The sequence below is a fragment of the Nostoc sp. LEGE 12447 genome (genome assembly GCF_015206985.1).
GTDB lineage: Bacteria > Cyanobacteriota > Cyanobacteriia > Cyanobacteriales > Nostocaceae > Nostoc.
In genome coordinates this window covers 57,672-115,342 of sequence record NZ_JADEXT010000024.1, presented here as the reverse complement: position 1 = coordinate 115,342, position 57,671 = coordinate 57,672, and the positions used below count along the sequence as shown (strand labels likewise).

Below are 57,671 nucleotides of genomic sequence, written 5' to 3'. Positions count from 1 at the left end.
CTTCAAAGTAGATGTCATCAGTCATGAGTCATTCGTCATTGATCAAGAGTTGAAACCAATGACAAATGACAATGGACAAATGACACATCAGAAGATTCGCTTCCAGATTGAAGATACAGGTATTGGAATGTCACCAGACCAATTAGAGAAAATCTTTTTGGCTTTTGAGCAAGTAGGTGAAGCAGGGCGGAAATCTGAAGGTACTGGTTTGGGATTAGCAATCAGTCAAAGAATTGCGGCATTGATGGGCAGCCAAATTCAAGTACAGAGTCATTTGGGTGAAGGTAGTCTCTTTTGGCTAGATTTAATGGTACCAGTACCAGTTTCCCATGACTGGCAAATAGAAGCGATATCTACAACGAGCGTAGCAGCAGCCCTAACCCATCAAAAAATCACCGGGATTCGGGGTACTGCACCTCAAATTCTCATTGTTGATGATGATACTAACCACTGTTCTATGTTGATCAGTTTGCTCCAAGAAATTGGCTGTCGAACCTTGGAAGCAAGCGATGGCAAATATGCACTACAGATGGTAACTGAACATCACCCAGATGTGATTCTCCTTGATTTAGCTATGCCTAACATGGATGGCTTTGAGCTAATGGTTCATTTACAAGAAAATCCACAAACTCGTTTTATTCCAATTATTGTTTCTAGTGCCAGCGTCTTCGAGGAAAATCGGCAACGAAGTTTTCAGGCAGGGGCCACAGCATTTTTGCCGAAACCTCTGCAAATTGATGAACTATTTAATGCACTGAGATCGCTGCTAAAAGTGGAGTGGATTTACGATCAATCCACACCTCAAAAGTCATTTTACCAGTCTGAACAGAAAGCTGATGCTGAATTGCTTCTGCCATCACCAGATGTTTTGCAACAACTTTATCATCTGGCAATGATGGGAGATATTCCAGCAATTGAAGAAATCATAAAAGAGTTAACTAAGCAAGATAGTCAGCTAACTCCTTTCGCACGTGAGTTGAGCAAATTTACTGCCAACTTCCAAACCGGAAAAATCCGTAAATTCCTTAAATCTTTTATAACAACTGAGTCACGTCAATGATGATCGAACCTCTCTTAAAACCAATGCATATCCTTTTGGTAGATGACAATCCCAACAATCTTAAAGTGCTATCAGAAGCGATTCAGGGATGTGGTTGGAAAACACTCATGGCAACCGATGGAGAATCCGCAATCGAACAAACAGAATACTCTGCTCCCGATCTTATTCTCCTAGATGTCATGATGCCGGGTATTGATGGATTTGAAACTTGCCGCAGGTTGAAAGCCAATTCCATCACTCAGAATATTCCGATCATTTTTATGACTGCCTTGGCCGATGCCACAGACAAAGTGAAAGGACTAGAAATTGGTGCAGTTGATTATATTACCAAACCCTTCCAGCAAGAAGAAGTCATTGCTCGATTAAAATTACATTTGAAAATTTCCTATCTTACCCGTACCCTCGAACAAAGAGTGCAAGAACGCACCGCAGAATTAACCCAATCTCTCCAACAGTTACAAAACACCCAACTACAACTAATCCAGAGTGAGAAAATGTCCACCCTTGGACAACTTATTGCAGGGATAGGTCATGAGATTAATAACCCGATTGGTTTTATTAGTGGAAATTGCTCTCATATTGAGGAATATGTCAAGGATCTCCTACGTTTAGTGGATCTCCAACAGCAAAAGCTACCACATCCAGACCCAGAAATTGAAGAACTTGTTGAAGAAATTGACTTAGAGTATCTAGTTGAAGATTTACCAAAAATTCTGGGATCAATGGAGCAGGAAATTGGTCGTCTCAAGGATATCAGCCTTTCTCTAAGAACCTTTGCTCGATCTGATATCTCATCTATGGTGGAGTTTCAAATTCACGAGGGAATTGATAGTACCTTAATGCTATTAAAACATCGACTCAAAGATCAAGGAGAACGCTCTGTAATCGAGGTTGTTAAACAATATGGTGAGTTACCTCCAATCACTTGCTATCCCGGACAACTGAATCAGGTATTTATGAATATTATCGCCAATGCCATTGATGCATTTGATGACCTCTATCAAAACCGCTCAGTTGAGGAAATAGCTGCTGCTAGCCCTCATACCATCACGATCGCTACATCAATCCAGTATGAGCAACAAACCGTGACAATTTGCATCGAAGATAACGCTCTTGGTATGCCTCCTGAAGTGCAAGCGAGAGTTTTTGAGCCATCTTTTACAACTAAGCCTGTGGGAAAAGGAACTGGGCTAGGATTAGCTATTAGCTACCAAATTATTATCGATAAACACAATGGACAAATCAACTGCTCGTCAACCTCTGGTCAGGTAACGAAGTTTATTATTACTCTAGCAACTTCAGTAAACCGAAAGAAAATTTTTGCGATCGCTTTAGGCTAGTGTTCTGAGTCTCATCTTGACTTTAAGACTCAAGAACATTGGCAAAAAAGCAAAGACTAAAAATTTTTTAATATGACAGATGTGTAGATGCTTAATAGCTGATAATAAGAACTTTAGTTCTTGGCTTTCAAGTACTAAAGCCCTTACTAGAAAACACAAATCAAATTTGTAAATCGCGTAGTGCTAGACGAATTTGCTCCAAGCGCCTACGGTTTACACCAAAATCAGAGTCTCCAAGACGTGATGCGGAACGTAGATGAATTACTGACTCATTAGCAGGGAAATAAAACTCGACATCATCCACAAATTGAAATATCCGACTCTTAGAAAGAGCATGGATGTAATTATCTGTCTGTTGGATAACCTCTGTACGTGGAACCACACTAAGAACTTTGAGTAAAGTTGCTCGTGCTGTGTTGAGGTCTACATGGTAGGCGATCGGGTCAATGCTATGTTTGGAATCAGCATCTTGACTGACAGCACAGTTCGGAGAAGGCGGACAGGGAGCAAGATGGATATTGTCAACTCCCAAGCCAGAAGTGGCGGCCCAAGTAGCAGCAGGAAACATGAAGCTGCTAGTCAGGCTGAAGAATATTACACAGATAATACTCCACATAAGTCTCTGCACGTACCTCATTTCCCCGTTCACGGAGCGTTCCGTAGGAAAGGGGTATGTTTTTAGCAGACGGAACATGATCTATTTACTCCTTGTTAAGAAACATAAATATACCTGAAACACTCACCAATGACAAACAATAAATGACCAATGGACTTCACAAGTTCCTCAAACTCTTTATACAGCGCTTCCCAGAAGTTAAAAACTAATTCTAAGGACTTACGCAAGTATCATTTTTTTCGCCAAAATAGCCCAAAGTCATAAATCCCAAAAGTTTGACTTTTGACCATTGATGCGAAGATATCTAGCATAGCGAAGCGATCGCCTGCAAAAATACCGCCGCACAATTATAGAAATGCTGTTTGCTCGGTGTGGGTAGCTAATGCTAACTGCGAATTGTAAGCCTTGAACCACAAGAAGGAAGCGAATTTATCAAGTTTGCTTAACTTCACAAGTTACTCAAATTCTTTATATAAATTGAAAGTCAGACAATAACACAATAATTTTAGAATCAATTATGGTTATGGCAATTAATTATCGGGAAAGAATCATTGCTCTTTGGACAGTATTTCTACTAGGAACATTGTTTCATACACAACTGGGTTTAATGCCGCTTTTTCACGGTTTATCTGTTATTGAATCTCAAAAAGCTACAAATATCAACAATATTTCTGGAATTATGTGGTTGATGTTAGGCTTTTTTGTGCTACCAATACTGGTAATTGTTCTTACTATTTTTACCGATTCAAAGCGTTATCGAATCATTCATTTTGGCTTAACTGTCTTTTACAGCATCATGAACTTACTACACGTGATTTTAGATTTATTTGTCCAGCCAGTTCTCTGGTATCAGATAGCCTTGATGGTGTTGTTATTTTTTGTGGGTTTATTATTAAATATCACTGCTTTTAAATGGATGCAAATGCATAACAGGTCTAATAAATCACAAATATAATTAGAAGGTTCACGTTTGTAGATTTTATTAAACCCGTATTCTCAGCTTTATTATAAATTTGATTTTGAAGAATTTTTGAATGAATATTCAATATCCATATTTTTTAAACTTGATTTAATCAGTTTTAAAACAACACAGCGACAAAAGTTATCTTGTAACATTCAACATTCATTCTTCTGTGATTTACATTCCAAAATGCAAATCTACCGAGCGCGATAATGCCTAATGGTAGGATAACAGAAGCATGAAATCGTGAATACAAAAGCCCTCATTTCTCCTCAAGAACTCACATCCATATTAGCAGAAAAGTCATCATGGGCTGTCATTATCGATACACGGGCTCCCGAAGATTATGCTATTTCTCATATTCCTCAATCCATAAATATTAGAGATTTTTTCACCTATCTTTTAGAAAGTTCTTACCCAGCAGGATTAAAGGAATTACAAGAGTATTTTGCAGAAATTATGAGCAAGCTGGGAATATCGGGTGCGGAACGGTTAATTGTCTATGAGGACACTTTAAATAAAGGTTATGGTCAATCTTGTCGAGCAGCTTTTTTACTGAAGTATTTGGGTTGTGCTGAGGTATCTATCTTACACGGAGGATATAGAGTATGGCTGACAGAGGGATTACCTACTACTGATGAAGTACCATTATGTGAAAGCAGCATATTTAGATTGCATCCCAACACTGAGATGATGGTAACTACCGCCGAGATGTTGCAAGCAATTGACAATCCAGCAATTATTAAATTAGATGTGCGCGATCGCAACGAATGGCTTGGGCTGAGTTCTTCTCCCTATAATCCTGACTTTTGCCCTCGCAAAGGTCGAATCCCTAATGCTGTATGGTTAGAATGGCATCATCTGATGAATTCCGAATCGGAAATCCCCACATTCCGATCGCCTGATGAAATCCGAGAAATTTGTCAATCAGTAGGTATTACTTCGGAGTCGATTGTGTATATTTACTGCTTTAAAGGTTCAAGGGCTGCTAATACATTAATAGCCCTTGAACAAGTAGGAATTTCTGCTAGAAATTATTTTGGCTCTTGGAATGAATGGTCTCGTGATTTTTCCCTACCCATTGATAGCAGAGTCATCAGCGTGTAGGCATCGCAGGCTCGGTTTTTTGCTGTAACATAATTGACGTTGGGTTTTCGAGACGCGATAAATAGCTGTTAAGACAAGTGTTTTGGTCTTATCTGAACTGTATTGCTTTATAATTCGGAATCTGTTTTGGGAAAAGGTTACTGGATTTGGCTTCAAGGTTTTTTCTTTACCATTACCCCCGGCCCGTTATCCTCAGAGGACGACACCACCTTCCCCTTTTCCCCAAAACCCAAAAAGTATTGCCTGGTTGGAAAAAAGCATGAACTGCGATCGCTAGTAGAGCAATTATACTTAACCCAATTGTAGGAAGTATTTTGCTGGGCAATTGTGCCAATCTAGCAAATAACTTTTCTTTAGATAGACTTATGGCTAAAAAATCTCAACCAAATTTAGAACAATACCAAGATGTCAGATTATCTGCCACCACAAGAATTTGGGTAATTACAGTTGCCATTCTTGGAGTTTGCGTCCCACTCTCAGCCGTTACTAGAAGTGGTGCTATTCTTCCTTTAGTTGCTATTGGTGGTGCAGCAGTTGGTACAGTTGCTGTTTGGCGTTCTGATGAGCAAAAATCAAAAACTAACTATTTGCAACAGCAGCAAATAGAACTGTTAGAGCGGAGATTAGCGAATTTAGAAACAATTGTTAGCAGTGATGACTTGAACTTGCAAATGAAAATTAAACAGATTGAGGCAAGGGATACTTTTGGTGACTCGTCTGATGTAAGTACTATACCCAGGCAACCAAAACGCAAAGGTTAAAATTAGCTAATATTCACCATTTTCGCCAATTTCAGATGATATACCCGAAAATAATCGTTACTAAGTCTTTTTAGTGGGGGTATTTGTTGACTTAACGTTGCTGCAACCTTTAAAATGCTTTTCACATTAAACTTTCCTTCGCAGCTAGAAGTGTTTCCTTAGAAACAGTATCTTGTTGTCCATCTTCGTTAGAATTGACTGACATCATTTAATTCTATATACTTCAACTGCATCAGTTCATGAAATGTCTAAGTGCTATCCATCTCTATTTTTCCCGGAAACATCTGCCAATGGCTGTGTTTTATTAGACTGCTAACATTACTGAATTTTTAATTAACTAAGGTTATAAACTTGAGTAATTGCATTGGTATAGCTTACCGTAGGTATGCAATAGTTTGCCGCAGGAATGCAGATGGATTGGATTAGCTTACTTAAATTTCAACAAGCTGACTTCCTTCAACGTGTGAAGAAACCTAAAACTTATGACTTATCTTTATTGGAAAGTCAAGTCAAGGGTTGTCACACTGAAATGATGGCTTTTTGGGGCGAACCATTGGCCAGACTCCAAGAATTTTCTCGCCAACAAGCAGAAGTTCTTGCCAAAAATCCACCGCCTACGCCACCCGAATATCCTGAGCCTCCCGACTGGACGATACCTTTTCCCAAATACTTCCAGCGCCAAGCGGAAGATTATCTTTTGCGGGAAAAAATCGTTGACCTGGTAATAGCTGAACGTTTAGGGAAGTTGGTAAAAAAGGTATCACAAGATACTTTGCAAAATATGATTTTAGATGATGAGGGAAATTTGTGTGGCGAAAGCAAATTTTCTTATGTACTTAAAGATAATCCTCAGCTAAGTGTTCAAGTTTATGTTGCTGATGGAGAAAGTTTTAATGGTATTAAGAAAGACAAAATTAAATGGTCGGTTACTCAAGAAGATTTAAAAAATCACCAAGTATTAATTTTTCTCTGTTTGTTTTATCCATCAACAGGTCAGTTAGGATACGAAAGACAGAGTATAATTACAGGATTTTTACCTGCAAATCAAATTGAACTTACTGAACCAAAACTGTATATAAGTCCGAGTAACTTGTTGTATGCCGGTGGTCTGAGTTGGTATTTAGAATCACTTATTGGCAAAAAAGACACGTCGCCAGTAATTAATGAGAAAGCGATCGCAGATACAATACAAACTCTACCATCAGAGCATTGTCTTAAGGGTATAGTTGGTGACTGGGAATGCTGGCAAACTTTACAAGGGCACAATAGAGGTATTAATTGCCTAGCTTTCAGTTTTGCGTGTAAGAATGGTAAAGCATTACCTATATTGGCAAGTGGTAGTCGTGGAGAAACGAAACTCTGGGATTTAAGCAAGGGTGAATTAATAGATACATTATCAGAGTATCCTTGGGTGATACCTGGGCTAGTGGATGAAGTGAATTCCCTGGCTTTTAGTTCAGATGGACAGACTTTAGTGAGTTGCGGTGCTGATTCCACAATTAAACTTTGGCACGTGGGTGCTTTAGACTTGATAGATATTTTGCATAAACATAATGGGGTAGTGCGGTGTGCTGCCTTTACTCCAGATGGCAGAATGCTAGCTACAGGCGGAGATGACAGAAAAATTTTGTTTTGGGATTTGATGCATCGTCAGGTTACGATCGCACTTTCTTTAGATGATACAGCTGCTCATTCTCTGGTTTTGAGCCGAGACGGGGAAACTATAGTTACAGGTAGCTACCGTAAAATCAAAGTCTGGCGAACTTCACCCCAGACGGGGATCAAAAGTTTAAAGGATGCACAACCTCTGCATACTTTAATGGGTCATTCTCACATCGTTCGTTCGTTAGCAATCAGTGCAGATGCTAAACTGCTGGTGAGTGGTAGCTGGGATCAAACAATAAAAATTTGGCAATTGGAAACTGGAGAATTACTTCATACACTTAAAGGACATAGAGATAGAGTATATGCGATCGCCTTAAGTCCTGATGGACAAATTATCGCCAGTGGTAGTGCTGATAAAACCATCAAATTATGGCATCTACAAACCGGGGAGTTACTGGGTACGTTTACAGGTCATGGAAATATAGTCACAGCATTAGCCTTCACAGCTTCTGGCGAGATGTTGGTTAGCGGAAGTTTAGATAAGACAATAAAAATTTGGCAACGGAGTTAAGAATTTAAAATTAGGGGCTGATTGCGATCGCGAAGATGTCATAAGCATCTTCTTTGGATGCAACTTATGAAAATTTTGTTGGTAGAGGATGATGTATTACTTAGTGCAGCATTGGCAGAGTTGTTGAGTGCAAATCGCTATACTATCGACGTAGCAAGCAATGGACAAACTGGGCTAGACCTAGCAATATCGGTTGAGTATGACTTGATTTTGCTGGACTGGTTAATTCCTAAGCTGGATGGGATTAACTTATGTCGGCAACTGCGAAGGCAAGGCTACCGTAAATCTATTCTGTTATTAACAGGCAAAAATTCTAATGCAGATATTGTCGCGGGTTTAGATGCCGGAGCAGATGATTACGTCATTAAGCCCTTTGACCAGGAAGCATTACTAGCAAGAATTCGGTCTTTGTTGCGGCGGAGTGGAGTGAGTGATTCATCTACGTTAACCTGGGGAAATCTCTGTTTAGATCCAAGTGCCGGCAGAGTGACTTGTAATGAGCAGGAAATTTTGCTCACGGCGACAGAATACAAACTGCTAGAGTTATTTTTGCAAAACCCAGATCGCATCTTTAGTCGTGCAGTGATTCTAGATCGCCTTTGGGGATTTGATGATGCACCGACTGAAAATGCAGTTACGACTCATATTAAAGACTTACGAAAGAAACTGAAAACAGGAGGTCTAACAGAGGAATTTTTAGAAACAGTATATGGCATGGGCTATCGCATCAAGCCTGTACCTAATCCTTCTATCGCTGTTGGGGAAACAAATCAAGATGGGCAGAAAAAACCCGGCCCCAAAGATATAACTTCTGTGAATCGAGTACTGGAGCGATTTCGTAATTCTTTTGGCGCACAGGTTGTAGTACTGGAACAGGCAAAAATTGCACTCTTAGCAGGGAATCTAAATAAAGAGTTACATCAGCAAGCATTGCACGAAGCCCATAAGCTAGCAGGTTCGATGGGAACGTTCGGTTATCTAGAAGGCTCCCGGCTAGCACGCAAAATAGAGCATTTGCTGCTTGCAGATTTCCCCCTCTTAGCAGATAAAATCTCTGATTTTTTGCAATTGGTAACAAAATTACAACAAGAATTAACTAAGCCTGCTGTCATTCCCACCGCTCAAAGCGTCCCGATGAAGCAAACTTATCGGCTGTTAGTAATTGATGATGATGCGACGTTGACAAAGCAGTTGCAAGCGGAAGCCAACTCATGGGGGATCAGGATGAAGGTTGCACCCAACTTAGCTGCTGCCCGATCGCATCTAGCTTTAAAAACTCCTGACGCAGTTTTACTCGATTTGAGTTTTCCGGGAACAGAGGAAGACGGATTAATATTATTGAGCGAGATTGCACAGCGATCACCAAATATCCCAGTGATTGTTTTTACAGGACGAGATACCTTGGCAGATCGATTGGCAGTATCGCGTTTAAAAGCTAGACAATTTTTGCATAAGCCTGCGACAACCGAGGAGATTTTTCAGGCGATCACTCGTGTCCTACCTCAACCGAAAATTTCTGAAGCTAAAGTCTTAATCGTAGACGATGACCCTGTAATCCTGGCTGGACTATCGGCGTTGCTAACCCCTTGGGGAGTGGAAGTAACAACCCTCTCCCAATCACAGCAATTTTGGAAGGTTTTGATGGCAACATCTCCAGATTTGGTAGTACTAGATTTAGAAATGCCAATAGTTAATGGATTAGAGTTGTGCCAAGTCGTGCGACAGGATGCCCATTGGGGAGATTTACCTGTTTTGGTAGTAACAGCCCATACTGAAGCAGAATCCCTTCAGCAAGCCTTTGCTGCCGGAGCCGATGATTTTATTAGCAAGCCAGTGCTAGGGCCTGAACTCGTGACAAGGGTACTGAGCCGCATTCAAAGAACGCGCTGGCGCTCTCAGGTAGGGAGAATTAAGGAGGCAGGAGGGCGAAGGCAGGAGGCAGGAGGTAATCCCCATAAATAAATTTAGGCGATTTATAATAGACGCTGTATTTTTTGCGCTGCGCGTCTCAAAATACACTTTTTATCTTTATTCATAAATAAATTTAGGGGCTTTAAACCTGTTTGGCAGAGAACAAAAAATATATTTTCTTCCTCCTGCCTTCTCTTCGAGACGCTACGCGAACTGCCTCCTGCCCTGTGCCTTTCTTCGGTAAAAAATAATGAGAAATTATCAGCGATTATTAGTCTATGGTATCGCTATTGGCTCAACTGCGATCGCCCTAATGCTATCGCTCTGGCTAGAACCGTTTATATCTCCAACTATTGGTGCTTTTTTTTATATAGCTATCATCGCCAGTACTTGGTATGGTGGCTTTCGACCAGGGATCGTTACAGTTGTACTTTCCACACTGGCGATTGATTATTTTTTTATCCTGCCGCGATATCAATTGGGGATTAATCAACCAGAAGATATATTGCGCCTAGGTCTTTTCCTAGTGGTTGCCTTGATAATTAACCTGATAACAGGCAATCTGAAGTACAGCACAAAGAAGATTCAACAACTCAACCAACAATTGTCTCAGGAAAATGCCGAGCAATTGCGGATGACTCTTGACGATCGCAAGCTTGCACAAGAAAAGCTGCAACAGCAATTTGAGCAACAACGCTTAGTGATGGAGATGAGCCAACGCATCCGGCGATCGCTCAAGTTACAAGATATCTTGCAAACCACCGTCGATGAAGTGCGGCAGTTTCTTGAGTGCGATCGCGTCATTATCTTCCAATTTTATCCAGGTTGGGGTGGAACAGTCGTGGTTGAGTCTGTGGTACCGGAATGGATGGCGATTTTACCACTCCAGATTTACGACCCTTGCATTGGCGAAGAGAACGTTGAACCCTTTAAACAAGGCTTAGTTACTGCGAAAGCTGATATTTATACTGCTGGGATTAGTCCCTGTCACGTTGAATTTTTGGCAAGTCTCCAGGTAAGGGCAAATCTGGTCGTTCCTGTTTCATTAGGAGATGAATTGTGGGGATTACTAGCAGCTCATCACTGTGCAGCTCCTCGTGAGTGGCAATCTTCAGAAATTGTCCTGTTGCGGCAGTTAGGAGCGCAGGTAAGCATTGCTATTCAGCAAGCAGCTTTATTTGAACAGTTACAAACAGAACTGATGGAGCGTAAACAGGCACAAGTTGCCCTGCAACAACTGAATACCGAACTTGAGCAACGGGTGCTAGAACGCACTGCACAACTAACAGATACAAATGATCGCCTGCAAGAAACAGTTAGAGAGCAGCAACAAACCCAGCTCATACTTTTAGAACAGGCGCATAAGCTAGAACTTCAAGCTGTAATCACCCGAAATATGGGGGAAGGGATTTGCTTAGTCAGAATCGATAATGGAATCATTGTCTATGCCAATCCGAAATTTGAGCAGATGTTTGGCTATGACTCTGGTGAACTCAACGGTCAAGATGTTTCGATTGTGAACTATACCAGTGAATCGTTAACTGGTGAAAATATAAATCAAGCCATTGTATCTGCCGTCTTACAAAATAGTGAAGCCACTTATGAAGTCCATAATCTTAAAAAAGATGGCACACCATTTTGGTGTAGTGCGACGACTTCTATATTCAATCATCCCGACTACGGGGATGTTCTAGTTGCAGTTCATCAAGATATCACTATTCGCAAACAAACTGAAGAAGCTTTACGCCAAAGTGAAGAAAAGTTTCGTCAGTTGGCAGAAAACATCCAAGCAGTATTTTGGATGACCGATATTCAAAATCAGCAAGTTCTCTATGTGAGCAGTGCATACCAAACCATCTGGCAAAGCAGTTGTGAAAGTCTTTACCAAAATTATTCAGATTGGTTCGATGCAATTCACCCAGAAGATCGCCAGAGCGTCGAATTTGAAATCGTTGAACAGATGAGAACAGGGCAATACGATAAAAAATATCGAATTATCCGTCCTGATGGTTCAATCCGTTGGATTCGCGATCGCGCATTTCCGATCAAAAATGAACTAGGAGAGTTAGTTCGGATTGCTGGGATTGCCGAAGACATCAGTGAAATACAGCAAATTGATCTGATCAAGAGTGAGTTTATTGGCATCGTTAGTCACGAACTCCGCACTCCCTTAACTGCAATTCGCGCAGCACTGGGTTTACTACAAAGTGGGATCTACGACAAAAAACCAGACAAGTTTAAGCGGATGATTGAGATTGCAGCCATCGACAGCGATCGCTTAGTGCGTCTTGTCAACGATATTCTCGATTTGGAACGCTTAGAGTCGGATCGAACTTTGTTAGAAAAAACAACCTGCAATGCGGCTGATTTAATTCAACAAGCAGTAGCGGGAGTGCAAGCGATCGCCAATCAGCAAAATATTACCTTTAAGATTCACCCTACCAATGCTCAAGTTTGGGCGGCAGCTGATGCCATTGTTCAAACACTCACCAATCTCTTAGGTAATGCGATTAAATTCTCACCTGCCGATTCTACTATTACTCTGAGTGTCCAACAGCAAACAGATCGCGTCCTGTTCCAGATAACCGATCAAGGACGAGGTATCCCAGCAGAAAAGTTAGAAACAATCTTTGGACGATTTCAGCAAGTAGATGCTTCTGATTCTCGCACCAAAGGCGGCACAGGCTTAGGATTGGCAATCTGTCGTAGTATTATTGATCAGCATGATGGGCAAATCTGGGCTGAAAGTACTCTTAGTGTCGGCAGCACGTTTTTCTTCACTCTGCCATTGCCAGGAAATTATGCAGGGGAGCAGAGGAGCAGAGGGGCAGGGGAAGCAGGGGGAGAATGACCAATGACAAATGACCAATGACCGACAAATGACAAATGACCAATGACCAATGACAAAAAGATTTTTAATTGTGGATGATGAAGAACGAATTCGCGAATTAGTACAAGCTTGTTTAGAAGACTTGGGAGGATGGGACACGCTGACAGCTGCATCAGGGCAAGAAGGACTAAAAATCGCCCAGACAGAACCTATTGATGTGATTCTGCTTGATGTGTCTATGCCTGACATGGACGGCTTTGCAGTATATGAAAAACTTCAGGCAAATTCCGCAACTCAAGCAATACCAGTGATTTTTTTAACTGCGAAAGTTCAAGCAAGCGATCGCGTCCGTTTCGCTCAGATTGGAATTGCTGGGGTGATTACTAAACCTTTTGAACCCACCTCTATTTGCGAAGAAGTTACTGAGATTCTTGGATGGGACGATTAATTTTGAAGTTTTAATTTTTTATTTTTGTAATTTATTTTTCTAAATATTATCCGTCAGCTTTTGATCTCTCCAACCCTCTTAAAAAGACTACCGTGTCGTCGTCTACATACAAATCTTTGAGAGTTGCTGTGTAACATAGGGTGAACTAATCTTTGCAAGTCGACACATTAACATTGCAGGTCGATGCATTAGCATTGCAAGTCCATGCATTAGCATTGCAAGTCCATGCATTAATATTGCAAGTCCATACATTCGCATCGCAGGTCGATGCATTAACATTGCAAGTCCATGCATTAACATCGCAGGTCGATGCATTGGCATTCCTCCCCAACAGTGGCGACAAATTGCAGACAATTATTTAAATCAGAGGCAAATATGCATTCTGAAAATGAATGATATTTCTCAAAAACTATATCTGGCAGTAAAAACTGTTAAAACCCATAAAGGTATCGCTTCAATATCACATTTTTAACTTCAAACCCTTTGATCTAGTTAGCCTCTTTTATCAGGTTGCTACACTGCTGGGTTTGCATCTTAACTTCACGAATAGATTAACGAACGCGCTCTACCTAATTATTTTTTTTGTAAAAAACTATAATCCTCACCAAATCTTTAGATTTAGAGATTATTTTTTGAAAGTCTCAATTTAATTGTGACTAGCGCTTAGAGAATCTCACAGGTGTAAGAAGATGAACAACAGAAGTTTTGCAACTATAGACGGCAATGAGGCTGTTGCCCAAGTCGTCTATCGACTGAATGAAGTCATTGCTTACTCGATTACTTCTTCTTCACCAATGGCTGAGTGGGTAGATGCTTGGGCTAATGAAGGTAAACGCAATATTTGGGGTACTGTTCCCTCGGTGGTACAGATGCAGAGTGCAGCAGGTGTTGCTGGTAATGTACATGATGCTTTGCAAACTGGTTCACTGACAACCACCTTTACAGCATCGCAGGCGTTATTGTTGATGCTCCCCAATATGTACAAAATTGCCAGAGAATTCACACCTACAGTTTTTCATATAGCAGCGCGATCGCTAGCCGCCCAAGCTCTATCTATTTTTGGCGACCACAGCGATGTTATGACAGCACGTGATACTGGTTTTGCCATGTTGTGTGCCGCATCAGTGCAAGAAGCACAAGACTTTGCTCTAATCGCAACACGGGCAACTTTAGAATCACGAATACCCTTTCTGCATTTTTTTGATGGCTTTCGTACATCCCATGAAATTAACCAAGTAGAGACTTTAACAGATGATGACCTGCGAGAATTCACTCCCAATGAATTGATATTCGCTCATCGGTCACGCGCCCTCACCTGCAATAAAACTGTTTTGCGCTGTAGAACACAAAACCCTGATGTTTACTTCCAAGCCAGGAAAACTGTCAATCCTTACTATTTAGCTTGTCCAGACATAACCCAGAAAGTCATGGATGAATTTGCTGCGATGACAGGGCGACAGTACCAACTATTTGAATACCACGGCGACCCAGAAGCCGAACGAGTTATTGTGCTGATGGGTTCCGGTTGCGAAGCTGTACATGAAATAGTAAATTACCTTAACACCCTTGATCAGAAAGTGGGCGTTTTGAAAGTTAAACTATATCGCCCTTATGATGCCAAACGCTTTGTCGCTGCTTTGCCAGAAACTACCCGTAGCATCGCAGTTTTAGATTGCATCAAAGAACCAGGCGCATCTGGTGAACCATTGTATTTGGATGTAGTCGCTGCTATCCGTGAGTCATGGGGAGTAGAGGAGCAGAAAAGCAGAGGAGCAGAGGTAAAATTAGAGTTAGATTCTCCCTTACCTCTGCGCTCCTCTGCACCTTTGCCTAAAATTATTGGTGGTCGCTACGGTTTATCTTCCAAAGAATTCACGCCAGCCATGATTAAAGCTATCTTTGAAAACCTTGCTGCTACTCAACGAAAAAAGAGAGTAACGCAAGGCAAACGCATCTAAAATATTGACGAGATCCTGTGTTTAGTAATTTACCAACTCAAAATTGCCAGGTGGAGGAAGACTCTTGAGCAGGGAAGCAGAGGAGCAGAAAAGAGGCGAATACCAAGTCTTTTTTCCTCTACCCCTCTGCTGAGAACCAAACAAAGTTTCCTTAGCAGACTACTAGAGCGCGTTGATGATGTAGTCTATGTAGGAGTTGATCTCAAGTCCAGGATCGCCTGTTAAACCATGATTAGCCTTGATATACTTGAGCGCTTCAGCATACCAACTGGGAACCAATTCAAAGCTGCTGTGCATTTCAGCCAGACCTGCCAACATATAATCATCAGCAGGGCCCGTACCGCCTGCAATCAAGCAGTATTGAATTATTCGCACATAATAGCCGATATCACGTAAGCACTTAGCTTTGCCGCGACCATCAGAAGCATAGTTGTTGCCTTGCATGGTGGTGGTATAGGGGAACTTTTGGTAGACTGCATTTGCAGCACCTTCAGCCAACTGTTGAGCTTTCAAACCAAGCTGCTTTGCTGCTTCCAGGTCTGCGGTAGCCAAGCGCAGGCGACCAAATGCAATTTGAAGTTCGACGTTGCCTAAGTAACGACCTTGAGAATCAGCAGATCCAACCGCTTCAGTCAATTGTGTTTTCATTTAAATGATATTTTCCTAATGTTTCAAAAAGTTTTATTTGGACAAAGCTTTAGTGCCAAAGAGCGTTAGCTGGAACGTCTCTTTGAAAAGGTGACAAGCACTTGAGAATTTTGTCTGAAAAAATGCGTGTGAGTCTACAGACTTTTAGCTTACTGCTGCTGCTGCCCGATCAAAGTAGCTGGATAATTCAGCCATCAAAGAACTACAGTCACCTGGTTGGATATTGTTGCGATCATTGGCGATCGCAATGGCAGCTTCTTTCATCTTGATGATGCTGATTCCCGTGGAAGGCCCAGGAACACCCAAAGCCAAATAAGTTTCACGCAGACCATTCAAACAGCGATCGTCCAGAACGCTGGAATCTCCCAGGAACATCGCATAGGTGACATAGCGCAAAATGATGTCCATATCGCGCATACAGGCAGAAACCCGACGGTTGGTGTAAGCATTTCCACCAGGAGCAATCAACTGGGGCTGCTCTGCAAACAATGCACGAGCTGCATTGGTGACGATCGCTGAAGAGTTACTTGTAATCCGGTTCACAACATCGGTGCGCTTCGCACCATCTTTAACCACAGCCAACAAAGCATCAATTTGCTCGTTACTGACTAACTGACCACGAGTATCGGCCTGGGAAACAACCTTGGTAAAGGCATCTAACATTAATCCAGTCTCCTAAATTTGTTCAATTGAGTAAAGTTATGTCTCAAAACTGAGAGGTTCAGTCTTTGTAATCTGTTTGTACAATGCAGTGAGAAACATTTTTATGAAAAATCATTGATACCTTTCGCATCAATGAGAGTTGAAGGTAATTGCACTAATGTCTGCGAGGGTGCAGGAAAAGGAGACAAATGCCGCTGGGAAACTGCGTTTTGGGCAGAGAACTCAGCAGTTCATCTCTTGCCCTTAGCTGCAATTTTTGTTTCATTGATACTATTCTTTACACTCGAATTATTTCAAAAATGTTACATTCACTTCACTATCATTTTCTGGCTGACTCTCGCGATCGCACCCGTTTCCCTTCAGATCGGAATTTCTGGGGTGATTACCAAACCTTTTAAACCCAACTCTATTTACACAAAGAAGTTATAGAAATTCTGGGTTGGGACAATTAATTTTGAGGTTTTGTAACAAATTCTATATCTTCATTAGTTTTTTATATTTTGGATTTATCTTTCTTAGTTATAGATAAAAATATTTTGAATGATAGGAAAGTCTAATTAAATGAAATGAATATAGTAAAGGAGGTAAATACAATTAGCAAAACGATATTGCTAATTGATGATGAATTGAATGTGCGTGAAATAGTAAAACTTTGCCTCCAAGATTTAGCTGGTTGGAATGTGGTGACAGCAGATTCTCCATTAGAAGGATTACTGAGTGCAGTACGTGATAGTCCCGATGCGATTGTATTAGATATCTCAATCCGTGACACTGCTAGTTTTGAACTTATAAATAAAATTAGAAATAATCCAGAAACTCAAGCTATTCCTGTAGTCTTGCTTAGTGCTAAAGTACGATGGCTGAATTCGCAAATTCTGCGACAGTATCAAGTTGCAGGTATAATCCTCAAACCTTTTGATCCAGTTACCCTGCCTGCTCAGATTGCTACACTGCTGGGTTGGGATTTTACTTCACTAATAAATTAAAAAAGTGTCGCTTTTCCACCCCTATCTAAAGCTACGTGTAGCTTGCTTCTTTGCAGGAGTACGCAGTTCATTCTGTTATCCCTCAAAATTAATGCGATAGACCAGTAATATTCTCCATGCTGTATGGGCTGTGAAACCGCGTGTTACCCTAAATTACCAAAATAGCTTTATGATTCTCTACAAAAGCATATTTGAAAATATTGTGGTAGTAGACCTAAATATTTCCAAGCTCATTCTGGAACATCGTAAATTACTTAAAAGTGATTCGTGCAATCTGGGTATTGAACGTTCTTCCAGGGTCAAATAAAGTGCAGGGAGATGAAAAGTATGGCTGAACACCCATTTCATGACCAACTGGGTTTAGAGGAACAAGCTGAGAAGCTTGGAAAGCAAGCAGTAAGTTTGGGTCTGATTCCCAGTTTTGTGGTGCATTACTTTCCAGATACTTGGGTATTTTATATACCTAATGAAAGTCAATCAGAAGCGCTGACACCAGAAGAGGCATACTTTCGTTTAAAGCAACTGGTTAAACAGTAGATATTTTAACGACAAATTTTTGAAGATAACAGCTAAGTACTGTAATTGTTAAGTAACAGTAGTTATGGCGAAACCTGCAATTTTAACCGTCGATGACGATCCAGAAGTGTTGCAAGCGGTGTCACGAGACTTGCGGCATCAGTATGGCGATCGCTTCCGCATTGTTCGGGCAGATTCCGGGATTACCGCTCTGGACGCGGTGCAGCAACTCAAATTACGGAATGAAGCAATTGCTTTATTCTTGGTGGATCAAAGAATGCCCCAAATGGGAGGTGTGGAGTTCCTTGAACAGGCAAAAGTCATCTTTCCTGATGCAAAACGTGCTTTGCTGACGGCCTATGCAGATACAGATGCAGCAATTAAATCAATTAATAGTGCCAGACTTGATTATTACTTACTTAAGCCCTGGAATCCACCAGAAGAGCGATTATATCCGGTTTTGGATGATTTACTCGATGACTGGCTAGCGGGATTTCGTCCACCCTTTGAAGGGATTCGAGTCATTGGTAATCGCTGGTCGCCTTTTTCCCATCAGGTAAAAGATTTCCTGGCGCGTAACCAGATTCCCTACAAGTGGTTGGATATTGAACTGGAGCCGGATGCAGCTAAATTAGTGGAATACGCAGAAGCTGATGGTAGACAGCAATTACCCTTGGTACTGTTTCCCGATGGTTCCCGATTAATCCAACCATCTAATTTAGAGATTGCTGCCAAAATTGGACTGCAAACCCAGGCAGAGCGACCATTTTATGACTTGGCGATCGTTGGTGGTGGCCCTGCTGGACTGGCAGCCGCAGTCTATGGCGCTTCTGAAGGATTGAGTACGGTGTTAATTGAGCGTGAAGCTCCGGGTGGTCAAGCAGGCACGAGTTCGCGGATTGAAAACTATCTGGGGTTTCCTGTTGGCTTGAGCGGCAGCGATTTAGCCAGGCGGGGAGTCACTCAGGCGCGGCGATTTGGGGTAGAAATTCTCACTCCTCAAGTAGTAACTGGAGTTAAGCTGCAAGATCCTTATCGAGTTCTGCAATTGGCGGATGGCAGCGAGATTAGTTGCCATGCACTTTTAGTTGCAACCGGCGTTTCCTACCGTTGGCTAAATGTTCCAGGAGCCGAGAAATTGACAGGAGCCGGAATTTATTACGGTGCTGCCATGACTGAGGCGATCGCCTGTAGCAATGAAGAGGTTTACCTCATCGGTGGGGCAAATTCTGCTGGACAAGCAGCAATGCACTTTTCTAAATATGCCAGCAAAGTAATCATACTGGTACGGGGCGAGTCGCTTTCATTAAGTATGTCTCAATACTTGATTGACCAAATCGTGGCGACTGCAAATATCCAAGTTTGCACAGGTTGCAGCGTTGTGGAAGTCAAGGGAGATGAACATCTAGAAGAAATTGCGATCGCCCATAGCAAGACTGGACAAACTGAAATCGTGCCAGCGCGATCGCTTTTCATCTTCATCGGTGCTATCCCCAAAACTGATTGGCTCGATGGTGTTATTCGACGCGATACTCAGGGGTTTATCGTTACAGGCCCCGACTTAACGCAAAATGGCAAATCTCCTCCAGGTTGGCCTTTGGAACGCTCACCTTTCTTGCTAGAATCCAGCGTTCCTGGCATCTTTGCAGCCGGAGATGTGCGATCTGGGTCAATTAAGCGGGTGGCATCCGGTGTGGGTGAAGGTTCGATCGCTATTCAATTCGTTCACCGCTACTTGAGCAATGTTTAGCTGGAACAGGAAAAACTAAGGAGGTTGATTCATGTTGTGTATTGAAGAATTGATCAACTTAGACCCGTTTCAACAGCTTTCTCAAGAGCAATTGGAGTGGGTTTGCGATCGCGCTCAAACAGTTGAACTTTCTGGTGGAGAAGTGTTATCCCATGAGGGAGACCCTGCATGTCGCTTATTTATCTTAGTCAAAGGTAAAATCAACATCACCCGCCGCAGTGAAGGAGTTGAAATTCCCATCGGGCAACACGAAGCCCCATCCTTTTTTGGTGAAATTCCAGTACTTACAGATGAACCTGCACCTGTCACAATGCGGGCATTCACCAATTGCCACCTCTATCAACTCAAAGGAGAAGATTTCCGTAAGCTGCTGCATGAATGTCGTAATTTTGAGCGGATGGTCTTCCGCATTATGGAACGTCGGATGCGGGGACTAGAGTCCTTTATTCGGGGACGGGAAAAGATGGCCGCTTTAGGGACACTTTCCGCCGGTCTAGCTCATGAACTCAACAACCCAGCCTCAGCCCTCGTTCGGACTTTAGGGGAAATGCCAGCCGCCATCCTGGAACTACAACGAATGAACTTAGTTTATGGGCAACGCAATGTTGAAGAAGCCCATACTCAAGACTGGTTGAGAATCCGGGATCAGGGCTATGATGCAATTTTGAATAATCGCCTAGATCCAGTGACATTAAGCGATCACGAAAACGTCTTGCTGGAATGGTTAGAAGATTATGGTGTGAAGCAGGCATGGAAATTAGCAGAACCTTTAGCAGAAGGTGGTGTTGAGGTCGAAACCCTAGATAAGATGATGGAACGTTGGCGCAACGACGAGACTGAATTGCGAGAAATGGGATTGCATTGGCTATCGCTCTCCTTTGAAGTCATGTCAATGATTAAACATGGTTTACGAGGAGCCGAGAGGATTTCCGAACTTGTGCAAGCGATGAAGTCATACTCTTACCTCGATCAAGGCGTTCAGCAAGAAGTCGATGTGCATCAAGGTTTAGAAGATACATTGCGACTGTTTGTTCATAAACTCAAGTGCGGCATCCAAGTACAACGCAATTACGATCAACATCTTCCTAAAATTCTTGCTTATGGGAGTGAACTAAATCAGGTGTGGACGAACTTGATTGATAACGCTATAGATGCAATGGATGGTAAGGGACTGCTGGAAATTACAACACACCATTGCGATCGCTTTGCCCATATTGACATCATTGATTCTGGTAGTGGAATTCCACCTGAAATTAAAACCCGCATTTTTGAACCTTTCTTCACCACCAAATCAGTGGGGCGTGGTTCAGGACTCGGCTTGGAAACCGTTCGCCGGATTGTAGAAAATCGCCATCATGGAACGCTCTCATTTGAATCACAGCCAGGTAGAACTTGTTTTACTATTTGCTTACCCAAGTCAGCCCCTTTGGGGAATTAAAAATTAAAAATTAAAGACAATCAGTGGGGGCTTGAAACCACCACTGATTCTTAGAATCAGTGGGAGCCTGTACTAGAAATTAATTCAAAATTGTCAGGGTATCATTATCTGCTAAGGTGCCCAGAATTTAGTTTGGAGTAATTTAACTAATTCGGCGGAATTCCCCATCCGTCTACACGGTGGGGATGGATAGCCGGGTGACGACGAAAACACCTCCGACTAATATTAACCGCAGGTTGATTAGAGAGTGAGGTGCAAGAGATGCCACCAATTATTTTATTTGAGTCTTTTACCACAATCTATATTTATGATAAAATAAACATATCAAGGAGGTGATATTGAGTGCTACACAAAGCTGTACAAGTTCGTTTATATCCATCAGTTGAGCAGCAAATTCAATTAGCTCAAGCTTTTGGTTGCGCTCGTTGGTGGTGGAATTACGCCCTAAATAAGTCAATTGAGACTTATAAGGAAACGGGGAAAGGACTTAGCCGTGCAGCGCTCAACGCATTTCTTCCTACACTCAAAAAGGCAGAAGAGACTGTGTGGTTATCTGATTGTTATAGCCAAGTTTTACAAGCTACAACACTGAATCTAACCACAGCCTACAAAAACTTTTTTGAGAAACGTGCTGGATTTCCTAAATTCAAATCTAGGCACGGAAAACAGTCTATCCAGTATCCTCAAAACGTCAAGATTGTAGATGGCAATGTCAAACTCCCCGGTAATATTGGGGCAATCAAAGCCAAAATACATAGACAGATTGAGGGGAAAATCAAGACTGTTACTGTGAGTAAAACGCCTTCTGGGAAATATCTTGCATCCATCCTGACTGAAATTGAAGGAGAAAATCCGGTTATTTCAGAAGGTAAAATATATGGTATCGATTTGGGGCTAAAACACTTCGCAGTTGTTACTGACGGCGAAAAAGTATCCATTTACGATAATCCTAAACACCTTGCCAAACATGAAAAAAATCTCAAGCGCAAGCAGAAGAAATTAGCACGTAAGGTAAAAGGGAGTAATTCAAGAAATAGGTATAGAAGAGTTGTTGCCAAGGTGTACGAGCGAGTTACTAATTCGCGGCAGGATTTTCTACATAAACTTAGTTATAAGTTGGTCAGCGATAGCCAAGCTGTCATAATAGAGAATCTTCATGTCAAAGGCATGGTACGCAATCATAAATTGGCAAAGTCAATATCTGATGTGGGTTGGGGAACATTCACTAATTTTCTAGCCTACAAGCTAGAACGCAAAGGTGCGAGGTTAGTTGAGATTGATAGATGGTTCCCCAGTTCAAAACTCTGCTCTAATTGTTTCTATCAACTCAGTGAGTTGTCATTGGATGTCCGGGAATGGACTTGTCCTCATTGCAATACTCATCATGACAGGGATGGGAACGCAGCAGCGAATATTAGAGCAGAGGGTATCAGAATGATAAAGGCGGAAGGTTCAGCCGTTTCTGCTGTAGGAGGGGAGGTAAGTCCTATTCTTGGGCGAAAGTCTAAGTTTAGGCACTCCCCCATGATTACAGAAGCCCCAACTTCAACCGTACTCGGTAAGTTGGGGTAGTTCACGCACGCCAGCGAAGTACTTGATCCTTAACAGGGTTCACAAATTCTCGTCCTTCAGCGACAGACCGGGCATACTCCCGCTTTAACTGGTAATACCACTGTGCCTGCATATCTGAATCCTTAATCAGTCGCAGAACAGGATTATATTTAAGGCCAATCTGTTGCTTTTCCACAACCGTTCGGTCTTGACCCAGGAAGGTTTGTGCCAGTACATGCAGGAGTGGCTTGAAAAATCCCACCCAGGGAAGTGTCGAATAAAGAACAAAATTTACCTCAGTTTCTGTGTCTGAAATGGGTGTAACTGCCGTCAAATTAACAACTCGATGGTTGCCAATTGTGGTTTCTTCTATTCTGACGCTAGGTAAACGAAAAGAAATCTCCGTTTCCGGTACACCACCGCCAATCAGCAAGTATAATCGACCTCCATTCGCTGGTAATCGGTGTCGTCGCATAGTAAAGCCGTAGGGTGAAGCATCAAATTGCTTGACTTCCTCATGCAGTTGCCCACTTCGCCACCACCAAGCACGATGAACATAAGGTGAATGAGCAGGGTCCATCAGACCTACTACTGCATGATCCACAAAACAGGGAAATCTCATCACCTCTACAAATTGGGGCGATCGCTCCTCAAACCCTGGAATCACCGGAATTTCCATCTCAGAAGCAGCAGGCTGAGATTTATCGGGATCAGCCATATATATCCAAATATTCCCTTGGGCTTCCCGAACTTCGTAGGATTGTACATCAAAGCGGCTTAAATCCATCTGCTGCTCCTCAACAAGAGATGGAATTGCAGTACAGCGTCCAGCCGGGTTAAAGCGCCAACCGTGATAGCAGCATTCCACTTCCTGCCCATCGAATCTACCACAACTCAAAGGCACGGCACGATGAGGACAAATATCTCTCATAGCCGAGACTTTACCATTCTGGTCTCGGACTAACAGCACAGGTTCACCCAAGAAAATGCGGCTGATCATCATACCTGGCTTGATATGATTACTAGGCAGAGCATAGTACCAAGTATTACGTAATACAAAGTTATCGTTATTTTTCATCACTAATTGCCTCTGCCTTTGACACAACGAAAGTTCTGGTTTGTGGAAAGGAAGGTTATGCTTAGAAACATTCTTTGAGATTTTTAATTGCTGTAAGTAAATTCAACTGATGCACTTGTTAGTCGTGTTCGTAATTCTCTCAGATTTGGGTTGTTCTGAGAGGATTGTAGATGTGAAGTTGCATTATTCGCCAGAAATTTGGACAAATACCGTTCTTTTGCGCGGCCCATCCAACTCAAAAAACAACACAGATTGCCAGGTTCCCAAAGCTAATTTCCCATCCACAATGGGAATTATCTCACTAGTGGTCAGCATCATTGCCATTAAGTGAGAGTGAGCATTAATCGGCTCATCTTCTGGAACATCTCTTAAATGCAAGTCATTATGCAAGTAACTGTCCGACTCTGGTGCTAATTTTTGCAAGAATACTTTTATATCTTCTAACAGTCTGACTTCATTCTCGTTGATAGCTAAAGCTGTTGTTGTATGTCGAGAAAATACTAAAACTTGTCCATTTTTAATTGATGTTGAAGTAAGAAAATCTTGAATTTGTGGTGTGATATTATGAATATTAATTTTTGGCTCAGTCTCAATTTCAATTAGCTTATTAATAATCGGCATCTGTTCAATTTTATATTTAGGATTGTAGGGGAGGCAGAAAGCAGAATGAATGACTTCTAATTTCTAACTATAGTTTCCAAACCTTGTACTAATCTTTCTATACCTTCTTTGGCTGTCTCTTTTTGCAGCGCACCGTAAGCAACGCGCAGGTAACATCCGTCATCCATACCAAAAGTTGTACCTGGAATGACTGCTACTTTATGTTCCTGGATTAGTCTTTTAACTAACTCAAAAGCATCCATCTGAGTATTAACTTTGAGGAAAAAATAGAAAGCGCCATTAGCTGGTGTGATGCTACATAAACCTTGTAAGCGGTTAAGGGAGTCGAGTACTAATTGCCGCACTTGAGAAATTGCACCTATATTACTCTGCAAATACTCCTCTTTGGCTTGCAATGCCCCTAAAGCTGCATATTGAGAAATGACTGGCGGACAAATCAAAATTGTATCCTGGACTTTTTTGATAGCGACAAATAAGTGTTTGGGAATCACCATATAGCCAATGCGCCAACTAGCAAAACCGTATGCTTTGGAAAGGCTAAATAGAGAAATAGTGTACTTGCTACTCCCAAATGCGCCAGGAGAAACGTGTTTTACGCCGTTATAGGTAAAGTGCTGATATGCTTCATCGCTGATGTGGTAAATGCCATTAGTGTCACAAATTTGATTTACTTGGCGCAATGCTGCTTCTGAATAGACGACTCCAGTGGGATTATTGGGTGAAATTGTGACTATAGCCCTTGTTTTGGGAGTAATTGCTTGAGCGATCGCTTCTGGGCGTAGTTGGTAATTTTCATCTGTCGCCACTAACACCGGACGACAACCAGCAATTGCGATCGCCATTTCATGGTTGAAATAGTAAGGCGTATTCAAAATAATTTCATCGCCTGGGTTAGTAATAGCAAGAATGGCATTCATAAATCCCATATTGCTCCCTGCTGTCACGACGATGCAGTTTTCCCCATTGATTTCAATACCATTGAAGGCTTGCAATTTTCCAGCAAGTGCTGTCAGCAATGGGGGAATTCCCTCGACTGATTTGTATAAATTGTTAGCAGGCTCGGCGAAAAATTTGGGTAAAAATTCGATAGTTTCTGGTGGGGGGTTGTAATGAACAACACCCTGTCCTAGAGAGATTGTTCCTGGAGAGTTTTTAATCAGTTCCCCAACCACAGGAATAATCGGCGACTGTACACCCTGCATACGAGAGGTTAGGGATTCCATATTTATTGGGAATTGGGAATTGGGAATTGGGAAACCCACGGGTTTCAAGCGTGGGATTGTAACAAGGATAACGATTTAAGAGCGCTGCGCGTCTCGAAAAACATCTTTTTTCAAATGGGATTTTGACCCATAACTAAAGTTTCTATCACTATTCCCTGTTCCCAATTCCCTATTGCCAATAATAATTAACCGGATTTGCGATTAATCAAAAATTTAATCAATCGAAATCTGTTGAGGCCCACTTGCTTTGCCATTATGTGCTTCTGTTGTGCTGCTGGTATAGCTATTTGAGCGGCTCTGTTGATCCAGCCAGCTTTTAACAGGATCGTCTGCTAGATTGAGCCGAAGCACACCAGAGAATAACCCACCTACAAATGAGGCTGGATGCTGGATAAATTCTCTGAATATAGGTGACAATTCATTAATGAACATAAAAAGACTCCTGGCGGTGCCATCAAAAATTATTACTTCTTAATTGATCGTAACCTGTTGATTAGTATATGGTCGGCGGTAACGTAGTTGCGAACTTTTTGAGCTTGAATTCGAACAAAAATTCCCGACTTCTTTAAGAATTCGGGAATTTGAGCTTGCGGCATTAATAAGGAGGGAGCAGGGAGCAGAGGGGAAGGGGTATGAAGAAGAGACAAGGAAGAGGTGGGAGACGGAAAGACTTTTTTAATAATTCCCCCTTGTCCCCCTTGCCCCTCTGCTCCCTTCCCCTCTGCCCCCTAGCTCTTATCAAGCTACAGAGAATCTATAAACTGCTGTACTTTTTCCAAGAGTGGCTGGTGTTCGATTTGCTCTGCTAAATCTTGAGCGTTTTGGTAGCACGATCGCGCCATTTTTTTACGTTTCGTTGTGGCGTAAAGGGTTCCCATATTCAGTAAAGTTGAAATTTCTCCGAGATTGTCGCCCAGTTGTTGATAAATCACAATGGCTTGCTTGTAGAACTTCATTGCTTGGCGATGCTGTGCCAGGGTGCTGTAAGTAAAACCAATGTTGTGAAGGGTTGTTGCTTCGCCTGCGCGATCGCTGATTGCCCGACGTGTCAAAAGAACTTGATAGTAGAGTAATAGCGCTTGTTTCGGTTTTCCTAAATCACTATAGATTGAGGCAATATTATTCAAAGTGGTTGCTTCACCAAGCACATTCTTGACGGCTCGTTGTATTGGAAGCGCTGCTTCAAAAAATTCTAGCGCTTGCTCAAACTTGCCTAAGACATTGTAAGCAAACCCAATGCCATTGAGCGTTGTTGCCTCACCAGAAAAGTCACCTAACAATCGCCGCATTCTCAAAATTTGGTGTTGTAGCAACAGTGCCCGTTTCGGTTCTCCTAAGCGGGTATAAATTAGCGCTACATCATTAAGAGTAGAAACTTCACTTTGAATATCTTGCGATCGCCTAAAGATTGGCAGTGCTTTGTCAAAATATTCTAAGGCTTGCGAAAAGCGTCCAAGACGGCTGTAGGTAGAACCCAGATTGCTAAGTGCAGTTGCTTCTGCTGGCGGGTTGCCAATTTCAATCGCAACCGAAAGCGCCTGATTAAAGCGCTCTAATGCTCTTTGAGGTTGCCAGCAACTGAGGTGAGCTAAACCGAGATCGTTTAATGTGTGACCTTCTCTGGCTCGATCTCGAATTGCTCTAGCCAAGTGTAAATTTTTGGTTGCAAGATCGAGAGATTCTTGAAATTTACCGCGCTGGTAGTAGCGGTTTGCTTCATCACGACGTTGTTCCCACTCTTTGACTTGATTTAAAGGTTGCTTCATCTGACCTCAGTTGCTTTCTGCGATAAGTAGGCAGGAAATCTCTTGGGAGTAATCCCTCTTAGGTTTCCCAAATTTTAACCTTAATCTTCTATCTTTAGATATAAGACGTAAATAGAGAAGTATGATATTGTTCCATATCTATAGGAAGATTTATGAAGCAATTAATACAAATACTGCAATAGAAGCGTAAATCTGTGCATCCCTAGTAAAAACCTATATTCCAAGTAATTGAAAGGCTGAAATAGCCGAATTTTGACAGAATTCAGCAATTTTGTTGTCAGATAAGCTAACGCGCCTACATATTGCAATATTTTCCGTATAGACCGTCATTTGTCATTTGTCATTTGTGTTTACCAAGGACAAAGGACAATTGACAAAGGACAACCTCACCAGTTGATGTGCAATCTTATTTGCGTAACAGCTTATTAGCAGGCAATTCTAGAGTACAGGCAGTCTTACCAAGATGCCGCGACCAGAACAGGAGATTCAGATTGAACTAGCAGTCTCCCTAGCCGCTTCTCGCAGCCGCTCCACATCGCGCATCGGTGGGGCACCAAAGAGCCGCTTGTACTCCCGGTTGAAGTGCGAGGCATCGTCATACCCCACTCGGTAGGCAGCACTGGTAGCATCAAGCTTTTCCCCCAGCATCAGACGGCGAGCCTCTTGGAGCCGCAGTTGCTTTTGGTACTGCAAGGGACTCATGGCAGTGACAGACTTGAAGTGATGGTGGAAGCCCGATACACTCATTCCCAGCTCTCGTGCGATGCTTTCAATCTTGATCGGCTCATTAAAGTCTTTACGAAGTCGCTCGACGGCTCTAGCGATGTGGTAGGTGTAGCCACCCAGAACTGCAATATGACGGAGCCGATTACCTTGCTCTCCCATCAGGAGTCGGTAAATGATTTCCCGCTTAATCAGTGGTGCGAGAACATGAGCTTCAGCAGGGGAATCTAAAAGCCTGACGAGCCGCACTACAGCGTCCAACAGATTTGCATTCAACGGACTTACATCAATAGCTTTTACATCAGCACGGCTGCGCGATGAGGGATACCCTGCCTCGACCATCACTGAGCCAACGAGGGTAGGGTCAAGATCGAGGCGAAGACTAAGGTACGGTTGCGCCTTTGACGCTTCCAGAATTTGGCTGATAATCGGCAGTTCGACCGTAGCAAGCAGATAATGCATCGGGTCGTACTGATAGCGATCGCTGCCCAGAAGAACTTCTTTGCTGCCCTGAGCGATCGCACAAAAGGCAGGTATAGAGACACTATGAACGCATTCCGAAGGCGAGGAGGCGCGATTGAAGTGCAATCCTTTGAGCGGCTCAATCGTCCCATCATGAGGAATCGTGTGTGCAATACGCTCTTTGAGTTCGTCTCTGTTGGCTTGCGCTCTCTCTACCTGGCGCTTTGCCTGCGGGTCGTTCATTAAATTGCGATCGGACTTTTCACTCGTTTTGGCAGCGTTCATTTCTAAGTTTGCAGAATTGTACAACGATCTTAGACGATCGTTTTATTGCTTGTTCTTCAAGATTCTTAGAATGAAGCTAAAGCAATGAAAAATGATTTCGACTTCTTATAAGCATTCTGGATTTTTATTTAAGAGAAAACTCAGTTTTGATTGGGCAAGAGACTTGCCTGCTAACCACCAAAATTACATCAAGTGAAGGAATTAAGAAAATGGAGATCAAAAGAAGTGGCTCACAGCCTTCTGCCAAAGGACCGGCTGATTATTTTACCGGCACTGTCCGCATTGATCCCCTATTCGAGGCACACGATCCAGCCCGCACATCCGGTGCTAGTGTCACGTTTGAGCCTGGCGCTCGGACAGCATGGCACACTCACCCATTGGGACAAACCTTGATTGTGACGGCAGGCTGCGGATTTGTACAGCGATGGGGCGGCTCGATCGAGCAAATTCGACCGGGGGACGCGATTTGGATCTCGCCGGATGAGAAGCATTGGCACGGTGCTACAGCAACCACAGCCATGACGCACATCGCTATTCAGGAATGGCTCGATGGTAAGCCCGTGGACTGGCTGGAAAAGGTCAGCGATGAACAATACAGCGTTTGATTAAGTCCGAGTCAAAGGAAAATAATTATGAACAAAGTCTGGTTGATCACAGGCGCCGGCAGCGGCATTGGCACCGGAACCGCTAAGGCGGCATTGCAGGCTGGCGATCGTGTAGTCGCGACCGGCCGAAACCTCGACAAAGTGCGTAATGCCTTGCGCGACGTTACAAGCGAGAATCTGGCATTTGTCGAGTTGGACGTTGCGGACGAGGTACAGGCGAAAACAGCCGTCGAGGAGGCAGTGAAGCGGTTCGGTCGTATCGACGTTTTAGTTAACAATGCGGGCTACAGCCTACTTGGTAATTTTGAAGAGATGACCACAGCCGATATCGAACGCCAGTTCGCTACGAACTTCTATGGTGTGGTGTACGTTATGCGCGCGGTGCTGCCAGTTATGCGTCAGCAGCGGTCGGGCCACATCATCAACATCAGTTCCGTTGCTGGCGTTGTCGGATTTAAGCACTGTGCCGCCTACGCCGCATCGAAGTTCGCGGTCGAGGGCATCTCGCTATCAGTCGCGGTCGAGGTCGAGGGGTTCGGCATCAAGATGACGGTCGTCGAACCTGGCTTCTTCCGCACGGATCTTCTGGACAGCCAGAATGTCAGATGGCCCAGCAACGCCATCGAAGACTATGCCGCCGAGGGCAACGTCCAGGAAACATGGTCGGTTTACAACGGCACACAGCAGGGCGATCCGGCAAAGTTGGGCGATGCTCTGGTCAAAATCGCCGGAATGGAAAATCCGCCGAAGCTGTTCGTTGCTGGCAGCGACGCGATCGCGGCGATCGCGGTGGCTGTCGAGGAACGATTGCAGGCGACGCGTGCCCATGAAGAGCTATCGAAATCAACAGACGGTTCGTTCTAGCGATCGCGCAAGACGCATCATCAAATCTACGGATCTGCAACACTTCACAAATTTACACTGTCAGAAAAGTCCTACCTGCAAAACAAAGGTTTTAAGGAGAAAAATAGTGACGACAAACGAGAATGGAAACTACATAGGAAAGGTTGCGTTTGTGACCGGAGCAGCGAACGGCATCGGTCGAGCTACGGCGCTGGCATTTGCTCGTGAGGGCGCTAATGTAGTGGTCGCCGATGTTTCAGAACAGGGCAATCAAAAAACGGTACACATGATCGAAGAACTCGGTGGACGAGCGATCGCCGTCAAGTGCAACGTAACGCAAGCCGAGGACGTGAAGGCGGCTCTTTCCAAGACCATCGAAACCTTTGGGCGGTTGGACTTTGCCTTCAACAACGCCGGTGTGGAGCAGAAAAATACAGCAACAGCGGAAATCGAAGAGGAAGAGTGGGATCGGATCGTAGACATCGACCTGCGCGGCGTTTTTCTGTGCATGAAGTATGAAATTCCGCTGCTACTCAAGCAAGGCGGCGGGGCGATCGTGAACACATCATCGGGTGCCGGGGTCATAGGTATCAAGGGCAAAGCCGCGTACACTGCCGCAAAACACGGCGTGATCGGACTCACCAAGTCGGCGGCTCTCGACTATGCCTCGCAGAATATCCGCGTCAACGCCGTTGCCCCCGGTTACATTGACACACCGATGATGGATCGCTTTACTGGCGGCACTGCTGAAGGACGCAAGCAGGTAATTTCAGAGGAGCCGATCGGACGGATGGGTCAGCCTGAAGAGATTGCCAATGCCGTTGTCTGGCTGTGTTCAGACGCGGCTGACTTCGTTGTCGGACACGCCTTGGTCGTCGATGGCGGTCAAACGGTGCAGTGATTGTTCGTTGCCAATACGATCAAACCCTAAACGCACAACAAAGCATTGTCGCGATCGCCACTCAGGAGGGAATGGCACGCTTGTTAATCGCAAAGCCCTGATATAAGTTGCTTTTTGAGTGTGGGGAGTGTGGGGGGTAGACTTCTTCCCCGTCCTCCCACACCTCCCACACCCTGCCAGCAAGGAGGTTTCAGCTTAACAAGCGTGCCATTCACTCAGGAGGTACTCGACGGCAAGCGCTTGGTGCATGGAAAAGGTCAGCGACGAACAATATTAAGACAGATTCAAGACCGAGTAGAAGGAAACCAGTTTATCTTCCAGATTGGAGCATCAATTTATGTACAACACAAAAGCTTATTCCGCAGCCAGTGCAACATCACCTCTGTCCTCCACCAATATCGCGCGGCGCGATCCAACTGAACAGGACGTGCAGATTGAAATCCTTTTCTGCGGCATCTGCCACTCCGACCTCCATTCGGTGCGTAACGAGTGGAACAGCATCATGTCCACAGTCTACCCGATTGTTCCCGGTCATGAGATTGTCGGCCGTGTAACTAAGGTCGGCTCGGCAGTTACCAAGTACAAGCCCGGCGACCTGGCCGCGGTCGGCTGCATGGTTGACTCGGATGGCACCTGCCCGCATTGCCGGGGTGGTCTTGAGCAGTTCTGCTCGAACATGACCCAAACCTATAACTCCCCGGATAAACACCTTGGAGGTGTCACTTATGGTGGCTACTCCAATAGCATCGTCGTCGATGAACGCTTCGTTCTACGCGTTCCCTCCAACCTCGATCTCGCTGGGGTTGCGCCGCTCCTCTGCGCCGGGATTACAACATATTCGCCCATGCGCCACTGGGGTGTCACCAAGGGCAAGAAGGTCGGAGTAGTAGGTCTTGGTGGACTTGGCCACATGGGTGTGAAGTTCGCCCGTGCGTTCGATGCCCACGTCGTTGTCTTCACTACCTCGCCCGACAAGAAGGAAGACGCACTCCGCCTTGGTGCCGATGAAGTGGTCGTCTCCCGCAACGCCGACGAGATGCAGAAGCATGCTGGCAGTTTCGATTTCATCCTCGATACTGTTTCTGCCAAACATGATATCAATGCCTATCTCAACCTGCTTCGCCTTGACGGTAACATCACCCTTGTCGGCGCACCTGAGAAGCCTCTGGATGTCTCGGCATTCAGCCTCATCATGGCGCGCCGCAGTCTTTCCGGCTCTCTGATCGGCGGCATCGCCGAAACCCAAGAGATGCTCGACTTTTGCGGCAAGCATAACATCACCGCCGATGTCGAAGTCATCCCCATCCAGAAGGTCAACGAAGCTTACGATCGCCTGCTCAAGTCCGATGTGAAATACCGCTTTGTGATTGATATGGCATCCCTAAAATCTGCATAACCGAGGTGGAACCTCGAAGAAATAACAATGCAAAAGCGCAAACTTGGAAACAGTAATCTAGAAGTCTCGGCGATCGGGCTGGGCTGTATAGGAATGAGCTTTTCTTATGGCCCGCCCAAAGATACACAGGAGATGACCGCTCTTCTTCGAACTGCCGTCGATCGCGGCATTACATTCTTTGACACCGCCGAGGTCTACGGCCCGTTCCTAAACGAAGAGCTGGTGGGTGAAGCCCTCGCTCCCTTCCGCGACCAAGTGGTCATCGCCACCAAATTCGGGTTCGACATCAGTCCGAATTCTGATCCCCGTGGCATGAAGGGTTCACCCGGGCTAAATAGCCGACCGGAGCATATTAAGGAAGCCGTGGAGGGTTCACTCAAGCGACTCAAGTTCGAGACAATCGACCTACTCTATCAGCATCGAGTTGACCCGAACGTGCCGATTGAAGACGTTGCAGGAGCAGTGAAGGAACTGATTCAGCAAGGTAAGGTGAAGCACTTTGGACTCTCGGAAGCAGGAGTGCAAACTATCCGTCGCGCGCACGCAGTTCAGCCGATCGCTGCTCTCCAGAGCGAGTACTCACTGTGGTGGAGAAAGCCTGAAGCGGAAGTGATACCGACCCTTGAGGAACTCGGAATCGGCTTTGTCCCCTACAGCCCTTTGGGCAAGGGCTTTCTCACGGGCAAGATCGACGAAAACGCGACTTTTGACAGCTCCGACTTCCGCAGCACCCTGCCTCGCTTTACGCCGGAGGCTCTCAAGGCGAATCAGGCCCTAATTAATCTGCTCGGCAGCATCGCCGAACAGAAGCAGGCGACACCTGCTCAGATTGCACTTGCCTGGCTGCTGGCCCAGAAGCCGTGGATTGTTCCCATCCCAGGCACCACGAAGCTGCATCGTTTGGACGAAAACATTGGGGCAGTCTCAGTTGAACTCACGCCCGACGATCTGCGTGACATCGATGATGCCGCCTCCAAGATCGCGGTGCAAGGCGCTCGGTACCCCGAAAAGCTGGAGCAAATGACCGGTCGTTGAGCGGCAAAAAATAGTAATACAAATGGTCAAGAGAATCATCTAGTAGTTCGCTTTCGTGACTTGGCGGGGTAAAGGGGAAGGGGGAAAGGTTTTAAATCCCAAACCCAGTCTCTTTTCCCCTTTCCCCAGACCTCACAAGCGCATTTTTGGGTTGGCAGACTACTAGCTGCCATTTTGAACAAGCTAAAGCATAATACGCTACATCTATGTCTGAGTAGGAATCTTGCGGTTTCTATCTCAGGCGTGGTATCAGAGTCGCAGGACAAAGGCTACTTTAAATATGCGTATTTTTTTAGAAACATTAATATAATGCTCTTACTATGAGCATTTATCAATCTCTCAAAAAATCTTATACGCAACCTCGTCGGCGTGAAAATGACTGGCGGTTGTTTTTGCGTCTAGTGCCTTACGCCCGTCGTAACGGACAATTATTGGCGTTGTCGATGTGCCTACTCATACCCATCGCCCTAGCTAATGCTGTCCAACCTCTGTTGATTGGCCAAGTTATCTCCCTAATTCGCAATGAACCAAGCGCTTACGAATTTCTCAGGAATCGTCCCTTGTCCGAAGGGTTAAATATCCTGGAAGGATTGTTGTTTGTGGCGATCGCAATCCGATTGATTTTTACAGGCTACCAGGGTTATTTAGTACAGAAGCTAGGGCAACAAATCACCGCCGCAATTCGCCAAGATTTATTTCAGCACGTCACATCCCTAGCAGTACGCTTTTTTGACCGCACACCCGTAGGTAAATTAATCACCAGAATCACCAGCGATGTGGAAGTTTTAGGCGATGTCTTTTCCACTGGGGCAATTGGCATCGTGTCCAATTTGTTTTCCATGCTGGTGATTTTAGGTTTAATGTTTTCCATTGAATGGCAACTGACTTGTTTGCTGCTATTGATGCTATTACCAGTTACCTGGTTAATTGTTTACATTCAGCAACAGTACCGCAAAGCCAATTACAAAGGGCGGGAAGAACTTTCTATATTAAACTCGCAGCTACAAGAAAATGTCCTTGGCATTAACGTAGTGCAGTTATTCCGCAGGGAAAAATTTAATGCCGAACTGTTTCGTGCCACCAACAGCCGCTACACTCAGCAAATGGATCAAACCATTTTTTATGATTCATTTATTTCAGCAACCTTAGAATGGATTGGGCTGATTGCGATCGCAGCTGTTTTGTGTATGGGTGGTTGGTTACTCTTAGGAAAAAGTATAGCTTTTGGGACTTTATCGGCATTTATCTTGTATGCCCAGCGATTATTTGACCCTTTAAGAGATTTTGCCGAAAAATTTACAGTCATTCAAGCTGGTTTTACTGCTATTGAACGCGTAGGCGATATATTAGATGAACCGATAGAAATCCGCGATCGCGCCAATGTGCGCTTCTCAATATTTGATGCTAAATTCGGCTACATAGACGAAATCGTTGCAAATCTAGAATCCCCAGATACGACTTCCCCACCTGAACTGGGAGAGATTTGCTTTGATCATGTCTGGTTTGCTTATAAAAATGATGATTACGTAATTAAAGACTTAGATTTCACCATTCGTCCTGGCGAAAAAGTGGCATTAGTTGGCCCCACCGGTGCAGGCAAAACTTCGATCATCCGGCTTTTATGCCGCCTCTATGAACCCACCAAAGGACGCATTCTCATCGATGGCGTAGATATTCGAGAAGTCCCACAGGCAGAACTACGGCGCTACATGGCAGTAATTTTACAAGAAGGCTTTTTGTTTGCTGGCGATGTTAAAAGCAACATTTCTTTAGGAGATGGCTATACCATTGAACAGATTCAGCAAGCAGCAGAGCAAACCAACATTGCCCAATTTATAGAAGAACTACCCCAGGGTTATGATACTCAACTTCGAGAACGGGGCACAAATATTTCTAGTGGTCAAAAGCAACTTTTAGCCTTTGCGCGGGCTGCTATTCGCGATCCTCAAATTTTGGTGTTAGATGAAGCTACCGCTAGTTTAGATGTTGGGACAGAAGCTTTAGTTCAAGAGGCATTAAACCAGCTATTGCTCAGACGTACCGCCATTATTATCGCTCACCGCCTGTCTACGATTCGCAATGTAGACCGGATTTTCGTTCTCAAGCGTGGCGAATTAATCGAACAGGGAAGTCACGATGAACTACTGGAACAGGGAGGGCTTTATGCAACTTTGCATAACTTGCAGATGTTGGGAAGCTAGGATATTTTCAGAATAATCTGAAGGGGGAAATAGCGATCGCTATTTCTGTAACTACATCCATACCAGCAAATCAAATATCAATTTGTCTTATTTAGAGTATAAAACACCTTTAAAAGACTAGCTGTGTTGCTCCTTGTATGGACTTTAATAATAAATAAAATTGTATTAAAAGTTGGTAATTTAGTTATTTTCAACAAAAAACCCTACTGTTGATTATCAGTAAGGTAATAAGGGTGTCGTTTTCTCAAGCTTGCTAATTAAGTAAATAATTTAAATTTAAAAAATTGCTAGATATTACATAGAATGTATAGCGAGATAGACCATCCAATCTATCCCATATAGCAGTCCTAAATCATTCGTGAAAATTACATCTCTCTTTCTTCTTTCCTCCCTTTGCGTCCTTTGCGTCCTTTGCAGTTCGTTTCCTAATCTACATTTTTCACAACTCAAATAGGATTGCTATATACTTTCAAGCGACCATTTGCTGTTTACTTTTTTAGGTATATCTAGAACTACAAGATCAAAGTGCAGCATTCCGAATTATGCCCCAATATAATTCAATACACCAAAACACTTGTAGAGACGGCGATTTATCGCGTCTCAATACCCACGATTTTGTACAAGTAGCGCTTTGAACCGTAATTCCTTTTCCAGAAAAACTTATGGGGTTAATCTAAAATCTCCACTCGATTGACCTACAACTTTTGGGGCATCAACCTGCAAACTCATCTGCTCACAACGCACAGTTAATAAAGGCTGACCTAAACCTATTCCAGAAAAAGGACTTTCGGTGGGGATTTCTAACTGAGAACCAATCAAACCCAATACAGACTCACATTTAGCAGGGAACATCATCAAATCAGTACCCTTGACGCTGAAACCAGAAGCACTTAACCCCTGTCTCCATGCCAAGGTTTGCTGATTATACTTAAGACTACACAACTTCCGGTTTCCCTGATGCACAGTGATATGCTCTCCTTCTTTCCAGGTAAACTCAGCTAATTCCTTTGGTAGTCCCCAAATTTCTCGACCACCAGCCACCGAATCAGCATTATCTACATAAATGTGAGAAATCCAACCGCCGATTTTTCTCTGGTAATTAACCAAAGCTGGGGCAATAATTAACTCACTGTATTCTAGTACCGAGCCTGAACCGTACTTAGATAAATACACGCTAGCGATGGTTTTACCAGGCCATACAGAAATAATTTTTAAATCTAAAGGAATTAAAGAGCGTACTAGGTCAATATTCACTAAATGCAGAGTTTGGATAGCGTAGCCTTGAAGTGTCCAAGGTGCTTGTGGATATGGCATAAGGGAGTTAATAGTGAGGAGTTAGAAATCAATTAAAATCAATGCCGCTAAAGGCGGTAAGGCAGAAGGCAGGAGGCTCAGTTGGCAGGAGGGAAACCTCTCCCATAAAGGGAAGAGGTTTGAACAAGGACACATCTTTTCTCGTGCGACGCATCGCACTTCGTGCCGCAACGCTTTCGCAAAGAATGTTTTAAATTTTTTTGCCCACAAGGGGAGCCACTGCGGTCTTGGCTCGTAGTCAAGATGAGCAAGTGGCGTGCAAGGTTTGTACCTTTTTCTTCCTTCTGCCCTCTGCCTCCTGCCTTTCTTTTATCAAGAGTTAGCAATATTATTTATTTTTACTCATAACTTCTAAAAAAAATTCCCACCCAGGTTAATACCTGGATGGGTAATATGAGGCGGGACAAAATAATTATCCCGAAAGAAGTAGGAGAATTATTTACTCTCTGTAAAATCAGCGTCAATCACATCGTCGCCGCTACCAGAGCTAGAGGTGGAACCCCCATCTTGAGGTTCAGCACCTGGTGCAGCACCAGCACCAGCTTGTTGATAGATGTTGCTACCAACAGCGAATAGGGCTTGTTGCAATTCTGGGGTGAGCTTCTTGATTTGCTCATCGTCTTCTTTGGCAACTGCTTCCCGCAGTTCTTTTACCAAACCTTCAACTTTAGTCTTGTCAGCAGCCGGAACTTTATCGCCCAATTCTTGTAACTGCTTTTCAGCTTGGTATGACAAGGAGTCGGCTTGGTTCTTGCGTTCAATCTTCTCACGCCGTTCTTTGTCAGATGAAGCGTTTTGTTCAGCTTCTCTTACCATCCGGTCAACGTCAGTTTTATCCAGAGTGGAAGCACCAGTTATGCTGATGGACTGTTCTTTGCCAGTACCTTTGTCCTTAGCGGTGACGTTAAGGATACCGTTAGCGTCAATATCGAACACCACTTCAATTTGAGGAACGCCACGTGGTGCAGGAGGAATACCATCAAGGCGGAAGGTTCCCAAACTCTTGTTATCGTTAGAAAATTCGCGTTCACCTTGAAGGACGTGAATTTCTACGTTGGTTTGACCATCCACTGCGGTGGAGAAGACTTCCGATTTCTTGGTGGGGATTGTTGTGTTGCGGGGAATAATTTTGGTCATCACGCCGCCCAATGTTTCAACACCCAAAGAAAGTGGTGATACATCTAACAGTAAGATGCCAGTGACTTCATTATTCAGTACACCTGCTTGAATCGCTGCACCAATTGCCACGACTTCATCAGGGTTAACGCTTTGGTTAGGGTCTTTACCCAATACCTGCTTCACAATCTGGTGGACTGCGGGAATACGGGTAGAACCACCCACTAATACCACTTCATCAATATCACCTTTGCTTAACTTGGCATCGCGCAGAGCGTTTTCCACAGGAACACGGCAACGGTCGATTAAGTCAGAACAAAGTTCTTCAAAGGTGGCACGAGTCAGGGTTGTATCCAGGTGCTTAGGCCCATCCTGGGTAGCAGTGATAAATGGTAAATTGATTTCTGCTTGGGTAACGCTAGAAAGCTCAATTTTGGCTTTTTCTGCGGCTTCTGTCAGACGTTGTAAAGCTTGTTTGTCTTTGCGTAGTTCAATACCTTCGGCTTTCTTGAACTTTTCAGCTAAGAAGTCAACTATTTTTTTATCAAAGTCGTCACCACCAAGGTGTGTATCCCCAGATGTGGCTAGTACTTCAAAAACTCCATCTCCTACTTCCAGCACGGATACGTCGAAGGTACCACCACCAAGGTCAAATACGAGAATGGTTTCGTTACTCTTCTTGTCAAACCCATAAGCTAGAGAAGCAGCAGTTGGCTCGTTGATAATCCGCAGAACTTCAATACCTGCAATTTTACCAGCGTCTTTTGTCGCTTGCCGTTGAGAGTCGTTAAAGTATGCGGGAACGGTGATTACAGCTTGGGTAACAGTTTCACCAAGGTATTTGCTGGCATCTTCAACTAGTTTGCGAAGAACTTTTGCAGAAATTTCTTCAGGAGCAAACGGTTTACCAGCTATCGGACAATCTAATTTGACATTGCCGTTGCTGCTGAGAACTTTGTAAGAAACTTCAGTTGCTTCGTTACTCACTTCGTCGTAGCGGCGACCGATAAAGCGTTTGACTGAGTAAAACGTATTTTCGGGGTTCATCACCGCTTGGCGTTTGGCGATTTGGCCAACCAAGTTGTCGCCATTTTTCGCGAATGCCACTACTGATGGGGTTGTCCGAAAACCTTCAGCATTAGCAATTACAGTAGGTTTACCACCTTCCATCACTGCCACGCAGGAGTTCGTTGTTCCTAAGTCAATTCCAACTACTTTTGCCATTTTAGGTGCTGGCTCCGTATAACTACAAATGAATGAATGAGAATATAAAGGACTAAATTTTGAACCAACAGGGTCAATAAATCAGCCAATTCAGCATGAATACCTTTGATTTGGCTTTCCTGGGGTTAAAACTCCAGACTATGCTGATATATATACTGAAGCTTAGTGGTAGCCAGTCCATGAAGGGTGGTTTCCCGAACCTTGCTTAGGACGGTTAAACTAACTAAATAGTTTTTTTAGTTGGTTCATGGATTGATTTGCCTTCACTCTGTCTAATGTATGAGAATTAATACTTTCAGTAATTAGGGTGAACCGTAACGTCCGAGTGGTGTTTGCCGTCTTTAGAGGTAATAAACTACAGAAGCACTGAGAATTGGGCATTGGGCATTGAGCATTGAATTAAATATTACTCAGCACTTACTCAAGTCTAGAGAAAAGAGTTTCCCAATCAATTACAGGTGGTCTTTGTCCCTGGTTGACTATTTCAAAAATTTTCTTGGAACTAGTTGGCTGAAAAAGGCATTCTACGCAAGCGTTTGCTACATCAATCCGACTGGTATCACCCGAAAGTGTATCCCCAGTGGCTATAACCACACCATATTTACCATCTGTTTTGGCCTTTAGCAGTGTGTTGAGGTCGTATGAAGTATAGGGCCCGTCAATCAAGCGTCCTGGGCGGATAATCGTGTAGGGTAATCCTGAATTAATAATGGACTCCTCACCTTTTTGTTTGGCATCCAACACGCCAAAAGCATTAAGAATACTAAAAGGAAACTGATCTTTACGGAGAATTCCACAAGAAGAGACGAAAACGAATCGCTTCAAATTCTGGGGTGCTGCTGTAACTAGGTTGCTGACACCTTGGGCATCAACCTTGGCTGGACTATTCTTTGCTTTTGCTTCGCTAGATTTGGGGTTAAGGAAGGTTATTCCCCATTCAAGCAAGTTCGGGGGTTGGTCAAACTCCCATCGCGCAGAAGGAAAGGCAGTGGTTCCAGTACAACTGATGATGTGGGTGACATCTTGTGTTGCAGCTGGGAGTGTAGCTGGCTGGCGGATGTCACCAACGGCAATTTCCACTCTTTGGTTAAACATTTCTTCGGCTTTTGGGGCATTGCGTGTCAGAACACGAACTTTCAAACCCTTTTCTAGGAGTTTGCCTACCACTAGTTGCCCTACTCCACCAGTAGCACCAGCAACTAGTACCAAATCTTGAGCGGAAGTTTCAAAAGAAGTCATAAATTGCCTTTGAGATAGTCTCTTTTTAATCTACTCAAAAAATGTGTTAGCGTACCCTGCGGGGAAGAAAGCTAGGCGTAGCGTTTCGCAGAGAAGGTATCGCCAAAATAGACTCAGATTAAAAATTTGGCTAATAGCTGTTGATTCTGTAGCTTTCAGGCTGACAAATGGGAATTTTAAAATCAGGGCAAACTCCCCAAAAGTGAATTAGCAGAGTAGTCAGTACTTGAGGTTCCGAGCAAGGGATGAAAATTAGTCAGAAATTAATTTCGGGAATTCTAGGAATAGCTACTCTTTCAGTAATTACTGGTGCTATTAATGCTCATCAGCAATTGAAAATAGCTAAGTATATTGCTCAACAAGAGGCTGAGGAAGTTGCTGGACTAGTGGGATATTTCGTCAGTCATGAAGTTTACGAATACCACGAAATTGGATCGCGAGATAAGATGCTAGCCGAATTGCAAGAGCATGTTATCTCGCTACACAAGCAACGCCAGCGCGATCTAGAAATTGTAGACCGCAATAAAATCATTCTGGCAGATGTAGTTCCAGAAGACATTGGTACGCGATTAGATCACGATCGCAATAATGAAGTTGGTAAAACTATTCAAGATGGTATACCAAGAACATATATTGAGTTCAGTCCTGAGTACCCAAATGGGATTCGATTGATTGCTGTTCCTTTTAAGAGTGGCAAGGGTGAAACCATTGGTGCAGTCATTCTCGAATATACACCGCTTTATAAAGCAGCGCTAGTAACAGCCAAAAAAAATATTGTTGCCACGTCGGTCATCAGTTTGGTATGTGGCATCCTGGCACTATTAGTAGGCTATTTGATCTCTAGAAGCATTTCAAAACCAATTAAACAACTCCAGCAAGCTGTGGTAAATCTGGCTGAAGGTAAGCTGGATACCAGAGTTAGTATTCGCTCTCAGGATGAGATTGGCGAGTTAGCCACCTCGTTCAATAAAATGGCGGACGATCTGCAATATTCTAGAAATGAATTGGTCAACGCCAATGAACAATTACGAGACGAAATTACCGAACGCCAAGAAGCAGAAGCGGAACTTCAGCAAGCTCTGAAAGACCTGAAAAAAACCCAAATCCAATTAATTCAATCTGAAAAAATGTCAAGTCTGGGTCAACTAGTAGCGGGAGTTGCCCATGAAATCAACAATCCAGTTAACTTTATCTACGGCAACCTCGAATACACTGATGACTACACTCAACAGATGTTGCTGTTAATTAGGCTTTATCAAAAACACTACCCCTATCCAGAGCCAGAAATTCAAAATGCTAACCAACTGAACGAAATTGAGTACCTAATAGAAGACTTGCCTAAGATGTTAACCTCAATGAAAATGGGGGCTAAACGCATCCGGGAAATTGTTCTCAGTCTACGAATTTTCTCTCGCTTGGATGAAGCTGAGTTTAAAACGGCTGATTTGCATGAAGGAATCGACAGTACCCTGTTAATTTTGCAACATCGGCTCAAGGCACAAAATAATCGCCCTCAAATTGAGGTGGTCAAAGAGTATGGGGAAATGCCTAAAATTCAGTGTTTTGCAGGGCAAATGAATCAAGTATTTATGAACCTCTTGGCAAATGCAATCGATGCTTTAGAAGAGGCTTTCCAAAAAGAACTTTGTCCAAATCCCTTGATTCGTATTTCTTCGGAACAGGTAAATGAAAATGCTGTGATTCGGATTACTGATAATGGATGGGGAATCCCAAAAGAAATTCAGTCGCGTTTATTTGACCCTTTTTTCACCACAAAAGCAGTTGGTAAGGGGACTGGTATGGGATTATCGATCAGCTACCAGATAATTACTGAAAAGCATGGTGGATCTTTGGAATGTATTTCATCACCAGGACAGGGTGCAGAGTTTGTGATTGCAATCCCGATTAGAGCAGGGAAATTAGCACAATCATCAATCAGCGATCGCACAATAGGTTAAGTATGAGTCTTTTTCAGACCATAACTGCGTAGGCGTAGCCCGTCGTAGACATCTCTACATAGGGGTAATTGCGCCCGAATTGTTCGGTTCTACCACTTTCAACAGTACACAAATGGTTATAACCTCGTAGGTAGTAGTGAAATGTCTACCTTAGACGCTGTTAGTCGCTCTTGAATTAAGGGGTGAAAGCCTGTGTACGAATGGATATTGCCAAGTCTGAGCGAAATCTTGGCCCAAAATCAATCAAGTGTGGCTGAATGTTCACCTGGTAAAGCAGAGCGGCAGTGGCGTGTCAGCCTCGCAGCAACTGAACATTTGCTATTAAATACTTTAGCAGCTAATTCAGTTGACACAATCCAAGGATTAGTTTTAGCTGCGCCTGCACCCTTATTTAGTCAGCCAAAACTGACTCAAAACTTACAAACAGTAACTTTCACAGCAAAACCATTTAATCCCTTGGCACTGATGCCATTTCAGATGCCAGATGCGATGCCTGGGTTGGGCAACGCCAACGCAACTATAAATGAAGAAATCGCTCCTCATGAATCGGTACTTCCTTTATTACCTGCCGATCCTCTGGGGACAGAGCAGTTTTGCTTAGTTTTTACAGATAAATTTAGATTAGTACTGGTTTTAGCAACCCACAAAAACGGTAAAAAAACCTTTTCATTTTCTTTTGAGCCGGAAGTAGTAGAGCAAGCTTGGCGATCGCTAGGTGCGAGAGTAATGCTGGCTAATCCAGAATTTTTTGCCCGCCTGGATGTATTAGTACAACAATATTCTCCGGTAGCACCAGATTGCCGCATCATGATTCAGTTTAGTCAGTTGCTGCTTCAAGAATTAACAGAAGCAGAAGAGACTGGGGAAGAAGCAGGGGAGCAAGTGGTCACTGAGCGTAGCCGAAGTGGAGCAGGGAGCAGGGGGAAAAATACCAATTCCCAATTCGCAATTCCCAATTCCCAATTCCCACTTGCCCTGAGCGAAGTCGAAGGGATGCCCAATCCCCAATCCCCAAATCCTGATGTCGAACTGCTCCAAGCCTTCGCTCACGAAGTCCGCACACCTTTAACAACTATTCGCACCATGACTCGTCTACTGCTGAAGCGGCGAGATTTAGATGCTAGTGTGATCAATCGCTTAAAAATTATCGATCACGAATGTACTGAGCAAATTGATCGTATGGAGTTGCTGTTTAAGGCAGCAGAATTAGAAACTACTGCCTCTACAAAATGTTCAAAAACTCAACTCACACCGATGTCTTTAGATCAAGTGTTGCAGCAGAGCATTCCTCGGTGGGAACAAGCAGCGCATCGCCGGAACTTAACTTTAAATGTTGTTTTACCTCAGCAACTACCAACTGTGGTGAGTAATCCCATGATGCTCGATCAGGTACTCACCGGTTTGATAGAGAATTTCACTCGCAGCTTACCCTCTGGTAGCCATATTCAAGTACAAGTTATTCCGGCTGGAGATCAACTGAAGTTACAATTATCGCCCCAATTTGGGTGCAAAGATTCCAGTAAAGCCGCCACACCTGCAACGCCACCAATTCGCAAAGCCCTTGGTCAATTGCTGATGTTCCAACCAGAAACGGGTACGATTAGTTTGAATATTGCTGCAACCAAGCATTTATTTCAAGCGATTGGCGGTAAATTGATTGTGCGTCAGCGTCCACACTATGGGGAAGTTTTGACGATTTTCCTTCCCTTAGAAGTTAGCAATAAACATAAATCTGGAGCTAAAACTTGGGAGTGAATATTCATCAACTATTTTTTTAAATTATAAATATTCACTCTAAATTAACGTCAGTAAAAGAAATCTCTCCCTGCCTTGAACTTTCGTTCAAGTCTGTCCCTTTCCGACTCGGAGAGGGACAGGTTTTACTTAGTAGAAACTAGGGAGAGGTCTTTCTGTTAGACTAATTTATCTCACATTAAATTAAACAGAAATTAATTTTATTTGACTCATATTTGATTTTTGAAAAAACTCCGTACAACTCAAAAAGCCTTCTTTCCTATTGCCTATTGCCTATTGCCTCTTGCCTTCCCACGCAAGTAAATATGGCTACGCTCCCGTGAGAGATACAAAAATCAAAGCGGATTCCTATATCTGACTTGCCATTTGTAAAAATAGATGCCAAAAATGGATATAAATTCTGGCTAACAGCCAAGTACACATTTGTGTAAAAAGCAATAGGAGAATTATGGCACATTTTGAAATAATCGAAAAAGAAAGCTTACGTTTAGTCAAAGTCACTTTGCAAAACGAAACAGTACGGACTGAATCTGGTGCTATGTACTATATTCGTGGCAACGTTCAGATGCAATCTAAAGCCCCTTCAGCAGGCGGGTTTTTAAAATCATTAGCCACAGGAGAAAACATTTTCCGTCCTACATATACAGGTACGGGTGAATTATATTTAGAGCCATCTTTAGCGGGATATCACATTCTAGAATTAGACGGTAGTGAATGGATTTTAGATACTGGCGCTTATTGGGCTAGCGATGGCAGTATAGAAGTAGGAATTGAACGAAACAAATTTGTATCAGGCTTAATTGGTGGTGAGGGTTTGTTTCAAACAAAAGTCAAAGGTAGGGGTAAAGTGGTAATGGTAGCACAAGGCCCTGTAGAAGTAATAAATTTACAAAATGACCGATTAGTTGTTGATGGAAATTTTGCGATCGCTCGCACAAATACTTTAAATTATCGCGTTGAAAAAGCTACCAAATCTCTTTTAGGTTCGATGACTTCTGGTGAATTTCTCGTCAATACTTTTGAGGGAACTGGGACTGTATTGCTTGCTCCCATACCTTACTGGAAAGTCATGATGATTCGGCAAATTACTGCCGCATTACCAAAAACTTCTAGCTAAGAATCAAAGGATTTTAGCTATTAGCCTCAGAATAGAATTCCAAAGCTAATAGCAACGAACTGGGGGTGTCAGATGTGGGTTAAGCCAATGCGGACTTTAAATCACTTTCTGCTTGTCCCAACGCATCTGGTAATTTACTCGCATCGCGTCCGCCAGCTTGGGCTAAGTTCGGTCTTCCACCGCCGCCACCACCGCAAATTTTAGCGATCGCACCGACAAATTTACCAGCTTGTAAACCTTTTTTGTTAACTTCTGGACTAAAAGCTGCAACTATGCTGACTTTATCGGCTTCGGGAACAGAACCTAGCACCACTGCACCGTTACCGATTTTTTGTAACAGGCGTTCGGCTGCGGTTTTTAATGATTCTGGATCGACATCTTCTAATTGGGCGACGATAATTTTATGATCGCCTACAGTTTCGGCTGTTTGCAGCAAGCTGTCAGATTTAGCGATCGCTAATTGTACCTTCAAGGTTTCCAATTCCTTCTGACTATTTCTGAGTTCGCTTTGCAGACTTGTAATTCTGTCTGGTAATTCTTCGGGTTTCACTTTAAAGCGATCGCTCAAATCTTTAACTACTTTATCCCGCAGGTTGAGATAATCTAGGATTGCTGGCCCCGAAACAGCTTCAATGCGCCGCACCCCAGAAGCCACGCCAGCTTCCGAGATAATCTTAAACACGCCAATTTCAGCAGTATTGCTGACATGAGTGCCACCGCAGAGTTCCATTGATACGCTAGGGAAGTCAATCACGCGAACTTCATCGCCGTATTTCTCGCCGAACATCGCAACAGCACCCTTAGCTTTCGCCTCGGCTAAAGGTAATACTTCCACCTTTGCAGCGTGGGCTTCCGCAATCCAAATATTCACCTGTTCTTCAATTTGTTGCACTTCTTCTGCTGTCAAAGCGCGGGGACAGTTGAAGTCAAAACGCAATCTATCAAAGGAAACTAGGGAACCAGCTTGAGATATGCCATCATCAACAATTTTTTTCAACGCCGCTTGCAACAGGTGCGTTGCAGTATGGTTAGCTTGGGCGCGACGGCGACAAGCCGGATCGATTTGGGCGGTGACGCGATCGCCTACGCGCAGTGTACCGCGTTCGATGCGTCCGAAGTGAACAAAGAAATCAGATTCTTTCTTCACATCTTCAACGCGAACAACAATACCATCACCAGAGATATAACCGCGATCGCCAATTTGTCCGCCAGATTCAGCATAAAATGGCGTTTTATCAAGGACTATTTGTACCTGTGTCCCTGCTTCTGCTTCTTGTTGAGAAACACCTTCTAGCAAAATCGCTTCGATTATTGCCGTCGCCGCCGATTGGGTGTAGCCTAAAAACTCGGTGACTTGGATGTGTTCTGCTAGCTTGTCGAGGGAACCTTGGACAGTTAAATCGATGGTTTCATGTGCATCTCTACCGCGTCCTTTTTGGATTTCCATTTGTGCCTCAAATCCCTCAGCATCAACTGTGAGATTATTTTCTTCGGCAACTTCTTGAGTAAGTTCGAGGGGAAATCCGTAGGTGTCATAAAGGGTAAATGCACTTTCACCACTAATTTGAGTGTTTCCTTGCTGTTTCACCTCTTGGATAATTTCTTCTAAGAGTTTTTCGCCTCTATCCAGAGTTCTGAGGAAATTGGATTCTTCTCGTTGCAACTCAGCTTTTATTGCTGCTTCCCGTTGGCGCACATTGGGGTAAGCTGATTCCGAAAGAGCGATCGCAGATTCGGCAACTTGGGTAGTAAATTCGCCAGAAATCCCAATTAATCGCCCATGACGCACCACGCGGCGAATTAACCGCCGCAGCACATAACCCCTTCCCACGTTGGAAGCGCGGATTTCATCAGCGATCATGTGGACAACCGAACGAACGTGATCGCCAATGACTTTTAGGGAGACTTTGGTTTTTTCATCACTTTTGTGGTAGTCAATACCAGCAATTTGAGCAGCTGTTTGAATAATTGGGAAAATTAGGTCAGTTTCGTAGTTATTGGGCACTTTTTGGAGTATTTGCGCCATTCTCTCCAAACCCATACCCGTGTCGATGTTCTTGTTTTGCAGTGGCGTTAAATTGCCTGAAACATCTCGGTTATATTGCATGAACACGAGGTTGTAAAACTCGATAAACCGGGAATCGTCTTCTAAATCGATATTTTCGTCACCGCGTTCTGGGTGGAAGTCGTAATATATTTCTGAACAAGGGCCACAAGGGCCAGTCGGGCCAGATACCCAAAAGTTATCATCTTCGCCCAAGCGTTTAATTCTGGCTACCGGCACACCGATTTGATCGCGCCAGATAGCAAAGGCTTCATCATCATCTTCAAAAACGCTGACAACCAGATTTTGAGGAGAAAAGCCAAAGACTTGTGTGGAGATTTCCCAGCCCCAAGCGATCGCTTGTTCTTTAAAATAATCACCAAAGCTGAAATTACCCAGCATCTCAAAAAAGGTATGATGCCGTTTAGTGCGTCCGACATTTTCGATGTCGTTGGTACGGATACACTTTTGTGAAGTTGTAGCCCGCTTAAATTCTGGTGTCCTCTGCCCCAAGAATATCGGCTTAAATGGTAGCATCCCCGCGATCGTCAGCAGTACGGTTGGATCTTCTGGCACGAGAGACGCACTTGGGAGGATTTGGTGACTCCGTTGGGCAAAGAAGTTGAGGAATGTGTTGCGAATTTCGTTACCGCTTAGGTACTGGGGATTTGAAGACATAGGTGTTTTTAACTTGAGACTTTAGACTCTTCTAGACTTGGGCGTAGCGGCACTGGGTAAGTGTATTTTCATAAATAGCTTTATATATTCTTGCATTTTGTTTCATATTACCGCCAGCAAATTGTACAAGTCTGTGAGCTATACACAGTGATGAGGATGCTTTTAGACCATTATCTGGCTCTGGTAGGATGTGCTGCATCTGGGCCCATCCTAGACATCATAATTTTGGTCTTTAAGATTAATCCTTAAGAAATAGTTTAAAATTCCCATACTAGGGTAGCAAATGGCACTAAAACTGAAAGTATCAAATATTGCTTACTTTTCTAAGAGCGGAATTTCACTGATTTACCCACATTAGGGGCAGGTTTTGACATCAAACTTTTTATTTAGCTTCTTTTTTCGAAATTTATGATGTTGCAATCAATTAAACAAAAGATGTGAGTTAAATCAAGAAAGACAGATAAAGTGCGTAGGCAGAGATATTTTATTTATCCTGCTAACACATTGTGAACCCCAGTTTCACGTCTCACTTAATTTGGGGATTTTTCACCCGACAAATTCGCTCTGTAATTATAGAGTTTGTTAGTGCCAGAAAGCTCCTGTCCATAGCAGGAGGGAGCTTTGCTGTCTATGTAGTTCGCATTGCTTTTGCAATTCCACTCCTACCTTAATACTTGATTAAAGCCTAGGTTATAAACCAAAGGGCTGAAGTCTCCTATGAAAAATAACATTTTTCATTCGGCGATCAAAATATAAATTTGATCGTTGAATTAAAAACTTTATAATTTCTTTATTTTTCTTCGTAAGAAGAAATTCATTTATCTAATGTGGAGGTTATTCCAAACTCTTTATTTCCGTAGTTTAATCAGTCAAAAAACACTTAAGAAAGCACATGAATAGTTTTTACAAGTCTCAATATTATTCAGTATTTTTACTGTTTGAAAAACATAGTGTAAATAAGACATTAGTTGTCATAAGTGAATATTTCAGAAACGCTAGTAGTGAATATAAACCCTTGAAAGGAGATAAGAATTGGGAAAATATTGTAGATTCGGTGTAAATAAAAGTATATAACCAGAAATCTAACTCAGCCTAAAAGATAATATTTAGTATTAGGCAAGAATAGTAGTAAATTACTCAACTTAATCTCTTTAAAATTTAAATAGGATAAATAATAAAGCAATGAATATTTCTATTCTGATCTTTGGAAAAAATAATTTTATCGCCACACTTCCAGATCAGATCCGTTATGCGGCTGCTTTTAGTGTAGAAGTTATAGACAATCTGAATCAAGCAGTGTCGCGGATTAAAATAGCGCCCCCCGATATAATGCTTGTGCAGGCTAGCTTGGATGGCAGTATGGAACTGTGCAATTGGTTGAAAGAGCAGACCAAACTATCCTGGATATATTGTATTTTATTTGAGGATCGTTTCCAGCAGTTTACTGATAGAAATAAGGGTTGGCACAGAGAATTAGAGATGAGTGCTGCGGCCCTAAAGCAAGGAGCCGATGCTTATATTTGGCATCTTATTGATGAAAAAACAGACCATAATTTAGCAGAGTTGACTGCCAATCATGGATTAATACTTGCTCAATTGACTGTTGGCTTGCGAAAAGCACAAAAATATCGAGATTTGATTCGGACAAATGATATGTTATCAGCGATCGCCTTAGCCGATTCGTTGACAGAATTAAATAATCGTCGTGCTTTAGAATGGGACTTACCCAGACAAATTCAAAAAGCTAGAACTCAAAAAACTTCCCTGAGTTTGATTATTCTGGATGTAGATCATTTCAAGAAAGTTAACGATACTCACGGGCATTTAGTAGGCGATCGCATTTTGCAAGTATTATGTCAGCGTTTGCGACACAATCTGCGGTGTCAAGACACAGCATTTCGCTATGGTGGCGAAGAATTTGTGATTCTTCTGGCTAACACTACCGATGAGGAAGCACTATTAGTAGCCCGTCGTCTTAATCGCGTAGTTAGCGATGAACCATTTGCACTCAGTAATAAACTGACTATTAATATCACCATTAGTCTGGGCACAGCTAGTCTGCAAGCTGATGATGATGAACAAGGAGAGAGTCTGCTGAATCGTGCCGATCAATGTCTCTTACAGGCTAAAAATGCTGGGCGTAATCGGGTTATTCACTCAAACTACCTATCTCATGTTTCACATTTGAAAGTTGTTTCTTCATAATTTGTCATTTGTCATTAATTCTTCCCCTACTCCCGCACTCTTAACTCAGCATGACAATCTTCCACCGAAGCGCGTTGTCGCATAGCATTAACTAAAGCTTCGTAACTAGACCAATTTTCTTGTAATAGGGTTTTTGCTTGGAGAGCATGAAACCGCAGTTTCTGTTGATAAACTGATTCAGAAAAGCCCAAAACTGTCAAGACTCCAATCAGTTTGCTTTTATCATCAGATCCACCCTCAGCATTATTAAAAACTAGGGTTTCAGCAGCAATACCAGCCATCCAAACAGTACAGTAGCGGTCTAGCATTTGGGCACTGATTTTACCCACTTCTAATTGAGAAGCTAATTCGCCATCATCAAAGCTAACACCACCTTGCCCAGGTTGCCCCTGTTTCCAGGCTTCCCAAGCGCTGAGTGTGTAGCCGGTAACGGGAATCCCCAGCAAGTAAGCAACCAAAAAATGCCCTGCTTCGTGGTGGACGATGCGATCGCGGTGTTCACTTGAAAAACCAGCAATCCAATCCAAAAAAATAGTACCACCCTTGCCTTGCAAGCTAAAACTATCTAACGTAGCTATGCCTAAGATAGCGAAGGTTGCAAGTGCCGGTACTGCTGGCGACAAATTCAAAAATGGCCCCAGCAGTACCGATAGGGTCATGAGAAAGATAGATATTGCAACTAAATTTAAGGTAGTCTGGCTCATTGAGAGTTTTCTGAAAATCTGCTTAATATTTCTTTATTATGATGCGATCGCACACCTTCTGTATCAAGTGTCTCTACAAATCCCTTGATGACGTAATTTCCTCATGAAAATTTGACTATCAGTGAAGAAATCTTACAAATATGGATATTCTGCATAACAGCAATAAGTAAACCTGATTCATAGTAAGCGGTTTAAAACCTATAGATGCCGTTTGCAGATAGACCAAAATAAATGCTGTTAAATATTTTATGTGAAAATTTAAAATCCAGATTTTAGAGGTAAAATTACCTGTTATTGTTCTTACCTTAAATTGGCACAAAAAGTTATGAAGCCATACCTTCCTCAAAATGATCCTGACCCTACAAAACGTCAAATATTGCTAGAAAGAAAACAAGGAGAGTATGAATTTGATTACGACTTTTTAACGCCTATGGCAATGCTAAAAAATGTACCTTCTATAGAAAACTTTTCAACTAAGTATATTGCTGAACGGACATTAGAGACAGCAGAACTACCTATAAATATGTTAGCCGTTAAAACCCGTTCTTTATGGGATCCTTTAGATGAATTGCAAGACTATGAAGACTATTTTCCAGTTTTGCCTAAACCTAATGTCATCAAAATATACCAAACTGATGACTCTTTTTGTGAACAACGGCTTTGTGGGGCAAATCCTTTTGTTTTACGTCGAATTGAGCAGATGCCAGATGGCTTCGCCTTTACTATTTTAGAACTGCAAGAAAAGTTTGGTGACTCTATCAACTTAGTAGAAAAACTTGCGAATGGAAATTTATATGTAGCTGATTACAGAGCGCTTGCGTTTGTTAAAGGAGGTACTTATGAAAGAGGTAAGAAGTATTTACCAACCCCTATAGCTTTCTTTTGTTGGCGCAGTTCTGGTTTTAGCGATCGCGGTCAACTCGTACCGATTGCCATCCAAATCAACCCCGCAAATGGTAAACAGAGCCAGCTAATTACACCTTTTGATGACCCTTTAACCTGGTTTCATGCCAAGCTTTGTGTTCAAATTGCTGATGCTAACCATCATGAAATGAGTAGCCATCTGTGTCGAACTCACTTTGTTATGGAACCCTTTGCTATTGTTACAGCACGTCAACTAGCCGAGAACCATCCCCTCAACTTATTACTAAAACCTCACTTCCGTTTCATGTTGGCTAATAATGACTTGGCTCGTAAGCGCCTAATTAGTAGAGGTGGCCCTGTTGACGAATTGCTAGCCGGAACTCTGCAAGAGTCATTGCAAATTGTCGTTAACGCATATACAGAATGGAGCTTAGATCAGTTTTCCTTACCTACTGAACTAAAAAATCGGGGTATGGATGATCCAGACAACTTACCTCACTATCCCTATCGAGACGATGGCTTGTTATTGTGGAATGCCATTAAAAAGTTTGTGTCTGAATACTTGCAGATATACTACAAAACTCCCCAGGATTTAGCAGCAGACTTGGAATTACAAAGTTGGGTGCAGGAATTAGTTTCTCAATCAGGCGGACGAGTTAAGGGTGTTAGCAATCGCATCGACACATTAGACCAATTAGTTGATATTGCTACTGCGGTTATCTTCACTTGTGGGCCGCAACACGCTGCTGTTAACTACTCACAATATGAATATATGACTTTCATGCCCAATATGCCTCTTGCTGCTTATAAACAAATGACAGCAGAAGGTACTATTCCTGACCGCAAAAGTCTATTATCATTTCTGCCACCGTCAAAGCAAACTGCTGACCAATTATCGATTTTATTTATTCTGTCTGCCTATCGTTATGACAGATTAGGGTACTATGATGATAAATTTTTAGACCCAGAGGCTCAGGATGTTTTAGCTAAATTCCAGCAAGAGTTGAACGAAGCAGAGCGGGAAATTGAGTTGAATAACAAGAGTCGTTTAATAAATTACAACTATTTGAAACCAAGGCTTGTTACTAATAGTATTAGTGTGTAACTGAATATCATTGCAGTTGATTAGACATCTCCAAAAGCTGTCACACTTTTTGGAGATGTTTTTGTTTAGTAATATGCTCGCGGTGTTCACTTGAAAAACCAGCAATCCAATCCAAAAAGATAGTATCATCCTTGCCTTGCAAGCTGAAACTATCTAATGTCGCTATGCCTAAGATGGTGAAGGTAGTAAGTGCTGGTACTGCTGGTGATAAGTTTAAGAATGGCCCCAGCAGTACTAATAGAGTCATGAGAAAGATAGATATTGCAACTAAATTGAGCCTAGTTTGGCTCATTGAGAGTTTTTTGAGAGCAGCTTAATCTTTCTACATTATGAGGCAATGTCTACGGCGGGCTACAGCTATGCACAGCTTTTGTATCAAGCTAGTTGTAGCGATCGCCTAATTTTTTCATCTTACACCTAATTAAATTACTGGCTTAAGAACGGATGTTTTCTCTATCATCAGAATGATGGCTACTTTTCCAGTCGCAGACATAATGTGACTTTAGTAGGTATAAAACATCAAATAGGGGATGAATGTGGCTGAACAATTCAAAAAAGGCGATCGGGTTGAATGGAACACTTCACAAGGCAAGACAACTGGCAAAGTTGTAAAGAAGCTCACTTCACCTACAGATATTAAAGAACACCATATTGCTGCAAGTGAAGATAACCCTGAATACTTAGTTGAAAGTGACAAGACAGGAAAGCAAGCTGCTCACAAGCCTGATGCTCTTAAGAAAGTAGAGGAGTAATGCTTAGTCTTCGACACAAAAACAGGCTTTGATAGCCGGATTTCAACTCCATATCGCTAAACCAGGCGATCCTGGTAAACTGGTAGCTGCGATCGCAGAACTGAAGCCTGTAAGGAAGGCGATTAAACAATAGTGCGTTTCTAACCTAGTTCCAAACTTGTCACAGCAAAGACGCGATCAATAGGTAAATTAGGAATTTCTTGAGTGTACATCCGAGCAGTTTGAAAGACTGGCTCCAATTGGTAACGTTGAACTAGGTTAATTGCTTGTACATTTGCATCGGGTACATCAAAAAACACTGGAGCATGAGGATTTTCTGCAAGCAAGGCTTTAAATAATGCTTCAGCAATCTGTTCGTCATTAGCAAACAGTGGCCCAATCCGAAAACCTGTATGGGCAGGCCGGATAACTCCGTAACCAACAAGATATCCATTTTTGAGAAACCCGAAAGCAGTACTTTCTGGCTGTTCAATCCAATGTTGCAGAAACACTGGACGTTTAGAAGGAAAAAGTTGGCAATCATAAGCCACCAACTCTTCAAAAGGCACTGTTTTCAGGTCGATGATACCAGCAGGCATAACACCGCCACCCACCCCTTGATAACGAATATTCTTATAAGCGATTTGGAAACCAGACTTTTTGTAGTTATCTTGTTGAGCTACTACACCATCCAAGCCGATGTTACGATCGGTACCAAGATAGTCAATTGCTGTCTTCCAAATTTTCATACCCAACCCCTGCCCACGAAACTGGGGTTTCACAATGTAAAAACCTAGAAAGCCAAAGTGTTGATCGTAAGCAACAGCAGAAATACACCCCACTGGCTCACCGTTCAATTCGCCCAATAAAAAACCGTTCTTGTCAGTTTGATAAAAAGATTCAGCATCATACCTCCCTGGGTTCCAACCTTCGCTTGCTGCCCAAGTAATCGCCAAATCAATTTCCGACCTTTTCATTGTGCGGACGATGAAGTTGTCAGGGATCATAATATCTTATGACTATGAGGTTGTTAACTATTTAACTTCGCTTTTGCAACCCCAGCGATAACTCTTAATATTTTTATACTCATTTCTTGTAAAATTACATTTGTTATGATGAGAAATCAATCACTCGAATACTACTGTTCTATTACCATAGACTAATACACGATTTTGTAAGTGCGAGCGCACCGCTCTTGCTAATACAACTCTCTCCAAATCTTTACCTTTTCTCACCAAATCATCCACTTCATCACGGTGACTCACTCGCACTACATCCTGTTCAATAATTGGCCCTGCATCTAAATCAGCAGTGGCATAATGAGCGGTTGCACCAATAATTTTAACACCGCGTTCAAAAGCTCGGTGATAGGGGTTTGCACCGATAAAAGCTGGTAAAAAGGAGTGATGAATATTAATAATTTGCGGGAATTGATTAATAAAATCTGCACTAACAATCTGCATATATTTCGCTAATACAACTAAATCTATTTTGTACTGGCGGAGTAATTCTAGTTGTTGGGCTTCTTGTTCTGATTTATTGTCTTTAGTGATGGGAACGTGCTGAAAGTCAATATTAAATTGTTCTGCTACTACCTTTAAATTAGCATGATTACTAATAATTAAAGGGATTTCAGCCACAAATTCTTTAGCACGTTGTCGCCAAATTAAATCAAATAGACAATGGTCTTGCCGACTGACCCAAATAGCAATGCGTGGTACTGTATCAGAAAAACGTATTTCCCACTTAGCGCCAAGAGGTTGTGCGATCGCATTAAATGCAGGGGCAATAAATTCTCGCGGCAAATTAAACCCCTCTAGCTGCCATTCAATACGGGTGAGAAATAAGCCAGCAGCAAAGTCTGTATGCTGATCTGCATGGATAATATTACCACCGTTAGAATAGATAAAATTGGCAAATTTCGCCACTAGTCCCCGTTGATCTGGGCAGGAAATCAGCAATGTTGCTGTGGGATTTGTCATCATAATATCGCCAGATTTTGAATTAATTATTTACTGTTTGTCGGAGTCGGTTTAGGAATGGTGAGCGGAGGAAGTTTCTGACTATTGTCTACAGGTTGCTTCCATTCTGATAATTCCCGATTCACGGCATTTGCAAAATCTGTAGATACCAACAGCACGTTAATATTTCCATCGGGTTTAGCAGCAGGGTCAGTTTGAGCATATAAAAAACGTCCGTTAAAGTTAGATTTACCCAAAATCAACTGATGGTTTTGCCGATTTTTTAGGGTGATATTGATGGTTGCTGGGGGTTCATCTAAAGCAAATTGCCCAAGCTCTTTTGGTGGAGTTGATAAGGTGCGATCGCTCTTACCTTTGACCAACAAATCCATCAAATAAGAAACAATAGCGTCATTTGCTGGGCCAGATACTGGAGATTTGATTAACCACTTGGGGTTACTACTAGATTCAGGATTACGTTCCAGGTTCAGGGTGAGTTTTTTTGTTTTAACTGTTAGAGATTGCACATCATCGGCGGCAAAAGAGAAAATTTGCTTATTTTCCTCTTTGGTTTCTTCTCGCACAGTCGCACCCCGAATTTCAGAGAAGTAAACAAAACCACCTAAACCCAGCGCTAGCAGTATCAAAATTAAAGTCGTTCTCGGCAATTTCATTTTTTAGTCATTGGTCATTGGTCATTTGTCATTTGTCATTGGTCATTGGGCATAGAAAAAACTCTTCTCCAATCTCTACTTGTGACTCCTAACTGCTAACTCACTTCTTACCGTCGTTTCCACCAAATAATAACTGCGATCGCAAACCCAATTAAAGGTAAAACCAACAGAGATGACAATATTAAAAGATTGCCTTGTGTGGTTGTCAGGGTTATCCGACGGTTTTTCGGTTCTTTGGGGCGAATGGAAAGGGGTTGCTGATCCTGTTGACTCAACCAAGTAACTGAGTTGAGGAATACATCTCCATTTAATTGCTGTTGAAACAAGCCATCGGTGGCGAAATCAGAATTTCCTAAAACTACTAACCTTGACTCGGTGGCTGTTTGCGATGAAGGATTGGGAGTAGGGGAGGCAGGAGAGGCTGGCGTTGCAGGGGGAGTGGGAGAAGCTTTGCTTTGGGTAGTTGGTGATGGTAGGGGCAAAGGTTTCGGTGCAGGTTGAGGAGTTGAAGCAGATTTAGCTGCTTGTTTTCTTGTTAAGGCTACGCCCAAGGTTAGAGGCCCTTTTAGGTCTTTATCTGCATTAAACTCCAATTTTTCGCTTTGAAGGTCGCTTTCTGCCCAGCTATTGGGATAGGGTTTGGTTCGTAGTAATGGAGTAGCCTGAACACCAGGCACAGAGGTAATTTCCAGTGGTCGGGCAATCGGATAAAAAGAATTGCCGTTACCGAAATCTTTGGTAATTGGATGTTGCCCGTATTCTGTGACTAAGGGTGCAGCAGGGCCAAGTCCCACGACGCTTTCGCCAGAGACATCAACTGCTAAACGATTATCCAGACGAATACCCCACTCTTGTAACAAGCTGTTAAGTTTGGGATCGGTATTAGGATCGATCATCAGCAATAAGTTACCGCCGCGATTAAGATATTCTTGCAAAGCTTTGACTTCGCCTTCAAATAGCCCTCGCTTGGGGCCAGCCACTATCACAACAGACGCATCTTCAGGAACTTTGGAAGTTTCTCCTAAATTCAGGGGTGATGTTGTGAAATTTTTGTCGCCTAATCCTTGAACTGCTTGTGATATTGCATCTTTACCAGCCGAAAGTTGGCGTTCGCCATGACCTT

At 43.0% G+C, this 57,671-nt stretch carries 46 protein-coding genes and 3 pseudogenes (2 of these 49 cut by a window edge); 28 read left to right on the top strand and 21 right to left on the bottom strand.

The features are described 5' to 3' along the window. Both IQ274_RS22565 and IQ274_RS22560 read left to right on the top strand, forming a co-directional pair. Positions 1-1,060: the 3' portion of a CHASE2 domain-containing protein gene (locus IQ274_RS22565; RefSeq protein ID WP_194143485.1), read on the top strand. The gene continues 1,793 nt to the left of window position 1, outside the view; only the last 1,060 of its 2,853 coding nucleotides appear in the window; its start codon lies beyond the left edge, outside the window; it ends in the stop codon at positions 1,058-1,060. Further along, positions 1,057-2,400, top strand: a complete 1,344-nt coding sequence (locus tag IQ274_RS22560; protein ID WP_194143484.1) for a response regulator — start codon at positions 1,057-1,059, stop codon at positions 2,398-2,400. Before IQ274_RS22565 ends, IQ274_RS22560 begins: the two co-directional genes overlap by 4 nt. 160 nt (positions 2,401-2,560) lie before the next feature. Here the strand turns inward: IQ274_RS22560 and IQ274_RS22555 are convergent, their stop codons facing one another. Next, entirely contained in the window at positions 2,561-3,016 is a 456-nt protein-coding gene (locus IQ274_RS22555) for a DUF1499 domain-containing protein (protein ID WP_416209845.1), read from the bottom strand. Between the two features lie 316 nt (positions 3,017-3,332). On the opposite strand from IQ274_RS22555, the pseudogene IQ274_RS38055 reads away from it, so the two are divergent. From IQ274_RS38055 to IQ274_RS22515, 9 genes and pseudogenes are all read left to right on the top strand, one after another. Further along, positions 3,333-3,415, top strand: a pseudogene (locus IQ274_RS38055) (bidirectional hydrogenase complex protein HoxU); the annotation flags it as partial. A gap of 124 nt (positions 3,416-3,539) precedes the next feature. Then, the gene (locus IQ274_RS22550) at positions 3,540-3,971 is read left to right on the top strand and encodes a hypothetical protein (protein WP_194143491.1); all 432 of its coding nucleotides are present in this window, start codon (positions 3,540-3,542) and stop codon (positions 3,969-3,971) included. Positions 3,972-4,223: 252 nt separating this feature from the next. Continuing rightward, complete coding sequence (locus IQ274_RS22545) at positions 4,224-5,084, top strand: sulfurtransferase (RefSeq protein WP_194143483.1); 861 nt, start codon at positions 4,224-4,226, stop codon at positions 5,082-5,084. Between the two features lie 365 nt (positions 5,085-5,449). Beyond that, complete coding sequence (locus IQ274_RS22540; protein ID WP_163928739.1) at positions 5,450-5,845, top strand: hypothetical protein; 396 nt, start codon at positions 5,450-5,452, stop codon at positions 5,843-5,845. A 412-nt stretch (positions 5,846-6,257) separates the two neighbouring features. Further along, complete coding sequence (locus IQ274_RS22535) at positions 6,258-8,021, top strand: WD40 repeat domain-containing protein (protein ID WP_163928740.1); 1,764 nt, start codon at positions 6,258-6,260, stop codon at positions 8,019-8,021. 66 nt (positions 8,022-8,087) lie between these two features. Then, positions 8,088-9,983 (top strand): response regulator, encoded by a 1,896-nt coding sequence (locus tag IQ274_RS22530; RefSeq protein WP_194143482.1) that lies wholly within the window; start codon positions 8,088-8,090, stop codon positions 9,981-9,983. Between the two features lie 199 nt (positions 9,984-10,182). Further along, the gene (locus IQ274_RS22525; RefSeq protein ID WP_194143481.1) at positions 10,183-12,783 is read left to right on the top strand and encodes an ATP-binding protein; all 2,601 of its coding nucleotides are present in this window, start codon (positions 10,183-10,185) and stop codon (positions 12,781-12,783) included. Positions 12,784-12,832: 49 nt separating this feature from the next. Further along, entirely contained in the window at positions 12,833-13,210 is a 378-nt protein-coding gene (locus tag IQ274_RS22520) for a response regulator (RefSeq protein WP_163928743.1), read from the top strand. A 689-nt stretch (positions 13,211-13,899) separates the two neighbouring features. Further along, positions 13,900-15,120, top strand: a pseudogene (locus IQ274_RS22515) (pyruvate:ferredoxin (flavodoxin) oxidoreductase); the annotation flags it as partial. A 210-nt stretch (positions 15,121-15,330) separates the two neighbouring features. Here the strand turns inward: IQ274_RS22515 and IQ274_RS22510 are convergent. Both IQ274_RS22510 and IQ274_RS22505 read right to left on the bottom strand, forming a co-directional pair. Further along, positions 15,331-15,816 (bottom strand): phycocyanin subunit alpha, encoded by a 486-nt coding sequence (locus IQ274_RS22510; RefSeq protein WP_114080581.1) that lies wholly within the window; start codon positions 15,814-15,816, stop codon positions 15,331-15,333. A 144-nt stretch (positions 15,817-15,960) separates the two neighbouring features. Continuing rightward, on the bottom strand, positions 15,961-16,479 hold the full coding sequence (locus IQ274_RS22505) for a phycocyanin subunit beta (protein ID WP_163928744.1): 519 nt from the start codon (positions 16,477-16,479) through the stop codon (positions 15,961-15,963). A 566-nt stretch (positions 16,480-17,045) separates the two neighbouring features. On the opposite strand from IQ274_RS22505, the gene IQ274_RS22500 reads away from it, so the two are divergent. The 4 genes from IQ274_RS22500 (at position 17,046) to IQ274_RS22485 (ending at position 21,169) form a co-directional block, all read left to right on the top strand. Next, entirely contained in the window at positions 17,046-17,465 is a 420-nt protein-coding gene (locus IQ274_RS22500) for a response regulator (protein WP_163928745.1), read from the top strand. Positions 17,466-17,792: 327 nt separating this feature from the next. After that, a complete protein-coding gene (locus IQ274_RS22495; protein WP_194143480.1) occupies positions 17,793-18,002 on the top strand; it encodes a hypothetical protein in 210 nt (69 codons plus the stop codon). Positions 18,003-18,066: 64 nt separating this feature from the next. Continuing rightward, positions 18,067-19,731, top strand: coding sequence for an FAD-dependent oxidoreductase (locus tag IQ274_RS22490; RefSeq protein ID WP_194143479.1), 1,665 nt, complete (start codon positions 18,067-18,069; stop codon positions 19,729-19,731). Between the two features lie 31 nt (positions 19,732-19,762). Continuing rightward, positions 19,763-21,169, top strand: coding sequence for an ATP-binding protein (locus IQ274_RS22485; RefSeq protein ID WP_194143478.1), 1,407 nt, complete (start codon positions 19,763-19,765; stop codon positions 21,167-21,169). Between the two features lie 146 nt (positions 21,170-21,315). Here IQ274_RS22485 and IQ274_RS22480 read toward each other — a convergent pair whose 3' ends face one another. Further along, positions 21,316-21,465 (bottom strand): hypothetical protein, encoded by a 150-nt coding sequence (locus IQ274_RS22480; protein WP_163928749.1) that lies wholly within the window; start codon positions 21,463-21,465, stop codon positions 21,316-21,318. A gap of 46 nt (positions 21,466-21,511) precedes the next feature. Here IQ274_RS22480 and IQ274_RS22475 point away from each other — a divergent pair, with 46 nt between their 5' ends. Next, a complete protein-coding gene (locus tag IQ274_RS22475; protein WP_194143477.1) occupies positions 21,512-22,741 on the top strand; it encodes an RNA-guided endonuclease TnpB family protein in 1,230 nt (409 codons plus the stop codon). Position 22,742: 1 nt separating this feature from the next. On the opposite strand, the gene IQ274_RS22470 is transcribed toward IQ274_RS22475, so the two are convergent. The 6 genes from IQ274_RS22470 to IQ274_RS22445 form a co-directional block, all read right to left on the bottom strand. Then, positions 22,743-23,798 (bottom strand): aromatic ring-hydroxylating oxygenase subunit alpha, encoded by a 1,056-nt coding sequence (locus IQ274_RS22470; RefSeq protein WP_194143476.1) that lies wholly within the window; start codon positions 23,796-23,798, stop codon positions 22,743-22,745. Between the two features lie 183 nt (positions 23,799-23,981). Further along, complete coding sequence (locus IQ274_RS22465) at positions 23,982-24,419, bottom strand: secondary thiamine-phosphate synthase enzyme YjbQ (protein WP_194143475.1); 438 nt, start codon at positions 24,417-24,419, stop codon at positions 23,982-23,984. Positions 24,420-24,475: 56 nt separating this feature from the next. Continuing rightward, the gene (locus tag IQ274_RS22460; RefSeq protein WP_194143474.1) at positions 24,476-25,642 is read right to left on the bottom strand and encodes a pyridoxal phosphate-dependent aminotransferase; all 1,167 of its coding nucleotides are present in this window, start codon (positions 25,640-25,642) and stop codon (positions 24,476-24,478) included. 213 nt (positions 25,643-25,855) lie between these two features. After that, complete coding sequence (locus tag IQ274_RS22455) at positions 25,856-26,074, bottom strand: hypothetical protein (protein ID WP_012407370.1); 219 nt, start codon at positions 26,072-26,074, stop codon at positions 25,856-25,858. Between the two features lie 311 nt (positions 26,075-26,385). Next, on the bottom strand, positions 26,386-27,408 hold the full coding sequence (locus tag IQ274_RS22450; RefSeq protein ID WP_163929398.1) for a tetratricopeptide repeat protein: 1,023 nt from the start codon (positions 27,406-27,408) through the stop codon (positions 26,386-26,388). Positions 27,409-27,894: 486 nt separating this feature from the next. Further along, positions 27,895-28,878 (bottom strand): AraC family transcriptional regulator, encoded by a 984-nt coding sequence (locus IQ274_RS22445; RefSeq protein ID WP_194143473.1) that lies wholly within the window; start codon positions 28,876-28,878, stop codon positions 27,895-27,897. Positions 28,879-29,087: 209 nt separating this feature from the next. Between IQ274_RS22445 and IQ274_RS22440 the strand changes: the two genes are divergently transcribed. From IQ274_RS22440 to IQ274_RS22415, 6 genes are all read left to right on the top strand, one after another. Beyond that, the gene (locus tag IQ274_RS22440; protein WP_194143472.1) at positions 29,088-29,483 is read left to right on the top strand and encodes a cupin domain-containing protein; all 396 of its coding nucleotides are present in this window, start codon (positions 29,088-29,090) and stop codon (positions 29,481-29,483) included. Between the two features lie 27 nt (positions 29,484-29,510). Next, positions 29,511-30,347, top strand: coding sequence for an SDR family oxidoreductase (locus IQ274_RS22435; protein ID WP_194143471.1), 837 nt, complete (start codon positions 29,511-29,513; stop codon positions 30,345-30,347). 106 nt (positions 30,348-30,453) lie between these two features. Beyond that, complete coding sequence (locus IQ274_RS22430) at positions 30,454-31,227, top strand: SDR family oxidoreductase (protein ID WP_194143470.1); 774 nt, start codon at positions 30,454-30,456, stop codon at positions 31,225-31,227. 337 nt (positions 31,228-31,564) lie between these two features. Beyond that, positions 31,565-32,623 (top strand): NAD(P)-dependent alcohol dehydrogenase, encoded by a 1,059-nt coding sequence (locus tag IQ274_RS22425; protein ID WP_194143469.1) that lies wholly within the window; start codon positions 31,565-31,567, stop codon positions 32,621-32,623. Between the two features lie 27 nt (positions 32,624-32,650). Then, positions 32,651-33,658: an aldo/keto reductase gene (locus IQ274_RS22420; protein ID WP_194143468.1), complete on the top strand. Its 1,008-nt coding sequence runs from the start codon at positions 32,651-32,653 to the stop codon at positions 33,656-33,658. Between the two features lie 320 nt (positions 33,659-33,978). Then, positions 33,979-35,859: an ABC transporter ATP-binding protein gene (locus IQ274_RS22415; protein WP_163929391.1), complete on the top strand. Its 1,881-nt coding sequence runs from the start codon at positions 33,979-33,981 to the stop codon at positions 35,857-35,859. A 660-nt stretch (positions 35,860-36,519) separates the two neighbouring features. On the opposite strand, the gene IQ274_RS22410 is transcribed toward IQ274_RS22415, so the two are convergent. The 3 genes from IQ274_RS22410 to IQ274_RS22400 form a co-directional block, all read right to left on the bottom strand. After that, positions 36,520-37,173 (bottom strand): acetoacetate decarboxylase family protein, encoded by a 654-nt coding sequence (locus tag IQ274_RS22410; protein WP_163929390.1) that lies wholly within the window; start codon positions 37,171-37,173, stop codon positions 36,520-36,522. A 435-nt stretch (positions 37,174-37,608) separates the two neighbouring features. After that, positions 37,609-39,513: a molecular chaperone DnaK gene (dnaK, locus tag IQ274_RS22405; RefSeq protein WP_114084881.1), complete on the bottom strand. Its 1,905-nt coding sequence runs from the start codon at positions 39,511-39,513 to the stop codon at positions 37,609-37,611. Between the two features lie 417 nt (positions 39,514-39,930). Then, positions 39,931-40,752, bottom strand: a complete 822-nt coding sequence (locus IQ274_RS22400; protein ID WP_163929389.1) for an SDR family oxidoreductase — start codon at positions 40,750-40,752, stop codon at positions 39,931-39,933. 245 nt (positions 40,753-40,997) lie between these two features. On the opposite strand from IQ274_RS22400, the gene IQ274_RS22395 reads away from it, so the two are divergent. The 3 genes from IQ274_RS22395 to IQ274_RS22385 all read left to right on the top strand — a co-directional run bounded on the left by IQ274_RS22395 (position 40,998) and on the right by IQ274_RS22385 (position 45,582). Further along, the gene (locus IQ274_RS22395; protein WP_194143467.1) at positions 40,998-42,710 is read left to right on the top strand and encodes an ATP-binding protein; all 1,713 of its coding nucleotides are present in this window, start codon (positions 40,998-41,000) and stop codon (positions 42,708-42,710) included. A gap of 192 nt (positions 42,711-42,902) precedes the next feature. Then, a complete protein-coding gene (locus tag IQ274_RS22390) occupies positions 42,903-44,465 on the top strand; it encodes a histidine kinase dimerization/phospho-acceptor domain-containing protein (RefSeq protein ID WP_163929387.1) in 1,563 nt (520 codons plus the stop codon). 448 nt (positions 44,466-44,913) lie between these two features. Further along, on the top strand, positions 44,914-45,582 hold the full coding sequence (locus tag IQ274_RS22385; RefSeq protein WP_163929386.1) for an AIM24 family protein: 669 nt from the start codon (positions 44,914-44,916) through the stop codon (positions 45,580-45,582). A gap of 79 nt (positions 45,583-45,661) precedes the next feature. Here IQ274_RS22385 and alaS read toward each other — a convergent pair whose 3' ends face one another. Both alaS and IQ274_RS22375 read right to left on the bottom strand, forming a co-directional pair. Continuing rightward, entirely contained in the window at positions 45,662-48,304 is a 2,643-nt protein-coding gene (gene alaS, locus IQ274_RS22380) for an alanine--tRNA ligase (protein WP_194143466.1), read from the bottom strand. A 31-nt stretch (positions 48,305-48,335) separates the two neighbouring features. Next, on the bottom strand, positions 48,336-48,503 hold the full coding sequence (locus tag IQ274_RS22375) for a hypothetical protein (protein ID WP_163929382.1): 168 nt from the start codon (positions 48,501-48,503) through the stop codon (positions 48,336-48,338). A gap of 983 nt (positions 48,504-49,486) precedes the next feature. On the opposite strand from IQ274_RS22375, the gene IQ274_RS22370 reads away from it, so the two are divergent. Next, a complete protein-coding gene (locus IQ274_RS22370; protein WP_194143465.1) occupies positions 49,487-50,509 on the top strand; it encodes a GGDEF domain-containing protein in 1,023 nt (340 codons plus the stop codon). A 26-nt stretch (positions 50,510-50,535) separates the two neighbouring features. On the opposite strand, the gene IQ274_RS22365 is transcribed toward IQ274_RS22370, so the two are convergent. Continuing rightward, on the bottom strand, positions 50,536-51,213 hold the full coding sequence (locus IQ274_RS22365) for an ATP-dependent Zn protease (protein WP_194143464.1): 678 nt from the start codon (positions 51,211-51,213) through the stop codon (positions 50,536-50,538). A 325-nt stretch (positions 51,214-51,538) separates the two neighbouring features. Here IQ274_RS22365 and IQ274_RS22360 point away from each other — a divergent pair, with 325 nt between their 5' ends. Then, on the top strand, positions 51,539-53,182 hold the full coding sequence (locus tag IQ274_RS22360; RefSeq protein WP_194143463.1) for a lipoxygenase family protein: 1,644 nt from the start codon (positions 51,539-51,541) through the stop codon (positions 53,180-53,182). Positions 53,183-53,252: 70 nt separating this feature from the next. On the opposite strand, the pseudogene IQ274_RS22355 reads toward IQ274_RS22360, so the two are convergent. Beyond that, positions 53,253-53,474: pseudogene (locus tag IQ274_RS22355) on the bottom strand (ATP-dependent Zn protease); the annotation flags it as partial. Positions 53,475-53,718: 244 nt separating this feature from the next. Here IQ274_RS22355 and IQ274_RS22350 point away from each other — a divergent pair. Further along, positions 53,719-53,934: a DUF2945 domain-containing protein gene (locus IQ274_RS22350; RefSeq protein WP_094348753.1), complete on the top strand. Its 216-nt coding sequence runs from the start codon at positions 53,719-53,721 to the stop codon at positions 53,932-53,934. A gap of 140 nt (positions 53,935-54,074) precedes the next feature. Here IQ274_RS22350 and IQ274_RS22345 read toward each other — a convergent pair whose 3' ends face one another. The 4 genes from IQ274_RS22345 to IQ274_RS22330 all read right to left on the bottom strand — a co-directional run. Then, positions 54,075-54,890, bottom strand: a complete 816-nt coding sequence (locus IQ274_RS22345) for a GNAT family N-acetyltransferase (protein ID WP_228058305.1) — start codon at positions 54,888-54,890, stop codon at positions 54,075-54,077. Positions 54,891-55,040: 150 nt separating this feature from the next. Beyond that, positions 55,041-55,895 (bottom strand): formyltetrahydrofolate deformylase, encoded by an 855-nt coding sequence (gene purU / locus IQ274_RS22340; protein WP_163929400.1) that lies wholly within the window; start codon positions 55,893-55,895, stop codon positions 55,041-55,043. Positions 55,896-55,921: 26 nt separating this feature from the next. Further along, the gene (locus tag IQ274_RS22335; RefSeq protein WP_194143461.1) at positions 55,922-56,548 is read right to left on the bottom strand and encodes a DUF4340 domain-containing protein; all 627 of its coding nucleotides are present in this window, start codon (positions 56,546-56,548) and stop codon (positions 55,922-55,924) included. Positions 56,549-56,655: 107 nt separating this feature from the next. Further along, positions 56,656-57,671: the 3' portion of a GldG family protein gene (locus IQ274_RS22330; protein WP_194143490.1), read on the bottom strand. It continues 658 nt past the right edge of the window; only the last 1,016 of its 1,674 coding nucleotides appear in the window; its start codon lies off the right edge, out of view; the stop codon is at positions 56,656-56,658.

Excerpts from the sequence above, each read along its gene's own strand:
- IQ274_RS22435 (WP_194143471.1), top strand. The coding sequence starts at position 29,511 with ATGAACAAAGTCTGGTTGATCACAGGCGCCGGCAGCGGCATTGGCACC.
- purU (WP_163929400.1), bottom strand. The coding sequence starts at position 55,895 with ATGACAAATCCCACAGCAACATTGCTGATTTCCTGCCCAGATCAACGG.
- IQ274_RS22415 (WP_163929391.1), top strand. The coding sequence starts at position 33,979 with ATGAGCATTTATCAATCTCTCAAAAAATCTTATACGCAACCTCGTCGG.
- IQ274_RS22530 (WP_194143482.1), top strand. The coding sequence starts at position 8,088 with ATGAAAATTTTGTTGGTAGAGGATGATGTATTACTTAGTGCAGCATTG.
- IQ274_RS22525 (WP_194143481.1), top strand. The coding sequence starts at position 10,183 with ATGAGAAATTATCAGCGATTATTAGTCTATGGTATCGCTATTGGCTCA.
- IQ274_RS22455 (WP_012407370.1), bottom strand. The coding sequence starts at position 26,074 with ATGTTCATTAATGAATTGTCACCTATATTCAGAGAATTTATCCAGCAT.
- IQ274_RS22450 (WP_163929398.1), bottom strand. The coding sequence starts at position 27,408 with ATGAAGCAACCTTTAAATCAAGTCAAAGAGTGGGAACAACGTCGTGAT.
- IQ274_RS22540 (WP_163928739.1), top strand. The coding sequence starts at position 5,450 with ATGGCTAAAAAATCTCAACCAAATTTAGAACAATACCAAGATGTCAGA.
- IQ274_RS22400 (WP_163929389.1), bottom strand. The coding sequence starts at position 40,752 with ATGACTTCTTTTGAAACTTCCGCTCAAGATTTGGTACTAGTTGCTGGT.
- IQ274_RS22520 (WP_163928743.1), top strand. The coding sequence starts at position 12,833 with ATGACAAAAAGATTTTTAATTGTGGATGATGAAGAACGAATTCGCGAA.
- alaS (WP_194143466.1), bottom strand. The coding sequence starts at position 48,304 with ATGTCTTCAAATCCCCAGTACCTAAGCGGTAACGAAATTCGCAACACA.
- IQ274_RS22465 (WP_194143475.1), bottom strand. The coding sequence starts at position 24,419 with ATGCCGATTATTAATAAGCTAATTGAAATTGAGACTGAGCCAAAAATT.
- IQ274_RS22485 (WP_194143478.1), top strand. The coding sequence starts at position 19,763 with ATGTTGTGTATTGAAGAATTGATCAACTTAGACCCGTTTCAACAGCTT.
- IQ274_RS22375 (WP_163929382.1), bottom strand. The coding sequence starts at position 48,503 with ATGCAGCACATCCTACCAGAGCCAGATAATGGTCTAAAAGCATCCTCA.
- IQ274_RS22425 (WP_194143469.1), top strand. The coding sequence starts at position 31,565 with ATGTACAACACAAAAGCTTATTCCGCAGCCAGTGCAACATCACCTCTG.
- IQ274_RS22370 (WP_194143465.1), top strand. The coding sequence starts at position 49,487 with ATGAATATTTCTATTCTGATCTTTGGAAAAAATAATTTTATCGCCACA.
- IQ274_RS22495 (WP_194143480.1), top strand. The coding sequence starts at position 17,793 with ATGGCTGAACACCCATTTCATGACCAACTGGGTTTAGAGGAACAAGCT.
- IQ274_RS22335 (WP_194143461.1), bottom strand. The coding sequence starts at position 56,548 with ATGAAATTGCCGAGAACGACTTTAATTTTGATACTGCTAGCGCTGGGT.
- IQ274_RS22505 (WP_163928744.1), bottom strand. The coding sequence starts at position 16,479 with ATGTTAGATGCCTTTACCAAGGTTGTTTCCCAGGCCGATACTCGTGGT.
- IQ274_RS22395 (WP_194143467.1), top strand. The coding sequence starts at position 40,998 with ATGAAAATTAGTCAGAAATTAATTTCGGGAATTCTAGGAATAGCTACT.
- IQ274_RS22550 (WP_194143491.1), top strand. The coding sequence starts at position 3,540 with ATGGCAATTAATTATCGGGAAAGAATCATTGCTCTTTGGACAGTATTT.
- IQ274_RS22510 (WP_114080581.1), bottom strand. The coding sequence starts at position 15,816 with ATGAAAACACAATTGACTGAAGCGGTTGGATCTGCTGATTCTCAAGGT.
- IQ274_RS22360 (WP_194143463.1), top strand. The coding sequence starts at position 51,539 with ATGAAGCCATACCTTCCTCAAAATGATCCTGACCCTACAAAACGTCAA.
- IQ274_RS22560 (WP_194143484.1), top strand. The coding sequence starts at position 1,057 with ATGATGATCGAACCTCTCTTAAAACCAATGCATATCCTTTTGGTAGAT.
- IQ274_RS22555 (WP_416209845.1), bottom strand. The coding sequence starts at position 3,016 with ATGTGGAGTATTATCTGTGTAATATTCTTCAGCCTGACTAGCAGCTTC.
- IQ274_RS22470 (WP_194143476.1), bottom strand. The coding sequence starts at position 23,798 with ATGAAAAATAACGATAACTTTGTATTACGTAATACTTGGTACTATGCT.
- IQ274_RS22345 (WP_228058305.1), bottom strand. The coding sequence starts at position 54,890 with ATGAAAAGGTCGGAAATTGATTTGGCGATTACTTGGGCAGCAAGCGAA.
- IQ274_RS22460 (WP_194143474.1), bottom strand. The coding sequence starts at position 25,642 with ATGGAATCCCTAACCTCTCGTATGCAGGGTGTACAGTCGCCGATTATT.
- IQ274_RS22440 (WP_194143472.1), top strand. The coding sequence starts at position 29,088 with ATGGAGATCAAAAGAAGTGGCTCACAGCCTTCTGCCAAAGGACCGGCT.
- IQ274_RS22410 (WP_163929390.1), bottom strand. The coding sequence starts at position 37,173 with ATGCCATATCCACAAGCACCTTGGACACTTCAAGGCTACGCTATCCAA.
- IQ274_RS22445 (WP_194143473.1), bottom strand. The coding sequence starts at position 28,878 with ATGAACGCTGCCAAAACGAGTGAAAAGTCCGATCGCAATTTAATGAAC.
- IQ274_RS22385 (WP_163929386.1), top strand. The coding sequence starts at position 44,914 with ATGGCACATTTTGAAATAATCGAAAAAGAAAGCTTACGTTTAGTCAAA.
- dnaK (WP_114084881.1), bottom strand. The coding sequence starts at position 39,513 with ATGGCAAAAGTAGTTGGAATTGACTTAGGAACAACGAACTCCTGCGTG.
- IQ274_RS22500 (WP_163928745.1), top strand. The coding sequence starts at position 17,046 with ATGAATATAGTAAAGGAGGTAAATACAATTAGCAAAACGATATTGCTA.
- IQ274_RS22365 (WP_194143464.1), bottom strand. The coding sequence starts at position 51,213 with ATGAGCCAGACTACCTTAAATTTAGTTGCAATATCTATCTTTCTCATG.
- IQ274_RS22420 (WP_194143468.1), top strand. The coding sequence starts at position 32,651 with ATGCAAAAGCGCAAACTTGGAAACAGTAATCTAGAAGTCTCGGCGATC.
- IQ274_RS22490 (WP_194143479.1), top strand. The coding sequence starts at position 18,067 with ATGGCGAAACCTGCAATTTTAACCGTCGATGACGATCCAGAAGTGTTG.
- IQ274_RS22535 (WP_163928740.1), top strand. The coding sequence starts at position 6,258 with ATGGATTGGATTAGCTTACTTAAATTTCAACAAGCTGACTTCCTTCAA.